Raw genomic sequence first — 57,671 nt, 5'->3', positions numbered from 1 at the left:
TGTCTGCGCCGCTTCTGGCAACATAATCTCCAGGCTTTCTGTTGTGACGTGACACGGGTTATTGATGGCTAAAACCGCACTAAAATTTCGCTTACATCGCACGGTGATTGTGCTGATCTCAATGGCGCTGCTGGTGGTCCTGATGCAGGGCGCTTCCTGGTTCAGTCTCGGCCATCAAATGGCGCGTTCCGAACAGGTCGAGGAGCTGGCGCATACCCTGACCAATCAGGTGGCGTTCAGCCTGAAGCCGTTGATGGATAACAGCGAAAATAACCGCAACCAGATTGAAGCCATTCTCAATCAGATGACCGCCAACAGCCGCATCCTCGACGCCTCGGTGTATGACGGCGACGGCAGCTTAGTGGCGCACAGCGGTGAAAATATCAATGTGCGCGACCGGCTGGCGCTGGATGGCAAACGCGCCGGCAGCTATTTCAATCATCAGATTGTCCAGCCGCTGGCCGGTAACGATGGCCCGCTCGGCTTTTTGCGCGTCACGCTCGATACCCACGTACTGGTCACCGAATCGCGCCAGGTGGATAACACCACCAACATTCTGCGCCTGATGATGCTGCTGGCGCTGGCGATCGGCATTATTCTCTCCCGTACCCTGCTGCGCCATCGCCGGACCCGCTGGCAGCAGTCGCCGTTTCTGCTCACCGCCAGTACGCCGGTGAAAGAAGATCGCGATGAGGAAGACGAGAAAAAAGAGTAGCGCCTCGTCGCTGATGCCACCGCGCGATACTACAACTGAAAAGGCCCGTCAGACGGGCCTTTTTAGCAATCAGCGTGCGGCTTTGCGAGGCATCCCGCATTAACCGGCCAGCAGGGCTTCCAGTTCACTCAGCGATTTGACCTGCCAGGTCGGATGAATATGTTCCGGCAGCGGACGGGTACCGTGATCGAGCCAGCAGGTTTTCAGACCGGCATTCATCCCGCCGAGAATGTCCGACTCCGGAGTATCCCCCACCATCAGCACCCGCTGACGATCCGGGTTGCCCATCTGCTTCAGCGCATAATCAAAGATCTCTGCGGCCGGTTTCGGCACGCCCACCTGTTCCGAGATCACCAGCGCCGAGAAGTAATCACGAAAACCGGTACGCTCCAGCCGCGTCTGTTGCAGCGCGGTGAAACCGTTGGTGATAATGCCCATCTTCACCCGGCCATGCAGCCGGTTCATCAGGCTGACCGCGCCCGGCAGCGGCGTGCAGATCTCGCCCATCGCCGTGAGAAAGCCGCTGTTGAGGATCTCCGGTGCCACGCTGAGCTTTTCGCTCCAGTGATTAAAGCGCTGGGTCTGCAACTGTAGCGCCGAAATAGTACCGTTCTGATAATCGACCCACAGCGGCTTATTAATCGCCTGATAATCGGCGTAATCCTGGTCGGAAAACTGCACGTCGTAGCCAGCAAACAGTCGCTGTAATCCGGCATAGGCGTCGAAATGAAAAAGGGTATCGTCAGCATCAAACAGGATGCAATCCCAGTTATCTAACATCAAAGCTCCTTAACACCGCTACAGCGTCAGCGCCATGATGATGGCGTCTTCGCGACCGCTGGCGGTGGGATAATAGTTGGGACGGCGGCTGACCTGGTTAAACTGCAGTTGCTCATAGAGCGCAATTGCCGGCAGATTTGAGGCCCGCACTTCCAGCCACAGCGTCAGCACGTCGCGTTTAATCAGTTCATCAATCAGATGCTGTAACAATTGACGGCCAAATCCCCGGCGCTGCCAGGCGGGATCGACCGCAATGTTGAACAGCGAGGCTTCATCCAGTACCACCTGAGTGATAGCGAAGGCGGCCATTTGACCGTCCACATCGAGTCGCAGATTGAGAAAGCGTTCGCCCTGGTTACTGGCAAACGTCTGTTCACTCCAGGGAAAGGCGTGACTACGACGCTCAATGGCAAAGGCCTGCGCCCGATCGTCAGGGGTGAGAAAAGAGATGGCTGTCATGGTTACACATCTGTTGCCAGAGCGCGCGTTTGGCGGCGCCGCTGCTGATCAGTTCATTGAAGGAGGCGCTGGTTAATGCCACGCCGTTAAAGGTCTGTTCGCTCTCGACCCCAAGCAACCAGCCTGCGCAATTGAGCGTTTCCGGCAGCATTTGCAGCTGGTCCGGCGTCACGGTCATTACCTGAGTGGGTTGCAGATTCAGCGTATGCAGCACGTCGCGCATCAGCGGTTCGTGCAGGCCGGGCGGTGTGTCAGCCACGATAATCAGCTGCGTGTCCGGTGCCAGCGTGACCGCAATTTCGCCCTGAAGCACGCGCGGGCGGCGCAGCTGATACTGCGTAATTCCCATTTGCTGTAAAAGCCAGTCGCGCCTGGACGTCATGGTGTTACCTGTTCTGCTGCCTGAATGCGACGCTATGCTAGCAAACCCATCGAACATGCGCCAACAAACCACTATAATCGCCGCTCAGATCTTACAGGAGCCCTACATGTCTGCTTTTACCCCGGCCAGCGAAGTCATTCTGCGCCACAGTGATGAATTTACCGCCCGCCACGTTTTGTTTGCTGGCGATCTGCAGGATGACCTGCCCGCTCAGCTGGAGACCGCCTCTTCGCGCGTTCATACCCAGCAATATCATCACTGGCAAAACCTGAGCCACCGCATGGGCGAACAGGCGCGTTATGGACTGGTTGCGCAGGCGGAGGATGTGCAGGGCTGCGATACGCTGGTCTATTTCTGGACCAAGAACAAACCCGAAGTGCAGTTCCAGCTGCAGAACCTGCTGTCATTGCTGCCGGTGGGCTGCGATGTCTTTGTGGTGGGTGAGAACCGCAGCGGCGTGCGCAGCGCTGAAGGGATGCTGGAAGAGTGGGTCACGCTGGAGAAGATTGACAGCGCACGCCGCTGTGGCCTTTACCACGGTCGCCTCGACAAACAGCCTGAGTTTGATGCCAGCACCTTTGGTCATACTTATCAGCTCAACGATCTGACCATTCATACTCTGCCTGGCGTCTTCAGCCGTGACGGTCTGGATAGCGGCAGTGCGCTGTTGCTGTCGACCTTTACCGCACATACCAAAGGTAAAGTGCTGGATATCGGTTGCGGTGCGGGTGTGCTTGCCGCGTCGCTGCCAGCGCGTTCGCCAAAAGTGCGTCTGTGGCTGTGCGACGTCCACGCCGCGGCGATTGAAGCGAGTAAAGCCACGCTGGCTGCCAACGGTCTGGAAGGCGAAGTGTTCGCCAGCAACGTCTTCTCTGATGTGACCGGTCGCTTCGACATGATCATCTCGAATCCGCCGTTCCATGAAGGCACTCAGACCAGCCTTGACGCCGCACAGGCGCTGATTCGTGGCGCGGTGAAGCATCTCAACACCGGCGGTGAACTGCGTATCGTTGCTAACACCTTCCTGCCCTATCCACAGGTGCTGGATGAAACGTTCGGCAGCCATGAAGTGATCGCACAAACCGGCCGCTTTAAAGTGTATCGCGCCGTCTATGGTCGCGGAGCGAAAACGCGCTAAGGCCTTTTCCCGCCGTTAACCGCTTTGCCGGGCTGAAAACGTTGCTTTTTACAGCGATCGTTTCAGCCCGACGAAATAGTTGTTGACGCAAAGAGTAAAATCTCTAGAATGCGCCTCCGTGGTTGTAACATTCTCAACGTGTTACGGGTATGCGAAGGTGGCGGAATTGGTAGACGCGCTAGCTTCAGGTGTTAGTGTCTTAACGGACGTGAGGGTTCAAGTCCCTCTCTTCGCACCAAAATCACAAGTTTCATATCGCGAGCACTGCGCGAAGGTGGCGGAATTGGTAGACGCGCTAGCTTCAGGTGTTAGTGTCTTAACGGACGTGAGGGTTCAAGTCCCTCTCTTCGCACCATTGCGGTGATATGAACAGACAACTCGATGCGAAGGTGGCGGAATTGGTAGACGCGCTAGCTTCAGGTGTTAGTGTCTTAACGGACGTGAGGGTTCAAGTCCCTCTCTTCGCACCAACGTTGTCATCTTCCTGCTGTAATCCTTTCTGTTCTGTCCATCCTGTACGCATTCTTTCGCCATTTCCTGTCGTTAATTCAGCTGAAAATTCACCGATACCGCCGCCAGTCCGCCCGCTAATGCCAGACATGATGGCAGCAGCAGATAGTGGCGTAAGCGCTGATTAAACAGCATCACAATCGTCATCAGTAGCGCAACAACCATCACCAGCCGCCACTGGCTGAAGCTCGGCCCCCACAAGGCAAATAATGGCATGGCGGCGCATGGCAGCAGCACGCCCCAGGCACTGTCCAGTTTTTTCCCCATCACCCAGCTAAATCCCCACAGGCCGCAGGCGGCAATGATAGCCATCCCCATGATCCACACCTCAAATGATAAGCATTCCCATTATCATATGACACTTCTGTGCCTTGTGCAGCCTGTTTTTGTCGGGTCCGGTCCGGAAGATGACAGACCAGTTGGAAAATGCTAGATTGCGGCCGATAACACTTTTAATAACAGCAATAATTTGCTCACCGTCCGGTAAAAGTTTTGCCGGCTTGCGCTTTGATATTTCAGGGCCGTAACGAGTATTTATAATGAAATTACACTCTTATGAAGAGCTGAAACACAGCAAATATCGACTTTCGCTCATGCTTTTGTTGTTCCTTAACGCTGTTATCTCGCTATTTTGTCTGACGCCGATAAAGCAGAGTGAAATGACGTTACCGGTAATATTGGTGGCTATCTTTAGCAGCGCCATTTTATGCCTTTGCTTAATTCGCCCTAAAGTACAATTACCGCTATTAAATCCGGTTGCCTTTATACTGGGCGTACTGTGGGCCTGGCACATTAACTATCGCTTTAATCAAATCTTTTATTTTGATGGCGGTTTTCTGATTATCAGTTTGCTCAGCGTCTTTTTTATCAGCGCCATTGCCCTCAGCGATCATCTGCTGGCCTTTTGCCTGCATATCACGCCGCCGGTGTTAACCGTGTTGCTGCTGGATAAGGGTGAACATCTGCCGCTGATCCTGCTCAACATCGCGCTGCCGCTGATCGGTTTCTCGCTCCAGCACCTGATGCGCCGCCGCGCCGATAACTTTACCCTGCGCCTGATGCACCAGCTCTATCAGGAGAAAGAGGCCTTCAGCGACCTCAGTATGCTCGATCCGCTCACCGGCCTGTATAACCGCCGCGGGCTGAAAAACCGGCTCGACAATATTCTGGAAAACCATGCAGGCAGTCATTATGTGCTGCTGCTGGATATCGATCATTTCAAAGCCTACAACGATAATTATGGTCATGCGATGGGTGACCAGGCGCTGGCGCGGGTCTCGGTGGCGATTCGTGATGCGGTGCGTTCGCGTGATGTGGTGACCCGCTATGGCGGCGAAGAGTTTCTGGTATTAATGACCAACGTTAACAGTTCCATTGCGATGAAACTGGCAGAGCGGATTCGTCAGTATGTGGTTGATTTAGAAATCCCTCATCGCTTTAACGAAAAAGTCTCGACCCATGTCACCATCAGCGCCGGTATTGCGCCTATTTACGATAATGAATTTGACCAGGCGGTGGCGAATGCGGACCGCGCATTATATGTGGCCAAAAATCAGGGAAGAAATACCATTTTGGCCTGGGAAGATTTGCCTAAAGCTCAACACCTGCCGTCCACTGAACGGGCGTAATATTCTGCGCCGGAACCGGCTATTATCGTGTCGGCGCAACGACCCGCCATTTTTCATTCTATTAGTTCTTATTCCTGACTTAATTTTTACTCCCTGTTACCGGCTATCACTTGCTGTTGTTTTGCACAGCTTGTAGAGTGAATCAATAACGATTATCATTTGCTTTCTTATCTACCCTTTTCGCGAGTCGACATGGCAACCGTAACCGCACAGGAAAATCGCTTTAGCACGCAGTCGATAATCTTCCGGCAACACGATGGTTCGCTGGCGGAAAGTTTGCAGCAGCGGCTATTACAACAGCCCGACTACCTGCAGCAGTCGATTAAGCTCGATCGGCCTGCCCCGCCCGATTGCCTGACGCTCGCCGAATGGTCACAAACCGCCACCTTCACCCCACTGATTCAGCGCTACAGCGACTATCTCTATCGCGATCATCCTGATGCCGTGCGGGAAGCAAAGCCGGTGCTGTCACTGTGGGCGCAGTGGTATTTTGGCCTGTTGCTGCCGCCGCTGATGATAGCCTTACTGCAGGAGTCGCGCGCGCTCGACTGCTCGCCTGAACAGATCCGGGTTGAGTTTCAGCAGGGTCATCCCGCCGCGTTCTGGATTGCGGTACAGGAAGATGACGATGCGCACTATCTTAATGCACAGCAGCGCCTCGATCGGCTGATTCAGCAGCATCTGATTCCGGTGGTCAACAGCATCACCCGCCACGGCGACATCAATGCCAGACTGATCTGGAACAACATGGGTTTTTCGTTTCAGTGGTTTCTCGGTGAGCTGAAAAGTCAGATTGGCGAGCAGCAGGTGGCGCAGCTGGAACAGGCGCTGTTCTTCAACCAGCGGCTGCTGGATGGCAGTGATAATCCGCTCTACCGCACCATGATCCCCCGCAACGGCGAACTGGTTCGTCGCAGCTGCTGCCAGCGTTATCGCATTCCCGATGTGGCGCAGTGCGGCAACTGCACATTAAGCAGCAGCTGATCGCGACGCATTCTGTCACGGAATCTCCGCTAATCTCGTTTACAGGCCCGAAGGCTTGTGGCAATTTCTACGCCTTCGATCAGCCTGGAGAGAAAGATGAGCCTGGAGTCAGTCCGCCAGTTCTTTGCCGAACACGCCCCTGAAATTGAAATTATTGAGTTGGCCGAAAGCACCGCGACGGTTGAGCTGGCCGCCCGCGCCCACGGCGTCACGCCGGGTCAGATCGCCAAAACCCTGTCGTTAAAGGTGAAAGATGAAGTGGTGCTAATCGTGACCCGCGGTGACGCCCGGCTGGATAACCGCAAGCTGAAAGCGGCGCTGGGCGCCAAAGCGCGGATGCTCAGCGTCGATGAGGTGATTAACTGGACCGGCCATCCGGTCGGCGGCGTCTGCCCGTTCGGGCTGGAAAATCCGCTGACCGTTTACTGCGATGTATCGCTGCGCAGTTTTGACGAGGTGCTGCCCGCGGCAGGCGCCATCCATAGCGCGGTGCGCATCAGCCCGCAACAGATGGCTGAACTGACCGCCGCCCGATGGATTGACGTCTGCGAGGCGCGTTAATCGGGCTGTCGGGCCACCGCGCCGGAAATTTCGATGCCGCGTGTTTCGCGGCCGAATGCCACTAACAGGCAGATCAGCACCGCCACCGTACCCGCCACCATCGCCATGCCGAGTCCGTAATTGCCGCCGTGCGCTTCTGCAATGCGCGACTGCAGCGTGGCGTTGACGGAGGCGATCAGATTCCCCAGCTGATAAACAAAGCCTGGCAACACGGCGCGCGCGTTAGCGGGTACCAGTTCGGTCAGGTAGGTCGGTACCACGCCCCACGCGCCCTGCACCATAAACTGCATCAGGAAAGCGCCAATGCCGATTGCCCAGGAGCCGCTGGAAAAAGCCCACAGCGGTAAAATCGGCAATGTCAGCAGTGACGCCAGAATAATCGCCTTTTTACGGCCGATACGTTCCGACAGTGAGCCGAAGCAGATGCCGCCCAGCATCGCCGCGATGTTGTAGCCGATGGCGATAATGCTGACGGTATGAGCATCAAACTGGTGCTGCACTTTGAGGAACGTAGGATAGAGATCCTGGGTACCGTGGCTGAAAAAGTTAAAGCAGGCCATCAGCAGCACCATGTAGAGACAGATTTTCCAGTGCTGGCGAATGATCGGCATCAGCGCCGAGCTGGTTTTACTTTGCCGTGCCGCCAGCCAGACTGGCGATTCCGGCACCTTAAAGTAGATAAACGGCAGCAGCAGAATCGGCACCGCGCCAATCAGGAACATTCCCCGCCAGCCAACGGTAGCGAAGAACAGGCCAAAGACGATCGACGCCAGCAGATAGCCACAGGGATAACCCGCCTGGAAAATGCCGGACATCAGCCCGCGAGAGCGATCCGGAATGGTTTCCATCGCCAGCGAAGAGGCCACGCCCCAGATCCCGCCCATCGCCACGCCGTAAATCACCCGGAATGCCAGAAACGCGCCAAAGGTCGGTGACCAGGCGGAGAGCAGTTCGAACAGTGAAAACAGCACAATATTCAGCATCAGAATCGGCTTACGGCCATAGCGCTCCGCCAGGCGACCAAACAGCAGCGCCCCGATTGGCCGTACCGCCAGCGTCAGCATAATTGCCAGCGAGACCTCGGAAACCGAGGTGTGAAAATAGTGCGCCAGATCGCTGAGCACAAAAACCAGAATAAAGAAGTCGAAAGCATCCAGCGTCCAGCTGGCAAAACTGGCAAAGGCCACGTTTCGCTGGGTCGGGGTCCAGTTAAGCATGTCACTATCCTGTCTGAGCGGCTTCGGCACAGTGGCCGGAAAGGGGTTAGCGCAACCCGCAGCATGGTTGCGAATTTGTTAACCACTTGTATATATCATGTCAGAAAGATTAGCGTGCTACGCAATTGTCAGCCGCTGCTTCAGGCTGTAAATAAGCGTGTCAGAAAGGGGGTTCAGTAGCATTACGGGGCGGGTTTCGCCCCGATTCTCAGGCTGTCAGGCGATGAAACGCCTGCTCGATGATCGAGAGCAGCTGCGCGTTATCAACGCGATGCAGTACATGGACTAACGCACCACAGTTTTCCGGGATGCCGGTCGTTACGCGCAGCGGCTGACGGTAACGCCAGCTTTTGCCGCGCGTCGGCCCGGCCCGCAGTTCGATATCGACCCGATAATCGATGCCGGAGGCCACCCGCTGATTCAGCAGCCAGGCGATCACCAGTGCATCATGAATCCAGCAGCCGGCCAGATGACGGGTCTGCATCGAATAGTCGATCCACGGCCGCAGCGTGTCGCGCACAAAGTGGGTCAGCGGATGATCTACGGCGGTCAGGCGGGTCAGATCCTGCTGAGTCAGCAGAGTCTGGGTCGTGACATCCATCGGCACCAGCGTCAGGGTTGCGCCGCTGTGCAACACCTGATGCGCCGCTTCCGGATCGAGACCAAAATTGGTGTCTTTGATGTAATCATCCAGCGCGAATACCCCGCCCATGATCACAATCTCCGCCACCGATTCCGCCATTGCCGGATAACGCTGCATCGCCAGCGCCACATTGGTCAGCGGACCAATCGCCACCAGCGTAATCTCGCCTGGATTGTCGCAAATCAGTTTGCCGATGGCGTCAGCCGCCTCGCCCGCCTCTGCCGGTAGATCGGCCGGCTGACGCACATCCTGCCACAGCGCGCTGAGACCAGACGCGGTGACCCGATCATCCAGCACCTCCCGCCACGGCACCGGATCTTCCAGCAGGGCGCGCGGCGCGCCCTGAACCACCGGAATGGGCAATCCCAGCCGGGTGACCAGATCTTTGGCGACGCGCGTCCCCACCTCACAGGGCGTATTACCCGCCACGGTGGTGATCAACTCCAGCGACAGTGCAGGAGAGGCCAGAGCCAGCGCAATCGCCAGCCCGTCATCGGTGTTAGCACCCGCGATGCCGTTGCCGGGATCGCAGTCAATAATGATTCTTTTCATGGATTTGTCAGGTTAACTCTGGCTTTGCGGCTTACAGCCGCAGGATTCACCGATTTCAAGATAGTGTGGAAACTCTTCCAGTTGTGCTTCGTCATGCCCCTCTTTCAGCATCCGGATAGCGCAACGCGCCATCTCACGCAGCGGCTGGCGCACCGTGGTTAATGTCGGAACGTGAAAGGCAGCGTGTTCAGTGCCGTTGAAGCAGACCAGCGCCACATCCTGCGGGACGCGGATCTGATGTTCGGAGAAGGCGCGCAGTGCGCCCAGGGCCTGACCTTCATTACTGGTAAACAGCGCACGCGGTACGCAACGGCGTGCAATCATGGTCTGAGCCGCGGCGTAACCGCCCTGACGGCTATAGCTGGCCGGAAAGATCAGCGCTTCATCAATCGCCAGGCCGCGATCCTGCATCGCGTCACGCCAGCCCTGAATACGATCCTGCGCATTGAGCATCTCTGTCGGGCCGCTGATCATTCCCACCTGCTGATAACCGTGGCTCAACAGGTGTGAGGTCACCTGCCAGGCGGCCTGACGCTCATTGACCCGCAGCATACTGACGCCCGGCTGCGGCTCTACCCGTTCCAGCATCACCAGCGGCGTACCGCTGGCTGTGATCATCTCAATGTAGGGATGACGATCGACGCTGTTATAAAACAGCCCATCGACCTGCCGGTTCAGCAACCCCTGAATCAACTCCAGCTCGCGCTTGCGGTCATCGCCCGCATCGCCCAGCAGCATCACATGACCGTGATTAAGTGACTCCTGAAGCAGGACGTGGGCCATCGAGGCCACAAACGGGTTGCTGATGTTGGGAACCACCAGACCAAAGGTTTTGGTATTTCCGGAGGCCAGTGCGCGCGCTGCGGCATTGGGCCGGTATCCGGTCGCCTGAATCGCAGCCAGCACCCGCTGACGTGTCGCATCGGCAACCGGACGTGGACCGTTATTAATCACATAACTGACCACCGCCACCGAGGTGCCTGCCGCTTTCGCGACCTCACTGCGGGTGACTTTTCCTGTTAACGACTTAGCCACATCCCTTTCCTCCCTAAACAAAGCAGGCCGTATTACACGGCCTGCTGCACTTTTTTATTGTCCCGGCTATATCGCATCATCGGGCAGATTGAGATCCCGCCCTCGCGTCTCTGGCGCCACAAAGGTGGTGAAGAACCCGATGGCGGCCATCACCGAGAAGTAGACCGCAATCGGCCACCAGTGACCGCTGTAGGAGAGCATCGCTGCCGCCGCCAGCGGCGCGGTGCCGCCAGAGAGAATCGAACCCAGCTCTTTAGCGAACGCCATTTTGGTGTAGCGATGATGGACACCGAACATCTCTACGCCCCACGCCGCCTGCACGCCATAAATGCCCAGCGATGCCAGCGCCATCCCGACCACAATCACCGGAATGATCAAGGCCGGTTCGCGGCTATCCAGCAGCGTAAAGGCAGGCCAGGCATAGACCATCAGCAGCAGGCAGAACATGCGATAGACTATCCGACGGCCAAAACGGTCCGACAGCCAGCCTGCACAGGGGATAATGATAAAGCCTAGCAGCGACGCCAGAAAAACGGCGGTGGTCGGCACCGATTTATCCACCATCAATACCTTAGCGACGTAGCCAACAATAAATCCCTGCGCCAGATAAGAAGGGCCATTTTCGCCGATACGCAGGCCGACCATGGTCCAGAAGGCGCGGGTGCGCTGAAAGAAAGGACGCGAGTCGACCGCGGGCTGAGCCGCCATCACGCCCGCACGCTCCGCCGCCATCTGCGCTTTTTTACGCTCAAAGACCGGGGTTTCACGCAGGTTACGCCGAATCCACAGTGCCACCAGCGCAATCAGAGCACTGCTGAGGAACGGGATACGCCAGCCCCACTCCAGCAGGCTTTGCTGATCCATCTGCACCACCACCAGCCAGACCAGCGAGGCCAGCAGCGTACCGCTGTTGGAACCGAGCGCGATCACCGACGAGATCAGGCCGCGACGTTCTACCGGCGCATATTCGCCCAGCATTACGGTACCGCCCGAGAGTTCAGCACCCGCACCAAAGCCCTGCGTGAAGCGCAGCAGCACCAGACAGGCCGGTGCCCAGACGCCAATCGACGCATAGCTGGGGATTAAACCGATAAAGGTGGTAGAGACGCCCATCAGGATGATAGTGGCAATCATCACCACCTTTCGCCCTTTGCGGTCGCCGAGCCAGCCGAAGAACAGCGCACCAATCGGCCGGGCAATAAAGCCGACCGACCAGGTCGCGAAGCTGGAGAGCAGCGCCATCGCCGGGGTCGATTCCGGGAAGAAAACGTCACCAAAAATAATGCCGGCGGCAAGGCCATAGAGCGCGAAATCCGCGTACTCCATTGCCGTACCTAACCAGCATGAGAAAGTGGCGCGCCAGAAATCTTTGCGGCCTGAAGGGGTATTAAACCGCTCGTCGGCGGCTGAAGTGGAAGGCTGTGATGCCTGCTGCTTAACGGTGCTGTGTGCCGTCATAACCCGGTCCCTGAATGAGTATGCAGATCGATAAACGCCCGTCCATGGGTCGGTTCCCGGATTGTAAGCGGAACTCCCCCGGTGGCGACGTTCGGATGACTAACCATGATGAAAGGTTAAGGGATTCCCTGGTGTTGGAATCTTGTCCTCGCTCGTTTTCGCCGATCTTTTTTTGACCGGTCGCTTTAATAGAGCGAATGTAACTTCACAATCAATGGCGCCTGCCGTGCATCATGCACCGTGAGCAATCACTGGGCACATAGTGTATCTACGCGCGTAGATAAATCAATAGATCTTCAGCTAATTTGTTAGCTAAATTTCATTATCACGTTGCGTCACCAGGCGTTTTTATCGCAAATTCAGCCAGTTACACTAATCACCCTGCGTAAAAAAAAGACACCACAACCAGTAAAGTAGCATTTTCTCTTATCATTAAGCTAAATCGATAAGCGATCCCTTTCATCGCGTCCTGTTGTCGCACGGCGCTGTTACCTGAGTATGACAACCTGAGCATTCTCTTAAAAAAGTGGCGGGGATTGGCAAACGCAGGCAATGCTTTACCCTGAGGTGAAGAGAGAGAAGGAAGGTTATGACGATTATTTTAATGCGACACGGTAAGCCCGACCATCCGCCTGGCCCACGGCACAACGTGCAGGCGCTGGCGGACTGGTGCGAAGCCTACGATCTGTCACAGGTCAGCGACGGTCCACCGCCGCGTAGCCTCTCCATCGCGCGTCAGGCAACGGTGGTGGTTTGCAGCCCGTTGCCCCGCGCCCGCTCGTCACTGAGCCAGCTCGGTTTGCAGCCGCATGAGGTTGATGCGTTATTCAGTGAGGTCGCGGTGCCGCTGTTACCTGGCAGCCAGCTCCAGTTGCCGACGCTGCTCTGGCTGGCGCTGCTGCGGGTATTGTGGCTGTGTGGCTACGCCGGTCAGTCGGAATCGCTGCGGCATGCACGCCATCGCGCCTCGCTGGCCGCCGATCGCTTAATAGAACATGCCCGACAGGGAACCGTATTGCTGCTGGGGCACGGCATCATGAATAAGATGATCGCCCGCGAGCTGCGCAAACGCGGCTGGCAGGCGGAAAAACATGCCAGCAGCCGCCACTGGAGCTCGGCGATTTATCATCGGCCGTTTATCTGATCGCGCGAAAAATAGCTCAGCACTTCACACCCGGTCCCTACCCGCGGCGTGGCAATCACTTTCCGCTGTGCCAGATCGATCACGCTTAGCGTGCCATCGCCCTGGTTAGCAATCAGTAACAGCTGCTTGTCAGGGCTGAAGCAGCCATCCATCGGCGTACTGCCAACCGCAATATCGCCGAGCGGATTGAGCAGATCGTCAAACAGGGTCACCACCGGCTCACCCTCACCTATCGCCACCAGCAGTTCACCATCGGCGCTGAACCGCACCACCTGACATGAACGCTGATGACCCGGCAGCGCCAGCCGCTGACGAATCCGATGGCTCTGCCGATCGATAACGTAGAGCAGCGGCGCATCGGCGGCACTGGCCACCAGGTAAGGATGTTTGGGTGACGCGGCGATACCGGCAATCGGCCCCGGCAGCAGAATGGTATCAATGATCCGCCCTTCCGCTTCGCACAGATCGACCACCGTGATGGTCGCGTCCTCTTCGTTATCGGTGAATAATTTGCGGCCGCTGGGCGACAGCGTCAGGCGATGCGCCTGATGGGAAGGGATCGGAATCACTTTTTCCAGCTGGTCAGTGATGGGATCGATCACCGCCACCGCGGCACTCTCCTCACAGCAGAGATAAACTTTGCCATCGCGGCCCAGCTGACCGCTGTGCGGTGCCCGCAGCGGCGACAGGTCAATGAAGCCGCTGATCTCCCGGCGCTGTAAATCAATAATCGCCACTTTATGGCCCGGATGCGGATTGTTACCGTGAACGCCATCGCCGTAAATCGGGACATAGGCTTTGCCCCACGCCGTTAACATCACCAGTTCGTGCGGCCGCGGCGGAAAGGCATTAAGTTCCCGCTGTACCGCAAAGGTCTCCGGGTTGAGAAACAGGACCCGGTTGCCCTGTTTATCCACCGCCAGTAAACCGTGAGATTCACTCTGCATGCGCGCTCCTTTCTCAGTAAGGTCCTTTTAAGCGTAGACAATCGTCAACGCGCGACACGCTGTGAGCGATTGATGAGCAGAGCTAACGCAGCCGTTTAAGCGCAATCCGGCAGCGGAAAGGCAACCTGGCCACGGCACAGGCTATTCCCCGGCGGCGTGATTCAGAATTTCCTTATCAGGCAATGCAGGCGAGGCGAAATAAATGATAAAGGCGGGTTAACCTATTAAATTCATCAGCTGACCGGATTATTTCCGTATTATCCGAAAGTCGAAAAAAGACATAGCTTATAGCTAAATAATGTTTTATTAAAAAGGTGCAGTGCAATTTAAAACAGCCGTGAGGAAACTATCGCGCGCTTTTTCACTGCGCCGCCATCAGGGAAACCCTTTAATAATTCCCGCACTGATTGAAATTGCAGCCAGGCTGCAACGCCCCGCTATCGCATTAATTACCGGGCGCGCTTTCTGCAATATGACGGGAAAATAAAAACAACAGGTGCACCATGAGTTTACATCGCCAACGCCCTGCGCATAAGATCTGGCGCAACTGGAAAAGAATATCATTCAGTAGTCAGATGTTATGGAATAAAAAGCGGCACGGCCTCTTTAGCGCTCCGGAATATGATCCGGGCCAGGAAGAGAATGTGGTGCTGATATCACAGCAGAAAAGCCTGCCTGAGATTCCAAAGATTGTCTGGATGTACTGGCATAACGATCAGCTGCCCACCTCAATGGCGCTGAATATCAGTAAAATCCGTCGGGATAATCCCGATCACCAGGTTTATCTGATTACCCGGCATACCCTGCCGCAGTGGCTGCCCGATCTCGACTTTATCACTGCCGATCTGACGCTGGCCCATAAAAGTGAAATTATTCGTCTTGAACTGATCCACCGCTACGGCGGCATCGGCATTGATTGCAGTACCCTGCTGTTTGAAGATCTCGGCTGGGTGCATCGTGTTCATCAGGAGCGGTCGATGGATGTGATCGGTTATTACCGCGAACAATCGACCCTGAACTTCCTCGCGCCGGTGCTCGAAAGCTGGTTTGTCGCCGCTGCGCCACAAAACCTGTTTATCCGCGAGTGGCTGAAACAGCTGGCGCCGGTTAAAAATGTCGGCATCCAGAACTATTTTCAGGATCTGAAGAAGCGCGATGATTTCCCGATGATTGTGCAGAATATGGATAATCCGTCGCGTCAGCTGCTGTCGCTGGCACAGCAGGTGGCGATGCGCGAATACCGTCGCGCCAATCTCTACCTGCGTAAAGGCGAGGCCAACGCCTACTATTATCAACGTCTTCATGCCGACAGCAGCAGCGCCTTCGCCCATTCCGTGCTGTTTCAGCAACGACCGCAAACGCCACCCCCGATCATTAAACTGACCGGTAACGAGCGGCTGCATCTCGACTTTAATCTGCGGCTGGGATTGTATAATCGCCGCAGCCTGATGGGTGAGATGATGCAGCAGACCGCACCGGCGCTGCCGCTGCCGCTAAGCGTCAAAGCGCGCGCGTAACCAGTGAGCAAAGGTGGTGACGGCGCGCGGCACCTGTGCCGCCCAGGGCCGCACTATCCACAGGCGGGCGGCGAACGCCTCGACCGCCTGCCATTCTGGCAGCACCTGTTGCAGTGAACCGTCCTTCAGCGCCGCGCTGGCGCTGAAGTCGGGCAGCATCGCAATGCCTAATCCCTGTAGCGCCGCATCACGGATCGACTCACTGTTATTGGTGGCAAAACAGCCCTGAATCCGCACCTGAATCCGCTCATCATCACCGTCGCTCACAAAGCTCCAGCGTGGCGATTCCACCCCGCGTGGATAGTACAGGCAGTTATGCCGGGCCAGATCCTGTGGCACCACCGGCAGCCCGTGCGCGGCCAGATAGGCCGGTGAGGCCACCAGCAGCGTGCGTGTATCACACAGCGGCAGCGCCACATGGGTTTCCGGCAGCCGGTCGCTGTGGCGTATCGCCAGATCAAACCCTTCACTGCTCAGCGACACAATGCGATCGGTGACGTCCAGCTGCAGGCGAACCTGCGGATAGTCACGTAGAAACTCGCCGATAAGCGGCACCAGTTGCTGACGGGCAAAGGCGACCGGCGCGGTGACCCGTACCCGTCCACGCACCGGACCGGCGGTGTCACGTACGCTGAAAAAGCTCTGCTCGATGCGGGCAAACGGCTCGCGCAGCTCCTCCACCAGCTTTTCACCCGCCGCGGTCAGCCGCACGCTGCGGGTGGTGCGCTGAACCAGCAGCACGCCCGCCATCTGCTCCAGCTCTTTGATTTTCTGACTCATCGCCGCTTTGCTGACGTCAAGGCGATCTGCGGCACGGGTAAAGCTGCCCTGCTCCGCCAGCACCGTCAGCCAGTGCAGGTGATCCCACAGCGCATCGGTCTTCAGCTCTTTCATTTTCATTGTTCAATATTGTGAATAATCAGTTCAGGCTACGCGCTTTTTCCCGGCGGATAAAGCGGTCACTATAGTCGCAACAGATATCCTTTTTACCGCGAGGAACCGCCAATGCCACTGCTGCAATTTGATGTTATTCAGGGTCGTTCAGAGTCAGAACTGCGTACGCTGCTGGATGCGGCACACCGTGCCGTCCTCACCGCCTTTCAGGTGCCTGAGCGCGATCGCTACCAGATTGTTCAGGAAAACAAGCGTTATCAGATGGTGTTTCAGGACACCGGACTGGGGTTCAGCCGCAGCGATAATCTGGTGATGGTGCGGGTCTACACCAGCCCGCGCAGCAGCGAACAGAAACAGCATTTTATGGCCGAACTGGCGCGTGAACTGCGGGAGAGCTGCGGCGTGCAGGGCAACGATTTGATGATCAGCTTTATCACCAATGACAAAGGCGACTGGAGCTTCGCCGACGGTGAGGCACAATACCTGACCGGCAAACTCTGAAATTGTGCTCCCGCCAGTACGACTGACGGTGTGCGCCAGCCGCCGTCAGGCCTGATAAATGCCCCTCTGATCCCCTCTCTCATCAATATGATCCTCACCGCACAAATCTGGCTGGATGTGTTGCAGCCGGGTTACAGCCAATATAGATTGTCGAAAAACCATCCCCCCGAAGGTGGCCGGCAGTCTGAAGCGCCGCGTACTCATATCAAGAGAGGATTTGCCGTTGTCCGAATTAGCGTCACTTGGGCTGTTTCTGGCCGCTATTGCTATCTATTCCTGTAAAGCCGGGCGTAACAAATTTTGGTTCTTCGTGGTGCTAATCCTGCTGGTGTTGTTTGTGGTGCTGAATGCGACGCTCTACGCCAGCAACTACTTCACCGGCGACGGCATCAATGATGCGGTGCTCTATACCCTGACCAACAGCCTGACCGGCGCAGGGGTCAGTAAATATGTGGTGCCGGGCATCGGGCTGATCATCGTGCTGTTTCTGCTGTTCTGCCTGCTGTCGTGGATACTGCGACGGCGTGAACGGCCACACCATATCGGCTGGTCGCTGCTGGCGGTCGTCTGCGCGCTGGGTTCAGTGCAGACCACGCCTGCGTTTCGTCAGGTGACGTCGCTGATCGTATCGCATACCCAACTGGCTGACTCCGACTTCGACGCCTTTTATAAGGTGCCGCGTAACCGCATTGATCAGCCTCACCTCAACGTGGTTTACATCTACGGCGAAAGTCTGGAGCGCACCTATTTTGACCAGCACGCCTTTCCCGGCCTGGCACCTGAACTCAGCCGCCTGAAAGAGCAGAGCATCGACTTCAGCCAGACCGAGCAGCTGCCGGGTACCGACTACACCATCGCCGGTATGGTCGCCTCGATGTGCGGCATTCCGCTGTTTGCGCCGTTTGACGGCAATGCCTCAGCCTCACTCTCCAGCTTCTATCCGCAGAACGTCTGCCTGGGTGACATCCTGAAAAACTCCGGTTATCAGAACTGGTTTATTCAGGGCGCTGACCTGCGTTTCGCCGGTAAAGATGTGTTTCTGAAATCGCACGGCTTCGATCCGGCCAACCTGTATGGTGCGCAGGAGCTGAAAAGCCGCGTTGCCGATCCGACCTATCGCAATAACTGGGGTTACTACGACGATACGGTGATGGATGAAGTGTTTGAAAAGTATCAGGAACTGTCACAGGCCAATAAACCTTTTGCACTGTTTACCCTGACGGTCGATACCCATCATCCCGACGGTTTTATCTCCCGCAGTTGTGAACGTAAGAGCTACAGTTTCGACGGTAAACCGAACCAGTCATTCAGCGCAGTCGCCTGTTCGCAGGAGCACGTCGCGCGGCTGATTGAGCGGATCAAAGCCTCGCCGTGGTTTAAGCAGACGGTGATTGTGGTCACCTCCGATCACCTGGCGATGAATAACACCGCCCATCAGTATCTGATTAAGCAGCCGCGTCACGATCTCTTTATGGTGATCCGCGGCGATAAACCGCAGGCGGAAGTGATTGATGCGCGCCGCAGTACGCTGGATAACGGCGCGACGCTGCTGGATATTCTCGGCGGCGACAACGCCATTGGCCTGGGTCGCAGCAGCCTGAGCAGCGTTTCGCTCTCGACCCAGTTTGACGATATGAAAACAAAGGTGACGAGCTGGAAGCCCGACATCATCCAGCTGTGGAATTTCCCGAAGATGATGGACAGCTTTACCGTTGATCAGACGAAGCATACCTTCAGCTTCTCGGGCACCACCTTTAAATTACCGATCCTGTTCCGCATCAGCGATAAGCACGTCGAGCCGATGCCGGAAGGCGAATATTCAGCGCCGCTGCGCTATCAGCTGGCCGATTTCACCTCGACCGATAAGTTTCTCTGGGTCGATCGCTGCTTCAAAATGGCGCGCCTGTGGCAGCCATCGCTGGCGCTGTCAGGGGATTTCTGTGTGGCCATGGGCCAGCTCGGCGCAACGCCCACGGTGACGCTTATCGATCAGCCACAGTGGAAAGGCAACGTGAAATTCCCGACCGCAGCTACCAGCGATGCGGCTTATCAGCGTAATCTGGCGCAGATCCGCATTGAGGATAATGACATTCGTTACAGCGCCGACAGCTTCAGGCTCGACGTGCCGGGTGCTCCCCAGAGCATCAAACGTTTTAGCGGTATCTCCCGACCGGAAAGCTGGGGCCGCTGGTCCAATGCCAATCTGGCACCGGAAGTGAAGATTGAGTACGTCGACCCGCTCCCCGCGAAGTTTGACCTGGTGATTACCGCCCGCGCCTACGGGGCTAACGCCCATCGCCAGATCCCGGTGCGGGTCGGGGATCAGCAGCAGCTGTTGTCGCTGGGTGAAACCGTCTCGACCCATACGCTGCATTTTGAAAACCCGACCGCCACGCATGAGCTGATCATTGCGCCGCCGGAACCGCAGCTGAGTAATATCGGCAATATTACCGGCCAGGACCCGCGCAAACTGGGCATTGGCATGGTGGAAATCAGGATCGTGCCGCAGTCGTAACCTCTGCTTTTTCTGATCTCCGTTGCAACATCACGCAGCGGAGATCGTCCCGCCCTCAACCTAAAACGTTGCGAGATCGCTCGCAACTCAATGCACGTTACTTGTTGAACTAATTGATATTTTCTGGCAGATCGCGCAAAATAACACCCGCTTTGTGGCACCCTTTGCTGGACCTGTCATCATGCCGCTATCACCGTATTGCCGAAGGAGAGGCAGAAATGACCCGCGCTATGATGAATACCCACAAAGCCTTCAAAGCCCTGCAGCGGGCAGGGATCGACGACCAGCAGGCGGAGGTGATGGTGGAGATCTTTACGGAGTTGCAGCAAGGGAAGCCGGGCGAGCAGAACGATAAACAACTCAGCCGCATTGAACGCAAAGTTGATCAGATCGATGAGCGTCTCGGCAATGTTGAGCGCAAAGTCGACCAGATCGATGAACGTCTCGGCAACGTTGAACGCAAAGTCGACCAGATCGATGAACGTCTCGGCAACGTTGAGCGCAAAGTCGACCAGATCGATGAACGTCTCGGCAACGTTGAACGCAAAGTCGACCAGATCGATGAACGTCTCGGCAACGTTGAGCGCAAAGTCGACCAGATCGATGAGCGTCTCGGACACGTTGAAAGGAAGGTCGATAAGCTGGGCATCCGGTTTAATCAGCTTGACGTCAAAACCGATAAGCTGGATGCAGGCCTCATCAGCCTGACCCGGACAACAGAGATGCTCAGGGATGAAATGGTGACCGTTAAAAACGACATGCGCTGGGTTAAACGGCTGTTTATGGTGATGACCACCACCCTGCTGGTGGCGGCCATTAAAACCCTGTTCATCTGACTCTCCGGCAACCGGTCAGGGCCGCTCGCGCAAGGTTTCCAGCTTCTCGCGCTGTTGCCCTTCGGCAGTAAAGTTGTCGCTGGCCAGCCAGCGCTGCAGCCCCTTTTTCACCTGCGGCCATTCGCCATCAATGATCGACAGCCAGCTGGTATCGCGGCTGCGGCCCTTATAAACAATCGCCTGGCGGAAATCGCCTTCGTGCCGGAAGCCGAGACGTTCCGCCGCCCGGCGTGACGGTGCATTTAAGCTATCGCACTTCCACTCATAGCGGCGATAACCCAGCGTCTCGAAGGCGTAACGCATCAATAGGTAATGGGCTTCTGTTGCCATCCGGGTCCGCTTCAGCTGCGGTGAAAATGCCACATGTCCGACTTCGATCACCCCATGCTCCGGCTGGATCCGCATCAACGCCAGGCTGCCTGCCGCCAGTCCGGTCGCAAGATCGATCACCGCGAAATGCAGCGGATCGCGACTGGCCTCCAGCTGCGCCGCGTGATCCTGCCACGCCTGCCGGTCATCAAACGGCCCGACGAACATATAGGTCCAGTCGCGACCCTCTTCCGCGGCGGCGTAGGCTTCGAACAGCGCCTCACCATGACGCGCCACGCTGAAGGGTTCAAGGCGGCAAACCTCACCGCTGAAAACCTGTGGTTGGGGGAAAGGACGTGGTTGCCAGTCCGGCAATGGATGTCCGACTGGCTGACCATACTGATTAGTGTGTTGTGACATACCGCCTCCTGGCTTCCGATGATGTCTGCAGATTGCCACTATCCTGGTGGGTTAAAAAGTACCACAATGTTTGAAAATGATAGATCCACGGGAGCGCGCGATGAAAGCAGAGAGCCATCCTTTGTTGCTGGCACCGTTAACGCCAGCCGCCGGCACCACGCTGCAACAGCAGCTGTATCAGCGGATAAAACAGGGCATTTTACAGGGCCAGCTGGTGGCTGGCGCGCTGTTACCCGCCACCCGACAGCTGGCCGCTGAGCTACAGGTGTCGCGCAATACGGTGCTTAACGTCTGGACGCAACTGCAGGCGGAAGGCTATCTGATGAGCGATCGGCAGGGCAGCCGCGTCAGCCTGCTGGCGTTACCCACTGCCCGGCCGGATGACGACGAATTAGCCCAGTGGCCGCTGGCAAAACGGCTGGCTGCCCTTCAGCTCAGCCAGCGTTTCGACACCGGTACACTGCCGCTGCGTCCCGGCATCCCGGCGCTGAACCATTTCCCGCTGACCGCGTGGCGTCGGGCACTGAATCATGTGCTGAACCACACGCCACCGCGCCAGCTGGGCTATGGCGATCCGCTGGGTGATCCTGAACTGCGTGCCGCGCTGGCACAGCAGTTACGCATCACGCGCGGTGTACGATGTGACGCCGGACAGATTGTGATTACCGAAGGGGCACAGCAGGCGCTGACGCTGTGTGTCACCCTGCTGAGCGATCCGGGCGATTATGGCTGGGTTGAAGATCCGGGCTATCGCGGGGCCAAAGCGGCAATGCAGGCTGGCGATCTGCGGCTGGTTCCGATCCCGATCGATCAGCAGGGCCTGGCGCCGCAGCCGCAACACTGGCAACAGACGCCACCGCGCCTGATCTACACCACACCGACCCATCAGTACCCCACCGGCGCGGTGATGAGCGCCGCCCGGCGGCTGGCGCTGATTGCGGCCGCACGGCAGCAGCAGGCGTGGATTATCGAAGATGATTATGACGGCGATTTCCGGCACCACGGCGAGCCGATTACCGCCATGCAGGGGATGACCGATAATGCGCCGGTGATCTATCTCGGCTCCTTCAGCAAGACGCTGTTCCCTGCCCTGCGTATCGGTTTTATGGTGCTGCCCGCGCCGCTGGTCAGCAATCTGCGACCGGCGCTGCATCAGCTGCTGCGCGGTGGTAATCCGCTGGAGCAGCAGACGCTGGCGCGCTTTATTCTCAGCGGCGACTACAGCCGACACCTGAGTAAGATGCGCCGCCTCTATCGCCAGCGTCAGACGCTGCTGCGAAGCGAGCTGCAGCAGGCGGCGGGCCAGCCGATCCCCTTACTGGGCGGCGACAGCGGGATGCATCTGGTGCTGCCGCTTGATGCGGCTCAGGACGATACAGCCATTGTTCGCCAGCTGCTTCAGGCAGGTTACGCGCCCGCCGCGCTCTCTACCTTTTATCTGACTGAACCGGCGCAGCGTGGTTTAGTGATGGGCTACGGCAACAGCAGCCGTTCGCAGATCGGCGCGGCGGTGCGTCAGCTACGCCGGTTACTGGGCTGGCCGGATTAACGTCTGCCGCGTGGCTCACTGTCGCTGGCCGGAGCAGCAATCGATTCCCGCACTATCAGCCGGGCATCAAAGCGCGGCATCGGACCGGCCGCTTCGCCACGAATTTCGGCAATCAGTCGGCGTGCCGCTTCACGCCCCATCTCGTACACCGGTTGCGCCACCACCGTCAGCGGCGGCGTCACTATCTCGCTCCATGGAAAGTTGTCATACATCACGAAGGAGAGATCCTCCGGGATGCGCAGCCCGCGCTGCGTCACTTCACGCAGCAGCCACATCGCTACCACGCTGTCAGAGGCCACCAGCGCGCTGGGTGGCTGCGGGCGCTGCCACAGCTCAGCCACGATGCGGGCGATCTGCGCTTCATCCAGCGCATTCACTTTTACCAGCGACGGATCAAATTCCACTCCCGCCGCGGCAAACGCCTGCATCATGCCACCGACGCGCTGGGCAACCGGCGTCAGGCCAAAATCAGCTGGCGCACGGTAGTCACCGGTCAGCGCCATGCTGGTGACATAGGCGATATGACGATGGCCGGCCTGTAGTAACCTGCTGGTGGCGTCAGCCGCCACTTCGGTGAATTCACAACAGATCGCTTCGACATCAAGGCCGTTAACTGCACGATCGAACAGTTTCAGCGCCCTACCCTCTTCCAGCACCTGCATCAGATGGCTGTTTTGATCGCGCTCTGAACAACTGGGGGCCACGATAATGCCGTCGACCCGCTTCTCCAGCATCACCCGCACCGCATCCTGTTCAGCCTGCAGCTTTTCATCGCTGTTGCTGAGCAGCAGATGATAACCGGCGGTACGCGCCACATCCGCCATGCCGCGCAGGGCGAGGCCGAAGTGGGGATTTTCAATATCCCCGACAATCACACCGATGGTGTTAGAGCGCCCGGTATTCATGCTGCGCGCCAGCTCATTCGGACGGTAGCCCAGTGCGGCAGCGGCGCTGTTTACCCGCGCCTGCACCTCATCACTGACCGCGCCATAGCCCCCTAGCGCACGCGCCGCCTGGGCCTTGGAAACCTTTGCCGCGCGCGCCACATCCGCCACGGTGGGTGCTTTAGAACGTAATTTCTGGCTGGTCATAATTATTTTGAATCACAGGTTGATGACAGGAAGATTGACGCCGAAAAAAGGCTGTGCTTAAACTCATTGTAACCCCTTGAGACCGGTCTCACAACGCCCACGTCCACAAGGTGTCACCTGCGTTGAGACCGGTCTCAAAAATAATCACCGGCTCAACAGTCTCTGATGTTTAAACCTGCAAAAACGGATGAGCTATGAAATCGCAAACCAAAACGGGCAAACGGCCTGGCATGCTGTTCGGCACTGTGTTCAGCAAGACGTTCAGCACCCTGCTCGCACTCTGTGCACTTTCGTTCTCTACGCTGGCTGCCAGCGATGACAATCCCTACGGCCTGATCAAATCGGGCCAGCTACGCGTCGCCAGCGTCGGCGATTCCAGACCTTATACCTTCACCGATGCCAGCGGTCAGTTCACCGGCTTTGACGTCGAATTCTTTAAAAATGTCGCCCATCGCATGGGAATCGATAAGGTCGATTTTGTCGGTCAGGACTTCTCCGCCATCATGCCGGCGGTCGCCAACGGTCAGTATGATGCGGCGGTCGCGGCGATCGGCATCACCCCGGCACGGGAAAAAACCGTCGATTTCTCTACTGGCTATCTGGCGGGCTTTCTCACCGTGCTGACCCGCAGCGACAGCGGCGTGAAGAATGTCGCCAGTCTGGCAAAACGGCGGCTCGGTGTAGTTCAGGGCACGCTGCAGGAGAGCTACGCGGTCGAACACTTCACCCAGACCGACATCGTGCGCTTCCCGGATAACAACAGCGCGGTCTCGGCGCTCAATAATGGCACACTCGACGCCATCTTCCTCGACTATGAGGCTGCCAAAAGCTACGCCGACCGCTTCAAGCTGGTCTCTGCTGCCGATATCCCCTCTTTTGATGCCCCAGCCGGTATCGCCATCGCCAAAGGCAAACCTGCCTTTAAGGCCGCACTGGACAGCGCCATTAAAGCGGCGATGCAGGACGGCACCTGGCAGCGGCTCTATCAGAAGTGGTTCCCCGGCTCGCCAATGCCCAAACAGTATCTGCCTGGCGGTCAGTAAAGCGGCGGACGTTCGCGTCCTGAGTTAACCGGGGAATGCCCCGCACTGCATGGAGACGGCGATGGACTTGCTCACGATTCTTTCCCGCACCTTCTTTGATTTTTCCTCAATGAGGGAAGTACTGCCGCAGATGCTGACCACCGGGCTGGTGAATACGGTGATTATCTCGCTGGCGGCCACCCTGCTTGGCACACTGTTTGGCCTGCTGTTGGCGCTGATGGGCATTTCGCCCTCTCGCTGGCTGCGCCTGCCCGCCCGGCTGTATACCGATCTGTTTCGCGGTCTGCCGTCGATTCTGACCATCCTGCTGATTGGTCAGGGCCTGGCGCGATTCAGCTATCAGCTGTTCGGTCCGACGCCTTACCCGCTGGGGATCTTCGCCCTCAGCCTGATTGCCAGCGCCTACATGGGAGAGATTTTCCGCGCCGGCATTCAGAGCGTCGAACGCGGCCAGATGGAAGCCTGTCGCGCGCTGGGGATGAGCTATGGCCGGGCGATGCGGCTGGTGGTGATCCCGCAGGGGATCCGCCGGGTGCTGCCCGCCATCGTCAATCAGTTCATCGCCATCATTAAAGACTCGTCGCTGGTCTACCTGCTGGGGCTGATGACCCAGCAGCGTGAGCTGTTTCGCGTCGGTCAGGATGCGGCGGTGCTGACCGGCAATCTGTCGCCGCTGATGCTGGCCGGGCTGTTCTATCTGATCATCACCGTGCCGCTGACGCACATGGTCAACTACGTGGATGTGCGTTACCGCACCGGCCGCCGTCGCCTGACCGCGCCACAAAGTGGTTTAAAAGAGGTGGAGGAAGTCAGACGGCCCAACGGCGCGCTGGCCACTCACCCGCTGACCGGAGGCAACCATGAATAACCGCTCAACCAGCGCCAGCTGGCACGGAGCCAGCCTGGAGCTGCGCGATCTGACCCTCGCCTATGGCCCGATTGAGGTGCTGCGTAACGTCTCGCTGCGAGTCGCGCCTGGCAGCACTACCTGCATTATCGGGCCATCCGGCTCGGGCAAATCGACCCTGCTGCGCGGTATTAACCGGCTGCATGAACCGAAATCGGGCGATGTGCTGCTGGCCGACCGATCGGTACTGCGCGACAAACCGGACGCACTGCGGCTGCGGATTGGCATGGTGTTTCAGCACTTCAACCTGTTTCCCGATCACAGCGCGCTGGAGAACGTGGCGCTGGCCCCGTGGCGCGTTAAAGGCTTGCCCAAAGCGCAGGCGATGGCGATTGCCCGTCAGCGGCTGGAAGAGGTTGGTCTGGGTCCGCGCGCCGATCACCGGCCACGCGATCTCTCCGGCGGCCAGCAGCAGCGGGTGGCGATTGCCCGCGCGCTGGCGATGGATCCGGAGGTGATGCTGTTTGATGAGGCGACCTCGGCGCTCGATCCCGAACTGGTGAAAGGCGTACTGACGCTGATGGCCGATCTCTGTCGTCGCGGCATGACGATGGTGGTGGTAACGCATGAAATGGGCTTTGCGCGCAAAGTGGCGGATCAGGTGGTGTTTATGGACGAAGGCGAGATTGTCGAAGCCGGGCCGCCAGCCGCTATTTTCGATGCGCCGCAGTCGCCGCGCCTGCAACGTTTTCTCTCTGAAGTGCTGTAACTGAGTAAGGAACCTCATAATGGCGGTAAAAACTGAAATGAAAGTGGTGGTGCTGGGCGGTGGCGTGCTGGGCGTATCGACGGCGCTCGAGCTGGCGAAACGCGGGGCAGCGGTAACCTTAGTGACCGAAGCCGCGCTCTGCTCCGGCGCCTCAGGACGCTCGCTGTCGTGGCTCAACTCAGCGGGCGAGCGGTCGAAACCTTATCATGCGCTACGCATGGCCGGCATCGATCGCTATCGCACCCTGTTTGCCCGGCATCCGACACTCGACTGGCTGCGGTTTGACGGCGGGATCTGCTGGTCGGACAGTGACGTTACCGCGACGGAGGCGCGCCACGCCTATGAAAAAGCCCACGGCTATGATTCACAGCTGATCACGGCTGAAAACGTGGCGCAGGCGGATGCCGCGGTCGATCCCGATGCGCTGGCGGCCCAGGCAATATTTAATCCCGGTGAAGGCTGGGTCAGCCTGCCGCATCTGGTGGATTATCTGGTCAATCAGTTCCGCGCACTGGGCGGCGAAGTGGTAGAACACGCCGGTAAAGCCAGCGTGATCACCGATCGGGGCCGGGCCTGCGGCATTCGTAGCGATAAAGGCGAGCTGCGCGCCGATGCGGTGCTGGTTGCCTGCGGTCCCTGGACGCCGGATGTGGTGGCACCGCTCGGTGTGACTATCCCCAACGGCTCGCCGGTTTCGATGCTGGTGATCACCGAACCATCCGCCCAGCCGCTGAAAGCGGTGCTGAACACCCCGCGCGCCGCGGTTCGTCCCAATCCTGGCAACCGTTTTGCGCTCGATCACGACTGGTATGAAGCTGATATCCAGCCGCTGGCCGACGGGGAATACCGGATTGATGAGCAGGTGGTGGCGCAGTTGGCGCAGGAAGCCAGCCGGTTACTGCGTGGCGATCGGCCGCTCAAAGCTGAGAGCTGGAAGATTGGACTCAAGCCGATTCCGGGCGATGGCGATCCGGTGCTGGGTGAACTGCAAAAGGTGCCGGGCTGTTACGTGGCGTTCAGCCACTCCGGTGCCACGCTGGCGCTGATTGTCGGGGAATTACTGGCGGACGAGATGGTCAGCGGCGAAAAACATCCGATGCTGGCCAGCTTTGGTGCGGAGCGTTTCAGCTAAAAAAAAGCCGGTCGTGCTGACCGGCTGATTTTTGATCCGCTGATGTTAACCGCGGAAAAAGATGTCGCCCGATTTCCCCATGACAATTTTGCCGGTGTCATTGGTGATCAGGATGTAATTGGCGTTGATGTAGGCCCAGTGGGTATTCTCCTGCGGCGCCGGCAGATTACGTTTTTGCCACTCAACGATGGTGTAGGTTTTATCGGTGTATTTCTCTGGCACCGTATCGCCGACTTTATACTCTTTGTAGTCGATGATGATGGTGTTGAGATCGTAGTTCGGTTGTCCGCCATTGGATGGCGACGGCGTGGTCGGCGTAATGCCATCGTTCGATTGTGAGCTGGATGGCGCCTGCGTCTGCGCCGCACCGGCATCCGGCTGAGCGTTAGCGGCATCGGGCTGCGGTTGGGTTGCAGGATTGGCGGGCTGAATCTGTGGCGGCGGCGGAACGGTATCCGTTGCTTCACCGGCGGCCTGCACTGCAGGGATCAGGCTCAGCGAGCCAACCAGTAATCCCATTGAGAAAAGTACACGTTGAGTCCTGCGCATAATGATTTCCACGTTAAATTGATTTTAGTGACAGTAGACAGGCTAAAGACACTCTTTATAGCGAGTCAGTTCCCCTCTCGTCAAAGCTAAGTGTAAGGAAAGACGACGCTATTCGCTTCACCGCGCACCGGTTACTGTCCGACCACTCTATCCTTAGTTGCCTGATCGACCAACAACGCAATGCCTGAATCGCTGCTCCATTTTGCAGCACCACAATCGCAATCCCATTGGCGCTATCGTAGCCGATAAAGCTGGCATAGCCGCCAATGTAGCCAGCGAATGGATATTCGGATGGAAGCGTTGACGCAAAATGTAGCCGGGCAGCGCATAGCCGGAACTGGAGTAATGCGGCCACGCACCGCCGCCGCAGAGAAATCGGCGAGATAATCGAGCAGCGTATCGCTGTCGGGCGTAACCGGATAGCGGTGCAGCCGATCGGGCACGCCATAGGCGTAAATTGTGCCGGGCCGCGAGGCTCCGAATGAGAGCAGGCTACAGCAGGATCAGCGATCGGAGCCTGCGGCTGTGCGCTGTCCTCCCGCGGCGTGACGTCCTCATCCGGCGGGAGAAAAAGTCTGTTCTCATTTTTTATTATAATAATCAGTCAATTAATTTGAACAGTCGTTTAACAAACCCGATTTTGCGCAAAATGTCTTACAAAGCAGCCAGCGGCTATAGCGCACTCAACCGGTTAAAAGTGGCACTCAACGCGGATTCACAGCCGCCGCGTCGGGGTTATCGCCTGCCCGGAAAAAAGCCCGTCAGACCGCAGGTAAGCTGTGTTGCGGCGCGCAAGGGTGTACACTGCTGCGGCTTTATGGCGTGAACGCCGTGCTCACATTTTTGAAATGCCCGGGAGGCAACCGCATGAAAGAAGGCCCACTGTCCGAGAAAGAGCTGCAATGGCTGGAAGATATGCTGGAAAAATATGGCAGCGAAGCGTCGATTCTTGATGTCTCTGAACTGGATGGCCTGCTGACCGCGGTGCTGTCCGGCCCGACCACTGTCGAACCGAGCAAATGGCTGGTGGCGCTGTGGGGTGGCGAGAAGCGGATCCCAAAATGGAGCAACGAACGTGAGATGACACGTTTTATGGAGCTCTGTTTTCAGCACATGAATGACGTGGCTGACCGGCTCTCTGAGTTTCCTGAGCAGTTCGAACCGCTGTTTGGCATCCGTGAGATGGAAGGTCTGGAATTTACCGTGGTTGAAGAGTGGTGCTTCGGCTACATGCGCGGCGTGTCGCTGACCGACTGGTCTGCCCTGCCACAGGATCTGCAACCGGCGCTGGATGCCATCGCCCTACACGGCGTGGAAGAGAACCTCGAAAAACTGGATGCGATGACGCCGGACGAGATGGAAGCCAGCATTGAGGCGATCCGCCCGGCTGCGCTGGCGCTGCACGATCACTGGATCTCCCAGCCCGAAGCGGTGCCGGAGCCTCAGAAGCCGATCTCAGTAGAAAAACTGCCTGGCCGCAACGATCCCTGCCCGTGCGGCAGCGGTAAAAAATATAAGCAGTGCTGCCTGCATTAATTCATCACTGGCCGGAGCGGGATCGCCGCCCGGCCTGCCTCGCCCGACGATCCTGCCGCTGCGCTGACGATCGCCCCGATCCCTCCAGGATCAACATCCCGCCACCGCTGGCACGCCAGACTGCTCACGACTTGAACAGCCATGCGCTTATCGCTAAGGTAAGCGCGAATTTTCCCGCCAGGAACGCATCATGATTACCATCGCGCTTATTGACGATCATCTTATCGTCCGCTCCGGGTTTGCCCAGCTGCTGGGGCTGGAACCCGATTTTCAGGTTGTGGCCGAGTTTGGATCGGGCCGTGAGGCGCTGGCGGGTTTACCGGGACGCGGCGTACAGGTTTGCATTTGCGACATCTCAATGCCCGATCTCTCCGGACTGGAGCTGCTGAACCAGCTGCCCGCGGGCTTAGCCACCATCATGCTGTCGGTACACGACAGTCCGGCACTGGTCGAACAGGCGCTTAACGCCGGCGCGCGCGGTTATCTCTCCAAACGCTGTCGCCCCGATGAGTTGATCGCCGCGGTGCGCACGGTTTCCGCCGGTGGCTGTTACCTGACGCCGGAGATTGCCCTTAAGCTGGCCGCCGGTCGCCAGGACCCGCTGACCCGCCGCGAACGCCAGGTGGCCGAGAAACTATCGCAGGGGATGCCGGTAAAAACCATTGCAGCCGAGCTGGGGCTGTCGCCCAAAACCGTTCACGTTCATCGCGCCAACCTGATGGAAAAACTCGGCGTCAGCAACGACGTCGAGCTGGCGCGCCGCATGTTTGACGGCTGGCAATGACGCCGCTTCTGTCGCGGCTGATATCGGTGGCCGCCAGCGTCTGCATCTTCTCGGCGGCCTGGTTCTGCCTGTGGAGCATCAGCCTGCATCTGGTGGAACGACCCGAGCTGGCGGTGCTGCTGTTTCCGTTTGGCCTGCGGCTGGGGCTGATGCTGCAGTGTCCGCGCGGTTACTGGCCGGTACTGCTGGTCAGCGAGTGGCTGCTGCTGATCTGGCTGTCGCACGAAGTCGCGCTGGCCCATCTGCCACTGCTGATGCTCGGCGGCGTGCTGACATTGCTGCCGGTGGCGCTGATCTCCCGTTACCGCCACCAGCGCGACTGGCGCACGCTGCTGCGTCAGGGTGCCGCGCTGATCGCCGCCGCGCTGCTGCAATCGCTGCCGTGGGCCGGTCAGCAGGAGGTGCTGAACGCCCTGCTGTTGACGCTCACCGGCGGGCTGACGCTGGCTCCGACCTGCCTGGTTATCTGGCACTATCTCACCCGCACCCGCTGGCAGCCGCTGGGCCCGGCGCTGGTCTCCCAGCCGGTTTACTGGCGCGCCCGGCACCTGATCGGGTATCTGCTGCTGTTTATTATCAGCCTGGGATTGCAGCTTGGCCTGCCGGCGGAGCTGTCGCGCTTTACGCCGTTTTGTCTGGCGCTGCCGATTATCGCGCTGGCGTGGCACTACGGCTGGCAGGGTGCGCTGATCGCCACCCTGATGAACGCCATTGCCCTGATTGCCAGCCAGACCTGGCACGATCATCCGGTCGATCTACTGCTGTCGCTGCTGGCGCAAAGCCTGACCGGGCTGCTGCTGGGTGCCGGTATCCAGCGGCTGCGTGAGCTTAATCAGTCGCTGCAGCATGAGCTGGCGCGCAACCGGCGGCTGGCTGAACGTCTGGTGGAGACCGAAGAGAGCGTACGCCAGGAGGTGGCGCGTGAGCTGCACGATGACATCGGCCAGACCATCACCGCGATCCGTACCCAGGCGGGCATCGTCCAGCGACTGGCGCCCGATAATGGCCGGGTGATCCAGAGCGGCGCGCACATCGAGCAGCTGTCGCTGGGCGTGTACGATTCGGTGCGGCGGCTGCTGGGACGGTTACGACCGCGTCAGTTAGACGATCTCTCGCTGGAGCAGGCGGTCCGCTCGCTGATGCGCGAGATGGAACTCGACGATCGCGGCATCGTCAGCCATCTCGACTGGCACGTTGATGAGAGCCTGCTCAGCGAAGGCCAGCGCGTCACGCTGTTTCGCGTCTGCCAGGAAGGCCTGAACAATATCGTGAAACACGCCAGCGCCCGTGCGGTAACGCTCAAAGGCTGGCAGCAGGATGAACGGGTGATGCTGGTGATTGAAGATGATGGCTGCGGCCTGCCGTCCGGTTCCGGCCAGCAGGGTTTTGGTCTGGCCGGGATGCGCGAACGGGTAGCCGCGCTGGGCGGCACGCTGGCGATATCCTGTACCCACGGCACCCGCGTCAGCGTCCATTTGCCGCTGCGTACGGTGTGAGGAGTGAATGTGTTTAGCTTTCTGAAAACCCCGGCCAACGCCGCGCCGCTGCAGGATAAAGCGGAGATCGATCGCCGCTATCGCTACTGGCGACGACACATCATGATGACCATCTGGCTGGGCTACGCGCTGTTCTATTTCACCCGCAAAAGTTTCAACGCCGCGGCTCCGGAGATCCTCGCCAGCGGCGTGATGACCCGCACCGATATCGGCCTGCTGGCGACGCTGTTTTACATCACCTACGGCCTGTCGAAATTTTTCTCCGGCATCGTCAGCGACCGCTCCAACGCCCGCTACTTTATGGGGCTGGGGCTGATTGCCACCGGGGTGGTAAACATCCTGTTCGGCTTCTCCACCTCGCTGTGGGCCTTTGCCCTGCTGTGGGCGGTTAACGCCTTTTTCCAGGGCTGGGGCGCGCCGGTCTGCGCCCGCCTGCTGACCGCCTGGTATTCGCGTAACGAGCGCGGCGGCTGGTGGGCGTTGTGGAACACCGCGCACAACGTCGGCGGCGCACTGATTCCAATGATGATCGGGGCGGTGGCGCTGCACTACGGCTGGCGCAGCGGGATGATGGTGGCGGGCGGATTAGCGATTCTGGCTGGTCTGTTTCTCTGCTGGCGACTGCGCGATCGGCCTCAGACCGTTGGCCTGCCGGAGGTCGGCGACTGGCGGCAGGATGAGATGGAGATGGCGCAGCAGCAGGAAGGCGCGGGCCTGAGCCGCAAAGCGATCCTCACCCGCTACGTGCTGCTGAACCCTTACATCTGGCTGCTGGCGCTGTGTTACGTGCTGGTTTACGTGGTGCGCGCGGCGATCAACGACTGGGGCAACCTCTATATTTCAGAGACGCTGGGCGTCGATCTGGTGACCGCCAATTCGGCGGTGACGATGTTTGAGCTGGGCGGATTTATCGGCGCGCTGGTGGCCGGCTGGGGATCGGACAAGCTGTTTAACGGCAACCGCGGCCCGATGAACCTGATTTTCGCCGCCGGGATCCTGCTGTCGGTGGGATCGCTGTGGCTGATGCCGTTCACCAGCTACGTGATGCAGACGGCGTGCTTTTTCACCACCGGCTTCTTTGTCTCGGGTCCGCAGATGCTGATTGGCATGGCGGCGGCCGAGTGTTCTCACAAGGATGCGGCGGGTGCGGCGACCGGCTTTGTCGGGCTGTTCGCCTATCTTGGCGCGTCGCTCTCCGGCTGGCCGCTGGCGTGGGTGATCGACAGCTGGCACTGGAGCGGCTTCTTTGCGGTGATTGCGATTGCGGCCGGGATCTCCGCGCTGCTGCTGCTGCCGTTTCTCAATGCGCAGGCACCGCGTCCGGTCGACGAAGCGTGATGCGCCTCTCTTTTTTGCCGCATATCGGGCAAAACTAAGACATTTTCCTGGTTTCGCCTGGCGGCTGTCTCAGGCCTGGCGGGCGGCTGATTTTTACAATGCCAGCCATTCGCTGCCCGTTGCAGCTTTTCCAACCAGGAGAACCCCCATCCATGCTGGCCTTTCTTAATCAGGTGCGCAAACCGACCCTGGACCTGCCGCTCGACGAGCGGCGCAAGCTGTGGTTCAGACCTTTTATGCAGTCCTATCTGGTGGTGTTTATCGGCTACCTGACCATGTATCTGATCCGCAAAAACTTCAACATTGCGCAGAACGACATGATCACCACCTACGGGCTGAGCATGACGCAGCTGGGGATGATCGGCCTCGGCTTCTCGATCACCTACGGCGTGGGTAAAACGCTGGTCTCCTATTACGCCGATGGCAAAAACACCAAGCAGTTCCTGCCGTTTATGCTGATCCTGTCGGCCATCTGTATGCTCGGCTTCAGCGCCAGCATGGGTACCGGATCGGTCAGCCTGTTTCTGATGATTGCGTTTTATGCTTTAAGCGGATTCTTCCAGAGTACCGGCGGCTCCTGCAGCTACTCCACCATCACCAAATGGACCCCGCGCCGCAAGCGTGGCACCTATCTGGGAATGTGGAACATCTCGCACAACCTCGGCGGTGCCGGTGCGGCTGGCGTGGCGCTGTTTGGTGCCAATTATCTGTTCGACGGCCATGTGATAGGGATGTTTATCTTCCCGTCGATCATCGCGCTGATTGTTGGCTTTATCGGTCTGCGTTTCGGCAGTGATTCACCGGAGTCCTATGGGCTGGGCAAAGCCGAAGAGCTGTTTGACGAAGTGCTGAGCGAAGAGGATCAGGAAGCCGAAGATGAGTCGATGACCAAATGGCAGATCTTTGTTGAGTACGTGCTGAAAAACAAAGTGATCTGGCTGCTCTGCTTCGCCAACATCTTCCTCTATGTGGTGCGCATCGGCATCGATCAGTGGTCAACCGTCTATGCGTTTCAGGAGCTAAAGCTCTCTAAAGAGATGGCGATTCAGGGCTTTACCCTGTTTGAGGTCGGCGCGCTGGTCGGCACGTTGCTGTGGGGCTGGTTATCCGATCTGGCCAACGGTCGTCGCGGGCTGGTGGCCTGTGTGGCGCTGGCGCTGATTATCGCCACGCTGGGGATCTATCAGCATGCCAGCAACCAGTATATCTATCTGGCCTCGCTGTTCGCGCTCGGCTTTCTGGTGTTTGGTCCGCAGCTGTTAATCGGCGTCGCAGCGGTCGGCTTTGTGCCGAAAAAAGCCATCGGCGCAGCGGATGGCATCAAAGGCACCTTCGCCTATCTGATTGGTGACAGCTTCGCCAAACTGGGCCTGGGCATGATCGCCGACGGCACGCCGATATTCGGCCTGACCGGCTGGGCCGGCACCTTTGCCGCGCTGGATGCTGCCGCTATCGCCTGTATCACTCTGATGGCGATGGTAGCGGTAATGGAAGAGCGCAAAATCCGCCGCGAGAAACGGCTGCAGCGGCTGAAGATGGCGTGATGTTGGGTTAGTGATAAGGTAATCGCAACGGCCAGCGTGGCGGAGAGAAGTGCTCTCTGCTGCGCTGGCCGCTCTTTCATTAAAAGGTTAGTTAACAGGGCTGGTGCCGCGCAGATGCCTGCATTTCACCGGCGCGCCGCTGGTTGCTTCACTATGTGAAGCAAAAAAACGATTCAATCTTTGCTCCACCTCACGCAATCCTCGCCCGTTCCGACATGCTCCGCCTAAAGCTCATACGCTCATTCCATCAGCCAACCGATGCACTCATCGTTATCACCTTCAGGAGAGCGTATGGATCATTCAGCCCGCCAGTACGGTATTAAGGTCGCGCCGACGACAGTTAAACGTTCGCCCAGACGCACCGCCAAAATTATGATGTCTGCCGGGATAGGTCACTTTATCGAGTGGTTTGACTTTGGCTTGTACGGCACCCTGGCGGCGATTATCGCCAGCAACTTTTTTGTCAGCGCCGATCCCGCGACCGCACTGTTAAAGTCTTTCGCCGTGTTCGGTTCCGGCTTTCTTATGCGTCCATTGGGCGGGCTGTTCTTTGGCTCAATGGGCGATCGTCTGGGCCGACGCAAAGTGCTGGTCACGGTGATTGTGATTACCTCACTCTCAACCTTTGTGATGGGGATTTTGCCGACCTGGCACCAGGCAGGCATTATCGCTCCTATCCTGCTGGTGATAACCCGGCTGGTGCAGGGCTTTGCGGCGGGCGGTGAAAGCTCTGGCGTTATCACTTATCTGGCCGAAAGCGCCGCACCGAACCGGCGGGCTACGCTCACCTGCTGGAGCGAAAACTTCAGCTTTATGGCCTTTGTTTGTGGCTCAGGGCTGGTACTGCTGCTGACCCATGCGTTAGGCGACGCCGCAATGAACGACTGGGGATGGCGTATTCCCTTTCTGCTTGCCGCACCGCTCGGCCTGGGTGGGCTTTATATGCGTCGCAATATGGAAGACTCGGCTGCGTTTCATAAGCTGCAGGCCAGCGGAAAGATCGAGAAATCGCCGCTGCGCAAAACGCTCAGCTCATCCGGCCGCGCCCTGCTTTTCTGCGTCGGCTTTGTGGTGGTTAAAGCGGTCAGCAGCTGGGTGCTGCAATCCTTTATGCCGGGCTACCTCTCCACCCACCTGCATTACAGCCGGACCGACGCTTATCTCATCACCACGCTGGGCTTGCTCAGTGTCGCTGTCTGTATGCCACTTACCGGCTATCTTTCCGATCGCTGGGGCCGCCGTCCGTTGATGCTGATGGGATGTGGCGGCTTCATTCTGCTGACCTATCCCGCCATGCTGCTGATGACGCAAGGCTCGGTGATGACGTCGATAGCCGCTATGAGCCTGCTGGGCGTATTTGTCGCCATGTTTAACGGCGGCTGTGGCGCAGCGATGGTGGAGCTGTTTCCCACCGCGATTCGCTACGGCGGCATTGCCGTCGCCTACAACCTGACGGTGGCGGTGTTTGGTGGCGTCACGCCTCTGGCCTCAGCCAGCCTGATTGCCTGGACCGGCGATCCGCTCTCTCCCGCCTGGTACGTGATGATCACTGCCCTCGTCTCTTTTATTGCGGTGTGGTTCGCCAAAGAGACCGCCGGCAAAATCCTTGATTAATCTGAACCGGAGTTACTATGCAAATCAGTCAGGTTGAATGCTTTCCGCTCAAAGTTGCCGCTGACCAGATCTATCTGGGCGGCAAGGCTGCTGACGATGAAGCGGATTATTATTACCGTCCTGAATACCGCTGCGTCTATTCCCGCAAGATGGAAACCTGCCTGGTAAAGATTACCACCCGCGACGGCCACGTCGGCTGGGGCGAGGCGCTGGCACCGGTGGTGCCTCAGGTGATTGCTGAACTGATCAACCAGCTGTTCAGGCCGTTAATTATCGGTCGTTCGCCCTTCGATAGCGCCGTGCTGAATTCACGCATGTACGATGCGATGCGCGATCGCGGCCATATCACGGGCTACCATATTGATGCGCTGGCCGCCGTAGATATCGCCCTGTGGGATCTTAAAGGCCAGATCCTCAATTTACCGGTGTATCAACTGCTCGGGGGAGCCTACCGCGAGACCATTCCTTGCTATGTCTCCGGCTTGCCGGAACCGGATCTGGAATCCCGTGCGCTGCTGGCCAGACGCTGGCAGGAAAAGGGGTTCAATGCCTTTAAGCTGGCATTGGGTTATGGCGTCAGCGAAGACATCCACAATGTGAAAGTTATCCGTGAAGCGCTCGGCCCGGAAGCACAACTGTTCGTTGATGCCCACTGGAATTACAGCGTTGCCGAAGCGAGTGAACTCGCACAGCGCCTGCATGCGCTCGGTGTTGGCTTCCTTGAGGCGCCGCTGCTGCCTGAAGATGTTACCGGTCATCGTGAACTGCGCGCCAAAAGCCCGATTGCCATTGCGCTGGGTGAAACGGAACGCACCCGCTACCAGTTTAAGCCGCTGATTGAGCAACGCGCCGCAGATATTCTGCAACCTGACGTAGGCCGCACCGGGATCAGTGAACTGATGCATATCGCCGCGCTGGCGGAAACCTGGAACCTGCGTGTAGCCCCTCATCTCAGCGTGGGTCAGGGGCCGTGTATCGCCGCCTCAATCCATGCCGCTGCTGCGATACCTAATCTTTTCATGCTTGAGTACCAGCCTCCGGTTTTCAACGTCGCTAATCAGCTACTTAAACAGCCGCTGGTCTGTGAACAAGGCGCGTATCAGTTGCCACAGGGTGCCGGACTGGGGATTGAAATCGATGAAGATCGTCTACGCAAACATCTGACGGAGGCAACATGCTAAAAGGTAACGTACCCATTCTGGCAACCGCATTTACTGAACAAGGCGAGCTGGATCTTGCCTCGGTTGAACGCCTGGTCCACTTTCTGTTGCAGCAGGGTGTTGATGGCCTGGCACTGTTTGGCAACGCCTCTGAAGGTTATGCCCTGACGCAGGATGAGAAGCAGGCGCTTTTTTACTGCGTCAAAAAACAGGTCGGCGATTTGCCGCTGGTTGCGGCGGCGGGCGGCGCCTCTTCAGCCGTCGCGATTGATGAGATCAACCGGGTACAGCGTTGGGGTGCCGATATCGCCATGGTCAATCCACCTGCCGTGGTTAAACCCGGCCCGGAAGAACTCTATCGCTTCTGGCGCGATATCTGTCAGGCGTGCAGCATCGATATCATGATTCAGGATGCACCGCTGATGACCGGCGTGACCATGCCGGTGACGACGCTGGTCCATGTTTGCGAAGATTTCCCGGCCATTAAGTACATCAAAGTTGAGCAGCCGCCGACGACGCTAAAAATCAGCGCGCTGAAACAGGCATTAGGCGATCGGGTCGGCCTGTTTGGCGGCCTGAATGCCGGCTTTCTGTTTGAAGAGCTCTGCCGGGGGATAACCGGCACGATGCCCGCCTGCGAATTTCCGGACGTGATTAATACCATTCTTCACTGCTGGCATCAGGATCGAAAAGCAGCCCAGAGCCATTTTTACCGTTACCTGCCCTTTCTTCGCTACGGTGTCCAGCCCGGTATCGGCGTGGCTATTCATAAAACCGTGCTGCACCGGGCGGGTATTTTTGCCAGTGATTACGTCCGCGAACCGGCAAAGAGTCTGGATGAGATAACCCGTCAGGAGCTGAAGGAACTGACCGATGCGCTGCCGCTGGCGGTACTGGAGAGGCAGGCATGAACTATATCGCGGTCGACTGGGGCACCAGTAATTTTCGGGCGCTGAGCGTACGAGATGGCAGGATGATCAAAACGATCCAGGCAGACTGCGGGGTCGGTAAATGCCAGCGCGATGCCTTGCCGTTAATATTGCAGCAGCAACTGTTACGGCTCAGCGAGGCTTATGATGAACAGCTGCCGGTTATATTGTGCGGCATGATTGGCAGCAATATCGGCCTCGCCGATGCGGGCTATCTCACTCTACCGCTTAGCTTCAGCGCGCTTTTCGGTAAAGGGCAGCCGCTGCCGGGGATTATCCCGAACCCGGTGAGTCTGCGTCCGGGGATCTGTGACCGACGGGTGAATGAAATCTGCCGTGGAGAAGAGATGCAACTGGCCGGCGGGTTGATGCTCTCTGCTGCGCAGAACTTTGCCGCTGTTGGCACCCACAGTAAGTGGCTCAGAATCGATCGACAACAGCAGCAGGTGACCCGATTGCAGACGCTGATGACCGGTGAGCTCTATGCGCTATTGCTTAACCATTCGGTGCTGGGTAAAGGATTGCCCGAGCAATGCTGGTCAGATGAAGCCTTTTTAAGCGGCATTGAAACGGCGCAGACTATTCAGCATCAGCAAACCGATTTGGTTAGCGAACTATTTCGCTGTCGGGGTCGTTATATCCTTAATGCGCTTGCGGCAGAGGCGGCCTCTGCATGGTTATCCGGGTTACTGATTGGCCATGAAGTTTTATTGGGTGCTACCGGCCCGGAGACGATCTGTTTTATCGGCAGTGAAAGCCTGTTAGCGCATTACCGGCTGGCCTGTGAGGCGCTTAATCAACCGGCAGAATTTCTGCCTGCGGAAACCGCCTTAATAGCCGGTCTGAATGAGGTATTCCGCCATGACTATTAGCTCACGGGTTATCGCTATATTACGCGGCATTCGTCCGGAAGAGGTTAATCAACATATTCGCTGCCTGCTGGATAATGACATCAGCCAGATAGAAATCACCACTAACTCGCCTGACTGGCAATCCACTATTCAGGGAGCGGTTAAGCACTTCGGTCCCCGCCTGAATATTGGTGCAGGAACGGTAGTGAATAGCCGCCAGGTCGATGAAAGCCTTGCCGCCGGAGCCCGGTTTATTCTTACACCCAATCTTAATCCGCAGCTGATAGCCGAAGCGAAAAGGCAGGGATTAGCGGTGTATGCCGGAGTGTTTAGCGCCAGCGAAATTTTCCTTGCTGCCGAACTGGGTGTGGCGGTGATGAAAATATTCCCGGCCTGCGCATTGCCGGTTAATTATCCGCAACTGATCAAAGGCCCGCTCTCTCAGCCGGTCCGGTTTTCAGCGGTCGGCGGGATAACGGTTGATAATGCGGCTGACTATCTGGTTCATTATGACAGTGTCGGGATAGGTTCGTCGCTATACCGGCCCGGACAGTCGGTTGCCGAAACGGCGAAGCGCTGTAAACTGTTAATTTAAAAAAGGCAGCGGTTCGCCACTGATTTTTTTCGCGGCAGATATCAGGTACAAACTTAACATCTCAACGTCCATCTTTTCACTGTTGATATTGGATAAGGCGATGGCCGCTGGCATGCCAGGGATATTACATGCCAGTCGATAATCATGCTGACCATAGGCTTTGGCGAACACCTGATGGCGGCGTGCCTGTTCGATATCATTTTTAAGTAGCCGATAATCATGAATACCGATTTGACCGATAATTTCCTCATCACTCATCGCTGATAATAATTTGATGCCAATCACCGAGTCATGAACCGGATAGGATTGATAATTCCCGATAGCACGGGCAATACTTTCTCCTCCGCGTGTATGGATGATATAGACCACATTGGTGCCGCTCAGGACGCCGATAACAATAGAAATAGCCGGATTTCCGCTCTCTTCCAGAATGCCGATCACCGCATTATAAAACGCTGAATTATGGATAGCGTAAGCCGAGAGACGATGGATACCGATGCCGAGGCTGTATTTGCGCCGCGCATCGCGATGCACCATATCCAGCGCCAGCAGCGTTTTCATCAGGCGCGTTATTTTGGCCGAGTCGAGCGACAGTTCACGTCCCATTTCGCGAATGCCTTGCGGCCGGCTCGCTGAAGCGAGCAGCTCCAGGCAGCGGAAAGCGTCATAGACGGTACTGTTCATGATGAGCTCCGGGTACGGGCGTGAGTCATGCCGTTATTCTCCAGCCTTTGCTGATGCAAGCAACCCGCAATGGTCAGATCTGGAACCTGTTTCAAATGCTGAGAGGAATGGGGCTTTTAAAGCTGGTTCTGTGAGGAGCGGGTGCAACTGAATGATTGGTAAAAGCACTACGGTTGAGAGATCAGCGTTTAGGATGCAAATGAGCATAGGAATTTCGGGATAACGAAATTAGCTAAACCGCCTACAACCCGCTGGAGCTGATTCAATCGACATACGAAGTGTCAGAGAACACGACCAGACATGCTTTTGTAACGGGTACTGGCCCTGCCAGAAACACTATTATTGCTCCAGACAGGCAGTTGAAAATGAATACTCGCTGAAAAACTCATCCATCAGTTCTTCGACTTCTCACACATCCAATTACATATCCAGCTCAGCCTCGGATATGATTAATCGTTTCAATTTCTCATTATTGAATAATTAAAAGCCTTTATGACTTCTGGATAATGCGAAAATGTGTTACTTAATTTCATCTACCATGATTTTTTCATTACCTTTCGTTATACGATTGAAATCACCTAATGGCCATAATTGATCTGCCATGGCGTCACAGAAAATAACAAACAGTATTCTGAGCCATTATAGTTGGATACCCTGCATAAAATCAGGTTCCGTTTAGTTCTTCTGGCGTATACGTTACAAAATCCCTATAAGCTTGTGTGGGATTTTTTTAGTTATGCCAGAGGGCATCCGGATAAAAGAATTGTTAATGCTTGTTGTGGTGCTGAGAGGTTGTAATTGAATATCTCATTACAACCCTTCATGTCTTGCCGGATGCTTCAGCGCTAAAAGCGAACTTAAGCATCTGTAATAAAAATTCTTCAGGTCCGTACATTCCAGTCATCTGTGTACTGCACATTGCCATCAACATAACGCCAGGTGATTTTGTCGTACATAAGGGAAACAGATTCCATATGGTTAATCTGTAAATTACCGGTCATTTTGGTATTTGGCATTCCCGGATTGATGCCAGTAATTTTTACGCCCTCAATGGTCATAATAAAATAGCACTCTTCCTGTCCCGCATAATTAATACGATACCAGCGAATTTCGGCGCTTTTCAGCGTCTGTCCTGTTGCGACAGCCTTGTAAAGATAAGGGCTGGCACTATCGAATTCTTTTTCAATCATCATTGGCGAGTGTGAGCGCTTACCGGTAATTTTACCGTTAGCACTGTCTACCGGAATGTTCAGGCCATGACTAAAACCGACAATTTCAATACTTCCTTCACGTTCCTGAACATCAACTGAACCTTTGATGTCAGCACCGCCGTCATCTTTGAGCCACATATACGCGGGAACAGGCATTTTACAAACTCCTTTTGAATGTCATTTTCTTTTTAATTAAGCTGTAGCAGGTAATCGTCAATAGCAGGTTTAAGACTACCAACGTCGCCAGAGTAAATGCTGAAAACACCTCTTCATCTGGTAAAAAAACGTGATAAGGCAGGCAGCGGAACAGTATCCAAAAAATAAATGTGAACGCGAATATCTTTGCTAATCGGCGTAATGTTGAAAAAGCCCACTCTTTAACCAGGAAAACCGATCTGGTTTTATGCCTGATGCCGTTGAAAGCAGTGAGAACCGCGCTCATGACAGGAACACCGATCAGTGTGTTTATTAAGAGACTAATGTAAACCTGTAACGCTTCCCAGGGCTCCGGGTCAGGCTCACCCAGAATGAAATGGGTAAACCTCTCTGCGCTTTGAAAATCAAATAATGCCGTAATTGCATCAACTAAACCATCATAGGGAACCACTTTAGCCACGATCAGCATAATTGCATTAAACAGCGCTATTTTTATAAAAAGATTAAGAGCATGTTTTGCCACTGGCAATTACCTCAATCGTTCCGTAGGCCATTAGTTGCTTCATACAAGGAACCGCTATCTTTTGCGTTCTCAGTAATGCGTTACGTAACATGGCATAATCAGAGTCATGCGGAAGCGTAATACATCCTTCGGATAGTGCGCCCGGATGCAAACGAAAGTTACCTCGCTTGACGTTCTCTACCCATGTGTAATCATCGATCGTCCAATCATCCCGCCATATTGCGAACCATTCGGAATGCCTGAACGTAGCGCCGCTGGCAAAGTGGTTATAAATATCCCTGACACCGGCATTTAATTGTGATTTGAGCCCTCCCTGAGGACGGTCAACAATCCAGTATTTACCTGCTGGTACAGGCCCCTCTCCGGAAATCATTCCACAGGCTCCACGATTGCGGTAAGCGCCATTGCCAGAGAACGCTAAGAACGTTCCCACGCCCGGAAAGAATAAGGGTGAGTAGTAAGCATCATTAATTACAAACTTTCCATGTAAAGCCATAATCATCCCTTATTCAGGCTAGTTGATTGATAATGCTACAGGCGATTTTCCAACCTTTATAGTGGAAGTCAGACCCATTGGAAAATTAATGAGGACAAAAGGGGTAAAGATTTACAATGATTATTATAAGATTGTTATAATTATATCGCTTTTGTTTAACATTCTGAAGGCAATGTTACTTTCATTATCTTTACCCGAGACAAACACTCCATATAAGAGCGTTTGTGTAAATGATTTTTCAGGGAAAGATCGAGGAGTGATTATGCTGATTATCATATTTCGAAATTAAGCATGGGCATGCCATTCGAACCAATAATATTTACAGTAAATTTTCATGGTAGCCGGTTCAGGAAACTGTGGCGGATGGTCCCGGGACAGACCAGTAGCGGTAAGCAATAAGAGTAAGGTGTCAGGCAAAAAGTTTGACGCAACGTCGTGCCTGTATTCTGACAGGCTTGTCTTTGTCGGCCAGCCGCAATGATGACGTCCGGCAGTGGATGCTTATTTATTCGGGCACATTCTGAACTTGTGTTGTAGCTCAGATACTTTGGCTAACGCCGTGTCTGGCGGCGCCCCAACCTTATCTGGTCAATAGAATTTTGAGATGGATGCGCGCTCCAGCGATCGCGGATCAGGTGCCTGTCCTGTATTGATGTCTTCACGAAGCAGAGCCTAACCATCTGCGTCGCTTTCAGGATTTCAAACCTTCAGTGATATGCATTCTGGGCAGTTTTGAAGGATCCGGCGACTTACACCCAAGGCAGATAAAACTATGTCGTAGTTCTTGCTTGGTACAGGGTGCAGTCGAAGATTGGCTAACATGTTGTAATACGGCTCACGTATTCACAAAAACGTTGCCATGAAGACTTCTGTGTAAATGCTTTCTCAATAAGTAAAACCCATGCGTTCAGAGACGATAATATTTAAACGGCTCATTAACAAACCCAGGCTCCTCGGCAGTAAGTTCCATTCCTGTAACGCTGTCTGACTCGCCAGCTAAACTAGCTTTTGCACCGAGTCGTCAGTCGAGTACACCTTGCTTTTTTTGATAGTATCGGCCTCCCTTCTTCAGGTGCAATTCCTCCTCAAACATTGAGCACAGGGTTAACATATGGACAAGTCTGCTTGTAGGCTCTGGTTGTTAGAACAATCTACTTCCCTGCTTTTCGCTTCAGCCAGCATTTGGTTTTGATGATGTAATTATCTTAATAAAAACTTCCATGAATACAAACAATTAAACTTAAAATCGCAAAGTAGATTCATGTATTTTGACTTAGAATATAACTCTCATCATTTTTTGTTTGTAAAGTTCTCTTAATCATCCTGTACCATGAAAGATAAATTATTGATTATGATATCTATTGCTACTTAAGTAAAATTTCCGTGAATTGATAGCTCATGAATCAATGAAATCATTAGCCTGCGATCAATTATCTTTTGATATTATTAACAATAAAATTTTCCTTACTTCTACCTACCAATATTAGTAATTGAAGTCCTATTAATATGGGGGTATTCTGCTCTGTTTTTTTGAATAACCCTGGAGTTTCGTTCCCATGTCTGTAAGGAGTTTGCCTTGGGCCAATCAGAATGCATTTCATGGTTAACATGTACTACCTGGCTAAGTAACTTTCTGAATCGTAGAGGGTTGAGATATCCGGATGGCCGACCACTATATCAATATCATGCGACCAGCGATGAGTACAATAATCTAACACAGCTACTTCGTGCGATTGGCCAATCACAAAGTAATGTCGATGATAAAGGTTATGCTGCCTGTTTTGTGCTTTTTTGCTCTGAATGGTATCGCAGAGATTATGAACGCCCTTTTGGATGGACGTGGGAACCGATTTATAAAACCTTGGGAACTTCATTAACGACTAATGGGTTAAGGAATACTATCCCTAAAGGAATGGAAGGCTACTGGATGCGTCCAATTCGATTTTATGAATCGGAGCGGCGCAATTTCCTCGGGACATTGTTCAGTGAGGGAGGACTACCATTCCGCTTGCTTAAAGAATCGGACAGCCACTTTCAGAGCGTATTCTCCCGAATACTCAGTCAATATGAACAGGCACAACTGGCTGGTTTTTCCATACTCTCGCTGGTAGGGGCAATCGTAGAAAAGTCAGCATTGCCAACTGTTTTCAGTGAAGATACATCTGTAGAACTGATCAGCCATATAGCAGAAAAACTTAGTTCCTTGGTAATAATGTACAACCTGAGCAATCATAGCGAACCGGTTACGCAGCTTGATATGGCTCATCCCAGGTGGCGAGATGAGTTCCCCGTGCCGCTGGATGATGAAACAGGCACCCGCTTTCTTAATGGATTGTTATGTACAGCTTCAATAGAATCAAAACCCCGCGTCAAAAAAAATAATAGTTCTGGTTGCCAATTCTATTGGTCGGAAAATAATCCGGATCAAATACGAGCGGTAGTTTCGCTGCCAGATGAACTTTCTTTCCCGATCAATATCCCTCCCTCCACGACGCGTTTTGAAGTTGCTATCTATGAGGATAATGATGAAGTTGTCAATCTTGGTCCAGCCTATGCCTCCCTGGAAAATGCGCATGCCAGGGTTCGCCTACGTAAATGTGAATCAACATTTATCAGACTGGCACCTTCTGCAAGTTTATCGGTGGTTGTGCGTGCAGGAGGGATGATTATTGGTGCAATAAAGCTGGACAATAGTGAAATTGCTGTTGGTGAGGTACCACTTACATTTGTTGCTGATGAGAACCGCTGGTTATTACAAGGACAAGCTTCTTGCAGTGTAAGTGACAGCGACATTCTTATTGTTTTACCTCGGGAAGAAATTACTCTTACAGGATACGAAGCTTCTCCGGGTTCAGTTCCAATACTAGGACTCGAAACACTTAGCGTAAAAGGGCGACAAGATGTAATTATTATTGGAAATGAAACATATCGAATTCGCACCGGAAGAGACTTATCTAACCCGGGAGGTTTTGATTTTTATGGTAAACGCGTGGCCTGGAATTGCCATCCTGATAAAACATTTCTTGGTGTACCTAAAGTTACAGCGAAAAATCTGGACATTGAAAACATACAATTAAAACGTTATCTGAGTGGCATGTCTTTAGATAAATGTCAGGTACAAGAGATGATGGGAACGCAATATATCTCCATCAGAAACATGGACAATGAAACGCTACTTCGCCGAAAAATAGGGATATTACCTGCGGATTTTAACGTTGAAATAAAAGGCGGAGATAAAGCTAATGAAGGTTCCATTATCATCTCAACACAGCATCCCTGCATATCTGTCTTAAAAAATAAAACACTGGAAGTTTCGCGCAAACGATCGATAGGGCATACCGAAATTTCACTCAAAGCAGAAGGTAAGCCTCCTGCATTTGTTTCTCTACAGATTTATCCAAATTTGGGAGCAGATCCTGTAGAAATAATTTTACCTTTCCCAGCGAAAGGCTGTCTGGCATTTGATGCAAATGGATGTCTGCTGGATAAAAATATCACTTTAAATGACTTACTTGGTTCCAGAGCCTATCTATTTGGGAAAAATGGCGAACCGACACGTTTTTCACTGGAACTGCACTTACGCTCAAGTGGATTGCAAGCATGGCATGAATGGTTCTATACACCGGCAGAACGCCCTATTGAACTTAATTTATATAGCCTTAGAGAAAATATTGAAAATTTGCTTTCTCTTGAGTCGGGAATTGACCAGGTTGTTGAAATGCGAATCAAAGGCGCTGGCGTTGTAATGAACTGGCTGATTCGACGCTACAAATACAGCATGCGTTATGATTATGAAAGAGAGCTTCTGATAAGCCATTCAACCCAACATCGTGCCGGACAAACACCTTCTCCTGTAATCATGTTATTGAGCGAGCCGGAGAGGAAAGCCAACCCGTTATCCTCAAGAATGAGTGAAGGTGTGGCCGTTGGTGAATACGAGTTGAGTAATATTGTAAACAAAAACGGTCCATGGTTAGTTCTTCCTAAACCAGGCGAAGAAATGGCGTTCCGCCCTTACTTCATTCGTGGCGAGCCTTCTTTGCCTGTGGATGAATCTAGCATCCGCTCACTACAGAAGGCCACCCAACTTTTTAACCCCCAATCGGAAGTTAATGCCATAACGCAGGTACTTGAACAGATGGCTAACGATCCAGCCCATTCAGGTTGGCAGTTTATGCGCAGTCTTTACGATCAATTTGGTTATCTACCGCTGGCAACTTTTGAAGTTTGGCGAGCACTGGTAAAGCACCCGCGAGCGCTGGCGATGTCTCTCTTCAAATTTGAAATGTTAGCTGAGTATCTAAACCGCATAGAGAATGAATTCCCTATTTTATGGGAGTTCTTCCCTATTTTTGAAATCATAGATGCAGCCAAGCGTTTTAAACAGTTTCTAGGCCAAAAAGGCGCGCCGGAAGAAACTCAGAACATACTCGTCAACAATATGTATCAGCGATTAGGGATTGTATTCCCAACGTATGCCGACGAAATTGAAAAATGGTTAAGTTATGGAAAGCTTCCCCCGCCTATTCCTGATTTTTTTGTCCGTGAGTGGTATCAGGAGCTTTTACGTGAGCACAGTGAAGCTCGTTGGCCAGAGTACGGTTCCAGGCGTTTGCATAGCTGGATGATGTCACAAAAAAATTCAGTAATCAGCATTAATCCTGACGCAGATTATCGCTACTCTGTTTCGTGGTTACCTGTCTTTGCGGCTTCTGTCGCAAGCGGTAAAACTAGTTTTGATTCTGTATTTGATCGTAAACCTGGCGCCGTTTTTTTTCTGAGACAGGTCAGGGACTTTGATTCACGCTGGTTCAAGGCCATCTTTCAATGCAGCCTTCTGCGTTATATTTCCGAAGAATAAAAAGGAATAAGAATGACTACACGCTATTTTTCTTCACTTATTGAACAATCTTTATCTCGTTCGACCGAGGCAACGCTGAGTATTATGGGGGTCACCAACCCGCAGTTACGCGAGCATCTCGCGCAACAAATGGGTGCCGATTGTGGAAAATCAGGTTCATTTCTTGCTTCACCGGTATTCCAGCAAATGTTTGGCTGGAAAGAGTCAAACAACACCATGCGTAGCCTGACGGAAGGCAATGCATTGCTCAGTAAAGCTGTGGTTGATTCACTGGATGATCAGAACAATGGACGCTACCGTTTTGGTGCTGACTGGAAACCCTTTACTCACCAGCTAGCAAGCTGGAAGGCTCTGCTGGAAAAAAAACATTCAGTGGTAGTGACCAGTGGTACGGGTTCAGGCAAAACAGAATGTTTTATGGTGCCGGTGCTGGAGGATCTCTACCGGGAACTTCATGAAAATGATAATAATCCGCTGGTCGGTGTCAGAGCCCTTTTCCTCTATCCACTTAACGCCTTAATTAATTCTCAACGTGAGCGCCTGGATGCCTGGACACGTGGTTTTGGTACCGGGATCCGATACTGCCTTTACAACGGTAATACTGAAAATCTACATGCATCGGTAAAAAGCGAGCAGGCAAAAAGGCCGAATGAGGTGCTATCGCGCGAAAAGATGCGTGAAGAACCCGCTCCGATTCTGGTGACCAACGGCACGATGCTGGAATATATGATGGTCCGCCAGATCGACGCTCCAATTATCCACCAATCTAAATCACAAAAATCATTACGCTGGATCGTATTGGATGAAGCGCATACCTACGTTGGTTCACAGGCTGCTGAACTCGCGCTGCAGTTACGTCGTGTAATGACTGCCTTTGGCGTAACACCAGATGATGTTCGCTTTGTAGCAACCTCCGCGACCATTGCCGGAAGCGACGCCGAAAAGCAGTTAAAAAAATTCCTCTCTGAATTATCCGGTATACCGCAAGAACGCATTGACGTACTGGATGGAAGCCGGGTTATTCCGGAATTGGAACCATGCAAACACTTTTTTATTCCGTTAGAAGAAATTGAGCAAATCCCTGATACAGATATGAAGGGCGTAAGCCCAGAGCGCTTTGATGCACTTACGCATTCACCTGAGGCGCATTACTTACGTGACATGTTAGTCACTCAGCCGAATCCAATGAAACTCGATGAGATGACACAAAGGTTAAATTTGCTGACTAAACAGAGTTATAGCCAGCAGGCCGTACTGCGCTGGATCGATGTCTGCTCTGGTACACAACCTAATAGTAAGGATCCGGCATTTCTTAAGGTCAGGGCACATATATTCCAACGCAATACCCAGGGGGTGTGGGCCTGTGTTGATAAAGAATGCAGATTAAAACACGGTACACCGCTGGAAAAGGGTTGGCCTTTTGGCTATGTGTATGTGAACAAACGCCAAAATTGCGATTGTGGAAGCCCGGTTTACGAGCTGGCATTCTGTAATGAATGTAATGAGCCACATCTACTGGCGCAGGACAAAAACGGCAAACTTGTTCAATGGGGAAATAAAGGCGGTGATGAGTTCTCCTTGCAGGATGATGTGCATATTGAACATGACGCCGCAGAAGAAAAAGTTGATAAAGAGGATCGTTTTCAGCCCCCGCTCATTATTGCCGCAGAAAAGACCAGTGAGGCGGGTTATACCCTACAGCGTCTGGACCGTCAGACGCGTCGTATTGGTGTTATTAACAATGACAGCATCCCGCTGGTTATTAATGATAATGAACAAATTTGTAGCGCCAGTAGTTGTGGCTACAAAGGCACGAGCGGAAAACAACCGTTTCGCCGCGCCTTGTTAGGTGGACCATTTTACGTTACCAACATTGTGCCAACAGTTCTGGAATATTGTCAGGACTTTGTCAGTGAAGAAGGAAAAGAGGGCGTCGGACCTGATTCGTTACCGGGTCGGGGCCGTCGACTTATTACCTTTACCGACAGCCGGCAAGGAACGGCCCGAATGGCAGTGCGCATGCAACAAGAAGCAGAACGCAGCCGCTTACGCGGTAGCGTGGTGGAAATCCTGAGCTGGCACCAACGAACACAGACTTCTACAACACCGAATGCCGATGTAGATCTGGACAAGTTAGTTACGAGGGCAAAACAGGCCCGCAAAGAGGTGGATGAATACAGAAGCTGGGGAATGCCGGAACAAGCGAAACTGGCAGAAGCGCAAGCTAAGCAGCTTGAACAGGCAATCCAGGCTGCCACTGGTGGCAAAGCTGCAGCTATTCTGGTTTCGCGAACCTGGACTGAAATAACCAATGAGCTTAAAGAGAAAGCCGATATTCGCGGACCTATACTGCAATATAACCACTATCTGAAGCCTGAAATCTTCAATGAAAATGGTGGGCCGTTGAAGCTTTCGGAAATGTTGCTTTTCCGTGAATTTATGCGCCGTCCCAAACGAACTAATAGCCTGGAAACGCAAGGGCTGGTCCGGGTTGGTTATCAGGGGCTGGAGAAAATACATAAGGTCCCGGTGCACTGGCAGGAAAAAGGACTGACACTGGATGACTGGCTGGATTTTCTTAAGGTTACGCTAGATCTGTATGTTCGTGAAAGTAACTTCACGCAACTGGACGATGAGTTGAAAAACTGGATTGGTAGCCGTTTTTCATCCAAATTCGTCCGTAACCCGGAAACAAAAGATCCTGAAGATAATCAGAATAAACGCTGGCCACAAATTCGTAATGGTAATATCTCCCATCGTTTAGTGAAGTTATTAATGCTTGGCGCAGGATTCAAAACCGCAAATGCGGCAACGATTGATATTATCAATACATGGCTGAAAGAGGCATGGATCCAGTTAACCGGGCCACTTGCAGTACTGAAGCCTGATGGTAACCGTTTTTATTTACCGAAAGAGCATTTGACTTTTTCTTTAATTAAAGAAGGATGGATTTGTCCGGTTACCAATAAAATTCTGGATACCGCGTTTAAAGGTTTAACTCCTTATCTGCCCACCCACATTTTGTTTGAGCATCTTACCCAGACGCAATATGACGATTTTGTCGCACAGAAGGTCACCATGCCGGAAATCTGGAAACTGGATCGTTCGCAGGAAGACTATGCACCAGGTCTGGCGAAGGTGCGTGACTGGGTCAGTAAAGAACCTCTGATCGCACAATTACGTTCGGAAAACGTCTGGACGGATATTAACGATCGTATCGTTGAAGGTGGCTTTTACTACCGCACTGCCGAACACTCTGCCCAGCAATCGTCAGAACGTCTGCAAAGCTACGAAAAGATGTTCAAGAACGGGCAGCTAAATGTTCTCAACTGTTCCACCACCATGGAAATGGGGGTTGATATCGGCGGCATTACCGCCGTGGTGATGAACAACGTACCGCCGCATCCGGCAAACTATTTACAGCGCGCCGGACGAGCCGGACGTAGTAAGGAAGCACGCGCAATCTCTTACACTCTGTGTAAAGGTAATCCGCACGACCAGCAGGTTTTTGCCAACCCGTTATGGCCGTTTGAAACCATGATCCCAGCACCAATGGTTGCGATGAACTCCGCCCGACTGGTACAACGACATATTAACGCGTTATTGCTGTCCGACTTTTTATGTAACGTTATTGGCGAAACCGACAAAGAAAAAACCAGCCTCGATAGCATGTGGTTTTTCGGTGAAGATGACGGCCATTCAATATGTGAACGCTTTAAAGTCTGGCTTGCACGCCCCGACCTTGATATCGATCCTGCGCTGGAGCGTCTGGTAAAAGGTACGGCTTCGCATGGTGCGAGGCCCGATCTACTGCGGGAAAAAACAATCAACGCAATTACTTTACTGCAAAAGCGTTGGCTTTCAGTTTATCGCGATCTTGTGGCCCAGGAGCGCGAATCGCAACCGCAAACGCCTTATCGCAAGCGCATAGAACTGGAGAAAAAACGGCACTGTGGCGAGTATCTGCTGCGCGATCTGGCAGCCAGAACCTTCCTGCCTGGATACGGCTTCCCGACAGACGTGGTGACATTTGATAACTTCACCATGGAAGACTATGTCCGCGAAAAGTCGCGTAAAAGCCGAGATAAAAAAGATCGCGAAGATAACGTTTCACGCTATAAAGGGCTGCCCTCCCGTAACCTTGGCGTCGCTATTCGGGAATACGCGCCTGGTGCAGAAATTATTCTTGATGGCCGGGTCTTCCGTTCAGCTGGCGTCTCACTGCACTGGCACAATATTAATGCCGATACAAATGAAGCCCAGCGTCTGGATTGTGCCTGGCGCTGTCACAAATGTGGGACTATCGGCTACGAAGAAGGGATGATTAGTTCCGGGACACTCTTTTGCACTAATAGCGCATGTGGTGAAAAGGTCATCATGAATAATCGCCGTCAGGTGCTTCAGCCCGCCGGATTTGTTACCGATGCGCATGCGCCGGTGACCAACAATATTGAAACCATGAAATTCATTCCGGTTGTCCCTGCGTGGGTGTTTGTTAAAGCAGAACCCGTGCCGTTGCCTAATCCGATAATGGGATATATGGCATCTGGTTCTGATGGGCACGTTTTTCAGCAAAGCCTTGGGATAGGAGGCCATGGTTACGCATTATGTCTGAGCTGTGGTCGCGCAGAGTCAATGCTGAATGACAACGACGCACCGAAAAGTATGGAAGCTCACTATCCACCTCGTCCGGGAAAAGCGGATCGCGATAGCCAGAATCAGCGCATTATTTGCTCAGGATCGACGGCGCTCATGAAGAACGTCACGCTAGGTGCCCTGGCGCGTACGGATGTTTTTGAAATAGTTATTCGTAAGCCACAAAACGGCGAATATCTGCCAGATAATAGTGAAGAAGGTCGCATTATTGCCATGACTCTGGCGGTCGCGCTGCGGCAGGCGCTAGCGGCTATGTTAGGTATTTCCGCAGCAGAACTGGGCTACAGCGTGCGGCCGGTCAGACTGGAAGATGGGCAATCGGTATTAGCCGTCCAGCTTTACGATGTAATCAGTGGTGGCGCAGGTTTTGCCTCCAGCGCGCCGATGCACATTGAGGCCATTCTTCAGGGAATGGTGAAACAGTTGGGTTGTCGCCACTGTGATACGGCATGCAGTGAGTGCCTACTCGACTCGCAGACTCGCCACGATCACGATTTGCTGGATCGCAAAGCGGCGAAGGCATGGCTTGGAGATGATTTCTCTTACTACATCGGTTTGCCGGCTGAAGAGACATTCTCGTTACCGGATGCATGCTACTGCCCTGGAGCCATTGGCGATACGATTCGTCGGGCAATCAACGAAGGTGCTGAAAAGCTCACGCTGTGGATGAGCGGTGCATTCAATGAGTGGGATTTATATGCCCGTCAGTTCCGTGCGGCAATCCAGAATTATCGGGTGAAAGACAACGTCGCGGTTGAGCTTGTCATCCCCGATGGCATGGATGACAAGGAGCTGCTGCATGAACTTTCACAGTTTACTGCGCTGGGTGTGCGGCTGTGCTATATCGAACAGAAACCAGAGTTGCCGATTGTTGCACAAATCGCCTTTGCCGATCGTGTAATGACGCTGGCTTCGCGCAGCCAACAGGCGACAATTCCTGGACCGGGTTGGCACCAAAATGACGAACTGGTAGTCCTTAGTCTTAGTTATAAGCCGGTCGCTCTGAACGACTTTCTTCTGCCAGGAAAAACAGCGAACTATGTTGAGCGTGTAAAAGACATAGAGATTCACAAACAGTTGAATGGCCCGCTTTCGCAATTCGGACAGCGCTTCTGGGATGTGCTGTGTAATAGCCATGAAGAAGCGCAGTCGCTGATGAAAAACAAGCAAATCACCCGTGTTCACTATACCGATCGCTATTTGCAAAATCCGGTTGCGCTGGCGCTACTAGGGGCGTTACTGAAACCCCTAAAATCAAAGCTAACCGATGACGCGGAGCTGGAGCTTGATACGCTGTTTAAGCCCAAAGATCGCCCCGGCAACCGGCCGTTCCATGACTGGATGAGCGAAGCGGATTTTCATGATTTTGCTGACCAGTGGTTTGCAGCAGCAATGGGCAGAGCGGTAGAACTAACGGTTTTCGATTCGCCGCGCGAGATTCCCCATCATCGTAAGCTGACAGTAACCTTTGAAGAGGGACAGGAACTGAAGATTCGTTTTGATCAGGGAATGGGCTACTGGCGCATTAACTTTGCATCAAAGTGGTATAACTTTGACTTCAACGATAGTGTTTCTTTCCAGTTAGGCAATATGGCGCTGGCCTGCAAAGAGGGAAATGTGGCCAACAGTGAAGAAAGCTGGGCAACTGATGTGCTGGTGGAAGTGATCGCGTCCTGATAGTTAACCGCTCCCGAAGCGATGTCGGGAGCGGTTTTACACTCAGACAACTTTCTGTTTACCGGCAATAACCTGAATAAACGCCTGAACCTGTTTTTGTTTCCGCGCCGACAGCTTGCATACCTGGCGCAGCGACTGCATCAGTTCGCTCTCCTGCCGGGCGGTGAGAACAATACAACCTTCCATTACCTTAACATCTACTGCTGTGCCAGTGGCAAAACCGGCAGCTTCCAGCCATTGTCCTTTCATGGTGATGGCGGGTATCCGGCTGTAATCCGGATAGCGGCTTGCATAGCTAACGGTTAATTTCCGGTTATTTGCAGGAGAGACTTCTGGTTCAGTCGGTTGTGCAATAGAATGGGCGTCAGTCATGATTACTATTCCCTATAAATAGTGATTGTGATTAGCGGCGCGGGTGTGTTGGCGCACATCCGTGCCGCGCTAAATACCTGTATATATCATCAGGAAAGAGAAGAAAAGTCCAGCTTAAAACAGAGTTAAATAAGTAAGTTATAAAATCATTTTATTATAAAGCGTAAGTTTTATCTGGCGGGAAATAATAAGAAGCGCACCAGCAAGGTGCGCAAAGAAATAAGAATCAGGATTTTTTACGTGAGGCTTTTTTACCGGAGCTAGCTGCCCGCTCGGCTTTAATTTTCTCCAGTAATGCAGCAGCACTGTTTTCACCGCTGATTAGTTCCGGGTTTTCTGCCCGCCACTGGGCGGTGAGTTCACCACGGAATGCTTTCGCCAGGATAGATTGAGTGAGGTTGTTGACGCGGGCCAGCGCATTGTTGACCTGTTTTTCAATGGTGTCGGCGTAGGCGAAGAGTTGTTCTACGCGGCGGACGATTTCGCGTTGTTCCGAGAGAGGTGGAATGTGGCAATTAAAATTGAGTATCTGTTTTCCGCTAATATGTGGAATGTCGCTCCCTGTTTGATTTGGCTGAATATAGTTGATGAACGCTAGGTCTTTTAATAATAAATAAAGATAATCTGGAAGGAGACCATTAAACTCTTTAAACCTAGCAACGCGCTGAACCAAAACACAGGGTATATCATTTTTTTTAGCTCTGGCTAGCTTCAAGCCTGAGGATATTATTGGACGATCCATCGCCAAAATAATATCATCCTCATTGATAAATAAATGAGAAAATCTTTGAAGCTTCTCTAAAGGAAATCTCTTCGTTTCGTCCCATCGCAATGAGCCTGGCTCAATGTTTTGCCCACGAAGCAAAGGAATACCAACTTCACTGAACTCAGAGCTTTTAAATGCATTACCAATGTCAATAGATACAAATGAGCCCAGTGTTGCAGTTTTTTTTTCACAAGATTCATTAATCATTTTTCCATTCAGCGCGGAAGCTAGCACCGCCTGACGAAAACGTTTCAGGATTTTTGGGATTTGCTCAAGACGTGCTTTGGTGGTGTCTACTTGCGCCAGCAGTGTATCGAGTTTTTCAGCGATGATTTTTTGCTCTGCAAGAGGAGGAAGAAAAAAATAAATATTTTCTATATCACCTTTCCTGATTGAAGGTATAGTAGTAGATCTAACCTGCTGTGAAAGGTCTATGGTATTCATAAAATGGAATACAAATTTATCCATCTCATGCACAGTTGCACTGATAGCCATTACATTATTATCGACTAAACCAGGCTTTTGAACTATTGCCCGTCTATTTAATTTTACAGCCTCACCTATCTTGGCAAAAACGGTAGTTCCTGGACGGAAAATCTTTCCTTTGAGTTCCATGACTTCTTCAGTTGATATGTAATGTCCTGCATCATTCAAATTTCCTTTTCTTTTAGCTACTGCTAATGATATATCTCTCACTTTAAATACAGGATAGTCACCGCTGCTTTTCCCTTGGTATTGTATTGGGAAACCTATTCCGCTATTAACATCAACAATTTCTCCCAAGTTAGAACTAATCCACCCCTCTGGCAATTTCCCCACACTCATTCCTTCACCTCACCAAACGCTTCTTCCAGCAACTGACGCTGCGCATCGGCTTCATCGCTCGCACCCAGTTCACGCATCAACGCATCCAGTTCGCCCATCGCCTGTACCAGTTCGCCCATCGCTTCTGCCGCTAAAATATCCGGCTCCGGCAGGTTGTCGGCATCAATGCTGTCTTTATCTTTCAGCCAGGAGATATCCAGCGAATCGGATTTCGCCGTGCGGATCCACTCGCGGCTGAATTTGCGCCAGCGGCTGGTAGCCAGATGCTGATCGGTGTTTTTGTTCTCTTCGCTATCAGCAATTTCCGCCTCTTCAGCGTTAAAACTCCACTCACCTTCGCTACGCGGGCTTAAGCCGTGCGGGTCTTCACCATATACGCGCTCGAACGGCTGTAAATGATCGTCGGTAAACGGCGTGCGTTTGCCGAAACTCGGTATATTGGTTCGCAGATCGTACACCCACACGTCATCGGTACAGTTCTTATCCTGTGTCGGCTTCGCCACGGTGCCTTTGGTGAAAAAGAGCACGTTAGTCTTCACGCCCTGGGCATAAAAAATACCGGTCGGCAGGCGCAGAATGGTATGCAGATGGCACTTATCCATCAGGTCACGACGTATCTCGGTACCTTTGCCGCCTTCGAATAAAACGTTATCCGGCACCACTACCGCCGCACGTCCGCCGGGGAGCAGGGTTTCAACAATATGCTGCATAAAGCAGAGCTGTTTGTTGCTGGTCGGGTGAACGAAGGTACGGGTGATGTTAGTCCCCGCCGCGCTGCCAAACGGTGGGTTGGTGGCGACCACATGCGCCATCGGTAATGTTTCGCCATCGCTACCCAGCGTGTTACCCAGACGGATCGCGCCACCGTGGTCGAGGTTCCCTTCAATGTCGTGCAGCAGGCAGTTCATCAGCGCCAGGCGACGGGTGCCGGGTACCAGTTCCAGGCCGATAAACGCACGGTGGATCTGGAAATCCTGCGTGTCGTTATCAAGGTCATCCAGATCGTTGGTCTGCGATTTAACGTAGCGGTCGGCTTCAATCAGAAAGCCCGCCGTACCCGCTGCCGGATCCTGTACTACCTCACGCGGCTGCGGTTTCAGCAGGTGGATAATGGTTTTGATCAGCGGACGCGGGGTGAAGTACTGACCGGCACCAGACTTGGTTTCGTTCGCATTCTTCTGCAACAGCCCTTCGTACATATCACCGAAGTCATCGCGGGATTTGCCGTGCGTGCCGTTGTACCAGTCCAGCGAATCCATGTTGCTGACCAGCTCGGTCAACTGTTTGGGCTGGGTGATCGTGGTGTTGACGTTCTGGAATACCGCCTGCACCAGTTTCTGGTTATCGGCACCCAGATGTACCAGCAGGTTGCGATAGAACTGCAGCTGATCCTGGCCGATACGGGATTTCAGATCATCCCAGCGATAGCCTTCCGGCAGGTAGTCTGCTTCCTGGCCGGTCTCTTTACACAT

At 54.3% G+C, this 57,671-nt stretch carries 47 protein-coding genes, 3 tRNA genes and 1 pseudogene (1 of these 51 only partly in view); 30 read left to right on the top strand and 21 right to left on the bottom strand.

Annotation, left to right across the window (positions count from 1 at the left end; translation table 11 throughout):
• The first annotated feature begins 64 nt into the window (after positions 1-64).
• Positions 65-715 carry a YtjB family periplasmic protein gene (locus ACX3P5_RS02440; protein WP_094119192.1) on the top strand — a complete coding sequence of 217 codons (651 nt, stop codon included), beginning with the start codon at positions 65-67 and terminating at the stop codon, positions 713-715.
• A gap of 99 nt (positions 716-814) precedes the next feature.
• Here the strand turns inward: ACX3P5_RS02440 and yjjG are convergent, their stop codons facing one another.
• Genes yjjG through ACX3P5_RS02425 form a run of 3 tightly spaced genes read right to left on the bottom strand, consistent with a single transcriptional unit; the run spans position 815 to position 2,336 of the window.
• Positions 815-1,495 carry a pyrimidine 5'-nucleotidase gene (gene yjjG, locus ACX3P5_RS02435; protein WP_233985370.1) on the bottom strand — a complete coding sequence of 227 codons (681 nt, stop codon included), beginning with the start codon at positions 1,493-1,495 and terminating at the stop codon, positions 815-817.
• An 18-nt stretch (positions 1,496-1,513) separates the two neighbouring features.
• Positions 1,514-1,954 carry a ribosomal protein S18-alanine N-acetyltransferase gene (gene rimI, locus ACX3P5_RS02430; protein ID WP_233985371.1) on the bottom strand — a complete coding sequence of 147 codons (441 nt, stop codon included), beginning with the start codon at positions 1,952-1,954 and terminating at the stop codon, positions 1,514-1,516.
• The gene (locus ACX3P5_RS02425) at positions 1,926-2,336 is read right to left on the bottom strand and encodes a DNA polymerase III subunit psi (protein WP_233985372.1); all 411 of its coding nucleotides are present in this window, start codon (positions 2,334-2,336) and stop codon (positions 1,926-1,928) included. The genes rimI and ACX3P5_RS02425 overlap by 29 nt, the downstream gene beginning before the upstream one ends.
• A 106-nt stretch (positions 2,337-2,442) precedes the next feature.
• On the opposite strand from ACX3P5_RS02425, the gene rsmC reads away from it, so the two are divergent.
• The 4 genes from rsmC to ACX3P5_RS02405 all read left to right on the top strand — a co-directional run bounded on the left by rsmC (position 2,443) and on the right by ACX3P5_RS02405 (position 3,944).
• Complete coding sequence (gene rsmC / locus ACX3P5_RS02420) at positions 2,443-3,474, top strand: 16S rRNA (guanine(1207)-N(2))-methyltransferase RsmC (protein WP_233985373.1); 1,032 nt, start codon at positions 2,443-2,445, stop codon at positions 3,472-3,474.
• A 151-nt stretch (positions 3,475-3,625) separates the two neighbouring features.
• Positions 3,626-3,712: transfer RNA gene (locus tag ACX3P5_RS02415), tRNA-Leu, on the top strand.
• A 30-nt stretch (positions 3,713-3,742) separates the two neighbouring features.
• Positions 3,743-3,829 (top strand) — tRNA-Leu (locus ACX3P5_RS02410).
• A 28-nt stretch (positions 3,830-3,857) separates the two neighbouring features.
• Positions 3,858-3,944, top strand: a tRNA-Leu gene (locus ACX3P5_RS02405).
• Positions 3,945-4,017: 73 nt separating this feature from the next.
• On the opposite strand, the gene ACX3P5_RS02400 is transcribed toward ACX3P5_RS02405, so the two are convergent.
• Positions 4,018-4,302, bottom strand: a complete 285-nt coding sequence (locus ACX3P5_RS02400) for a DUF1435 domain-containing protein (protein WP_458968253.1) — start codon at positions 4,300-4,302, stop codon at positions 4,018-4,020.
• Between the two features lie 221 nt (positions 4,303-4,523).
• On the opposite strand from ACX3P5_RS02400, the gene ACX3P5_RS02395 reads away from it, so the two are divergent.
• The 3 genes from ACX3P5_RS02395 to ACX3P5_RS02385 all read left to right on the top strand — a co-directional run bounded on the left by ACX3P5_RS02395 (position 4,524) and on the right by ACX3P5_RS02385 (position 7,157).
• Positions 4,524-5,612 carry a GGDEF domain-containing protein gene (locus ACX3P5_RS02395; protein WP_233985375.1) on the top strand — a complete coding sequence of 363 codons (1,089 nt, stop codon included), beginning with the start codon at positions 4,524-4,526 and terminating at the stop codon, positions 5,610-5,612.
• Positions 5,613-5,804: 192 nt separating this feature from the next.
• Positions 5,805-6,596, top strand: a complete 792-nt coding sequence (gene fhuF, locus ACX3P5_RS02390; RefSeq protein ID WP_233985376.1) for a siderophore-iron reductase FhuF — start codon at positions 5,805-5,807, stop codon at positions 6,594-6,596.
• Positions 6,597-6,692: 96 nt separating this feature from the next.
• Complete coding sequence (locus tag ACX3P5_RS02385; protein ID WP_233985377.1) at positions 6,693-7,157, top strand: YbaK/EbsC family protein; 465 nt, start codon at positions 6,693-6,695, stop codon at positions 7,155-7,157.
• On the opposite strand, the gene ACX3P5_RS02380 is transcribed toward ACX3P5_RS02385, so the two are convergent.
• The 4 genes from ACX3P5_RS02380 to ACX3P5_RS02365 all read right to left on the bottom strand — a co-directional run bounded on the left by ACX3P5_RS02380 (position 7,154) and on the right by ACX3P5_RS02365 (position 12,062).
• On the bottom strand, positions 7,154-8,374 hold the full coding sequence (locus ACX3P5_RS02380; RefSeq protein ID WP_336755882.1) for an MFS transporter: 1,221 nt from the start codon (positions 8,372-8,374) through the stop codon (positions 7,154-7,156). The two genes, ACX3P5_RS02385 and ACX3P5_RS02380, sit on opposite strands and share 4 nt — an antisense overlap.
• A gap of 208 nt (positions 8,375-8,582) precedes the next feature.
• The gene (locus tag ACX3P5_RS02375) at positions 8,583-9,569 is read right to left on the bottom strand and encodes a nucleoside hydrolase (RefSeq protein ID WP_233985379.1); all 987 of its coding nucleotides are present in this window, start codon (positions 9,567-9,569) and stop codon (positions 8,583-8,585) included.
• Positions 9,570-9,581: 12 nt separating this feature from the next.
• Positions 9,582-10,604, bottom strand: coding sequence for a LacI family DNA-binding transcriptional regulator (locus ACX3P5_RS02370; RefSeq protein ID WP_233985380.1), 1,023 nt, complete (start codon positions 10,602-10,604; stop codon positions 9,582-9,584).
• Positions 10,605-10,670: 66 nt separating this feature from the next.
• Positions 10,671-12,062 (bottom strand): MFS transporter, encoded by a 1,392-nt coding sequence (locus tag ACX3P5_RS02365; RefSeq protein ID WP_458968252.1) that lies wholly within the window; start codon positions 12,060-12,062, stop codon positions 10,671-10,673.
• 589 nt (positions 12,063-12,651) lie between these two features.
• On the opposite strand from ACX3P5_RS02365, the gene ACX3P5_RS02360 reads away from it, so the two are divergent.
• Positions 12,652-13,206, top strand: a complete 555-nt coding sequence (locus ACX3P5_RS02360; protein WP_233985382.1) for a histidine phosphatase family protein — start codon at positions 12,652-12,654, stop codon at positions 13,204-13,206.
• On the opposite strand, the gene ACX3P5_RS02355 is transcribed toward ACX3P5_RS02360, so the two are convergent.
• Positions 13,188-14,153 carry a beta-propeller fold lactonase family protein gene (locus ACX3P5_RS02355; RefSeq protein WP_233985383.1) on the bottom strand — a complete coding sequence of 322 codons (966 nt, stop codon included), beginning with the start codon at positions 14,151-14,153 and terminating at the stop codon, positions 13,188-13,190. The two genes, ACX3P5_RS02360 and ACX3P5_RS02355, sit on opposite strands and share 19 nt — an antisense overlap.
• A gap of 503 nt (positions 14,154-14,656) precedes the next feature.
• Between ACX3P5_RS02355 and ACX3P5_RS02350 the strand changes: the two genes are divergently transcribed.
• Positions 14,657-15,670: a capsular polysaccharide synthesis protein gene (locus ACX3P5_RS02350; protein WP_458968251.1), complete on the top strand. Its 1,014-nt coding sequence runs from the start codon at positions 14,657-14,659 to the stop codon at positions 15,668-15,670.
• Here the strand turns inward: ACX3P5_RS02350 and ACX3P5_RS02345 are convergent.
• Complete coding sequence (locus ACX3P5_RS02345) at positions 15,647-16,564, bottom strand: LysR family transcriptional regulator (RefSeq protein WP_233985385.1); 918 nt, start codon at positions 16,562-16,564, stop codon at positions 15,647-15,649. The two genes, ACX3P5_RS02350 and ACX3P5_RS02345, sit on opposite strands and share 24 nt — an antisense overlap.
• Before the next feature lie 111 nt (positions 16,565-16,675).
• Here ACX3P5_RS02345 and ACX3P5_RS02340 point away from each other — a divergent pair, with 111 nt between their 5' ends.
• From ACX3P5_RS02340 to ACX3P5_RS02330, 3 genes are all read left to right on the top strand, one after another.
• Positions 16,676-17,065 carry a tautomerase family protein gene (locus ACX3P5_RS02340; protein ID WP_233985386.1) on the top strand — a complete coding sequence of 130 codons (390 nt, stop codon included), beginning with the start codon at positions 16,676-16,678 and terminating at the stop codon, positions 17,063-17,065.
• Positions 17,066-17,288: 223 nt separating this feature from the next.
• Positions 17,289-19,580, top strand: coding sequence for a phosphatidylglycerol--membrane-oligosaccharide glycerophosphotransferase (gene opgB / locus ACX3P5_RS02335; RefSeq protein WP_233985387.1), 2,292 nt, complete (start codon positions 17,289-17,291; stop codon positions 19,578-19,580).
• Between the two features lie 218 nt (positions 19,581-19,798).
• Complete coding sequence (locus ACX3P5_RS02330; RefSeq protein WP_458968250.1) at positions 19,799-20,416, top strand: hypothetical protein; 618 nt, start codon at positions 19,799-19,801, stop codon at positions 20,414-20,416.
• Positions 20,417-20,431: 15 nt separating this feature from the next.
• On the opposite strand, the gene ACX3P5_RS02325 is transcribed toward ACX3P5_RS02330, so the two are convergent.
• Positions 20,432-21,145 carry a GNAT family N-acetyltransferase gene (locus ACX3P5_RS02325; RefSeq protein WP_336755885.1) on the bottom strand — a complete coding sequence of 238 codons (714 nt, stop codon included), beginning with the start codon at positions 21,143-21,145 and terminating at the stop codon, positions 20,432-20,434.
• A gap of 100 nt (positions 21,146-21,245) precedes the next feature.
• On the opposite strand from ACX3P5_RS02325, the gene pdxR reads away from it, so the two are divergent.
• Complete coding sequence (gene pdxR / locus ACX3P5_RS02320) at positions 21,246-22,694, top strand: MocR-like pyridoxine biosynthesis transcription factor PdxR (protein ID WP_458968249.1); 1,449 nt, start codon at positions 21,246-21,248, stop codon at positions 22,692-22,694.
• Here the strand turns inward: pdxR and ACX3P5_RS02315 are convergent.
• A complete protein-coding gene (locus ACX3P5_RS02315; protein WP_458968248.1) occupies positions 22,691-23,785 on the bottom strand; it encodes a LacI family DNA-binding transcriptional regulator in 1,095 nt (364 codons plus the stop codon). The two genes, pdxR and ACX3P5_RS02315, sit on opposite strands and share 4 nt — an antisense overlap.
• 230 nt (positions 23,786-24,015) lie before the next feature.
• On the opposite strand from ACX3P5_RS02315, the gene ACX3P5_RS02310 reads away from it, so the two are divergent.
• From ACX3P5_RS02310 to ACX3P5_RS02295, 4 genes are all read left to right on the top strand, one after another.
• Positions 24,016-24,828 (top strand): ABC transporter substrate-binding protein, encoded by an 813-nt coding sequence (locus tag ACX3P5_RS02310; RefSeq protein WP_458969167.1) that lies wholly within the window; start codon positions 24,016-24,018, stop codon positions 24,826-24,828.
• Positions 24,829-24,889: 61 nt separating this feature from the next.
• On the top strand, positions 24,890-25,696 hold the full coding sequence (locus tag ACX3P5_RS02305) for an amino acid ABC transporter permease (RefSeq protein ID WP_069728476.1): 807 nt from the start codon (positions 24,890-24,892) through the stop codon (positions 25,694-25,696).
• On the top strand, positions 25,689-26,444 hold the full coding sequence (locus ACX3P5_RS02300; RefSeq protein WP_046289175.1) for an amino acid ABC transporter ATP-binding protein: 756 nt from the start codon (positions 25,689-25,691) through the stop codon (positions 26,442-26,444). The genes ACX3P5_RS02305 and ACX3P5_RS02300 overlap by 8 nt, the downstream gene beginning before the upstream one ends.
• Positions 26,445-26,463: 19 nt before the next feature.
• Positions 26,464-27,576, top strand: coding sequence for an NAD(P)/FAD-dependent oxidoreductase (locus ACX3P5_RS02295; protein WP_233985392.1), 1,113 nt, complete (start codon positions 26,464-26,466; stop codon positions 27,574-27,576).
• A 45-nt stretch (positions 27,577-27,621) separates the two neighbouring features.
• On the opposite strand, the gene ACX3P5_RS02290 is transcribed toward ACX3P5_RS02295, so the two are convergent.
• Together ACX3P5_RS02290 and ACX3P5_RS02285 are read right to left on the bottom strand one after the other, a co-directional pair.
• Positions 27,622-28,125 carry an RcnB family protein gene (locus tag ACX3P5_RS02290; RefSeq protein ID WP_233985393.1) on the bottom strand — a complete coding sequence of 168 codons (504 nt, stop codon included), beginning with the start codon at positions 28,123-28,125 and terminating at the stop codon, positions 27,622-27,624.
• 131 nt (positions 28,126-28,256) lie between these two features.
• Positions 28,257-28,399, bottom strand: a pseudogene (locus ACX3P5_RS02285) (serine hydrolase domain-containing protein); the annotation flags it as partial.
• Positions 28,400-28,992: 593 nt separating this feature from the next.
• Here ACX3P5_RS02285 and ACX3P5_RS02280 point away from each other — a divergent pair.
• The 10 genes from ACX3P5_RS02280 (at position 28,993) to ACX3P5_RS02235 (ending at position 39,972) form a co-directional block, all read left to right on the top strand.
• Entirely contained in the window at positions 28,993-29,661 is a 669-nt protein-coding gene (locus tag ACX3P5_RS02280) for a YecA/YgfB family protein (protein WP_336755890.1), read from the top strand.
• 190 nt (positions 29,662-29,851) lie between these two features.
• On the top strand, positions 29,852-30,445 hold the full coding sequence (gene uhpA, locus ACX3P5_RS02275) for a transcriptional regulator UhpA (RefSeq protein WP_458968247.1): 594 nt from the start codon (positions 29,852-29,854) through the stop codon (positions 30,443-30,445).
• Entirely contained in the window at positions 30,442-31,941 is a 1,500-nt protein-coding gene (uhpB, locus tag ACX3P5_RS02270) for a signal transduction histidine-protein kinase/phosphatase UhpB (RefSeq protein WP_458968246.1), read from the top strand. The genes uhpA and uhpB overlap by 4 nt, the downstream gene beginning before the upstream one ends.
• A 9-nt stretch (positions 31,942-31,950) precedes the next feature.
• On the top strand, positions 31,951-33,279 hold the full coding sequence (uhpC, locus tag ACX3P5_RS02265; RefSeq protein WP_458968245.1) for an MFS transporter family glucose-6-phosphate receptor UhpC: 1,329 nt from the start codon (positions 31,951-31,953) through the stop codon (positions 33,277-33,279).
• Positions 33,280-33,431: 152 nt separating this feature from the next.
• On the top strand, positions 33,432-34,823 hold the full coding sequence (uhpT, locus tag ACX3P5_RS02260) for a hexose-6-phosphate:phosphate antiporter (RefSeq protein ID WP_458968244.1): 1,392 nt from the start codon (positions 33,432-33,434) through the stop codon (positions 34,821-34,823).
• 372 nt (positions 34,824-35,195) lie between these two features.
• Entirely contained in the window at positions 35,196-36,437 is a 1,242-nt protein-coding gene (locus tag ACX3P5_RS02255) for an MFS transporter (RefSeq protein WP_233988224.1), read from the top strand.
• Positions 36,438-36,454: 17 nt separating this feature from the next.
• Positions 36,455-37,618, top strand: a complete 1,164-nt coding sequence (locus ACX3P5_RS02250) for a mandelate racemase/muconate lactonizing enzyme family protein (protein WP_458968243.1) — start codon at positions 36,455-36,457, stop codon at positions 37,616-37,618.
• The gene (locus ACX3P5_RS02245; RefSeq protein WP_458968242.1) at positions 37,612-38,508 is read left to right on the top strand and encodes a dihydrodipicolinate synthase family protein; all 897 of its coding nucleotides are present in this window, start codon (positions 37,612-37,614) and stop codon (positions 38,506-38,508) included. The genes ACX3P5_RS02250 and ACX3P5_RS02245 overlap by 7 nt, the downstream gene beginning before the upstream one ends.
• Entirely contained in the window at positions 38,505-39,398 is an 894-nt protein-coding gene (locus ACX3P5_RS02240; protein ID WP_458968241.1) for a 2-dehydro-3-deoxygalactonokinase, read from the top strand. The genes ACX3P5_RS02245 and ACX3P5_RS02240 overlap by 4 nt, the downstream gene beginning before the upstream one ends.
• Positions 39,388-39,972 carry a bifunctional 4-hydroxy-2-oxoglutarate aldolase/2-dehydro-3-deoxy-phosphogluconate aldolase gene (locus ACX3P5_RS02235; protein ID WP_458968240.1) on the top strand — a complete coding sequence of 195 codons (585 nt, stop codon included), beginning with the start codon at positions 39,388-39,390 and terminating at the stop codon, positions 39,970-39,972. The genes ACX3P5_RS02240 and ACX3P5_RS02235 overlap by 11 nt, the downstream gene beginning before the upstream one ends.
• Here ACX3P5_RS02235 and ACX3P5_RS02230 read toward each other — a convergent pair.
• The 4 genes from ACX3P5_RS02230 to ACX3P5_RS02215 form a co-directional block, all read right to left on the bottom strand.
• Complete coding sequence (locus ACX3P5_RS02230; protein ID WP_458968239.1) at positions 39,964-40,656, bottom strand: helix-turn-helix domain-containing protein; 693 nt, start codon at positions 40,654-40,656, stop codon at positions 39,964-39,966. The genes ACX3P5_RS02235 and ACX3P5_RS02230 overlap by 9 nt on opposite strands.
• 881 nt (positions 40,657-41,537) lie before the next feature.
• Complete coding sequence (locus ACX3P5_RS02225; RefSeq protein ID WP_458968238.1) at positions 41,538-42,023, bottom strand: Hcp family type VI secretion system effector; 486 nt, start codon at positions 42,021-42,023, stop codon at positions 41,538-41,540.
• 1 nt (position 42,024) lies between these two features.
• Positions 42,025-42,546 (bottom strand): hypothetical protein, encoded by a 522-nt coding sequence (locus ACX3P5_RS02220; RefSeq protein ID WP_458968237.1) that lies wholly within the window; start codon positions 42,544-42,546, stop codon positions 42,025-42,027.
• Positions 42,527-43,042, bottom strand: a complete 516-nt coding sequence (locus ACX3P5_RS02215) for a DUF2778 domain-containing protein (protein WP_458968236.1) — start codon at positions 43,040-43,042, stop codon at positions 42,527-42,529. The genes ACX3P5_RS02220 and ACX3P5_RS02215 overlap by 20 nt, the downstream gene beginning before the upstream one ends.
• Before the next feature lie 1,576 nt (positions 43,043-44,618).
• Between ACX3P5_RS02215 and ACX3P5_RS02210 the strand changes: the two genes are divergently transcribed.
• Complete coding sequence (locus ACX3P5_RS02210; RefSeq protein ID WP_458968235.1) at positions 44,619-47,903, top strand: STY4851/ECs_5259 family protein; 3,285 nt, start codon at positions 44,619-44,621, stop codon at positions 47,901-47,903.
• 12 nt (positions 47,904-47,915) lie between these two features.
• Positions 47,916-54,236 carry a DEAD/DEAH box helicase gene (locus ACX3P5_RS02205; protein ID WP_458968234.1) on the top strand — a complete coding sequence of 2,107 codons (6,321 nt, stop codon included), beginning with the start codon at positions 47,916-47,918 and terminating at the stop codon, positions 54,234-54,236.
• A gap of 42 nt (positions 54,237-54,278) precedes the next feature.
• Here the strand turns inward: ACX3P5_RS02205 and symE are convergent, their stop codons facing one another.
• The 3 genes from symE to ACX3P5_RS02190 form a co-directional block, all read right to left on the bottom strand.
• Complete coding sequence (gene symE, locus ACX3P5_RS02200) at positions 54,279-54,608, bottom strand: endoribonuclease SymE (protein WP_458968233.1); 330 nt, start codon at positions 54,606-54,608, stop codon at positions 54,279-54,281.
• A gap of 226 nt (positions 54,609-54,834) precedes the next feature.
• The gene (locus tag ACX3P5_RS02195; protein ID WP_458968232.1) at positions 54,835-56,199 is read right to left on the bottom strand and encodes a restriction endonuclease subunit S; all 1,365 of its coding nucleotides are present in this window, start codon (positions 56,197-56,199) and stop codon (positions 54,835-54,837) included.
• On the bottom strand, positions 56,196-57,671 hold the 3' portion of the coding sequence (locus ACX3P5_RS02190; protein WP_458968231.1) for an N-6 DNA methylase. Its footprint extends 114 nt past the window's final position; only the last 1,476 of its 1,590 coding nucleotides appear in the window; the start codon falls outside the window, past its right edge; the stop codon is at positions 56,196-56,198. The genes ACX3P5_RS02195 and ACX3P5_RS02190 overlap by 4 nt, the downstream gene beginning before the upstream one ends.

The sequence above is a fragment of the Pantoea sp. S-LA4 genome, from assembly GCF_054482835.1.
The sequence above is the reverse complement of the archived record's forward strand: the minus strand, read 5'-3'. Positions and strand labels throughout refer to the sequence as shown.

What these genes read in the sequence shown, in the direction of transcription:
- ACX3P5_RS02440 (WP_094119192.1), top strand. Translation starts at nt 65, where the DNA reads ATGGCTAAAACCGCACTAAAATTTCGCTTACATCGCACGGTGATTGTG.
- yjjG (WP_233985370.1), bottom strand. Translation starts at nt 1,495, where the DNA reads ATGTTAGATAACTGGGATTGCATCCTGTTTGATGCTGACGATACCCTT.
- rimI (WP_233985371.1), bottom strand. Translation starts at nt 1,954, where the DNA reads ATGACAGCCATCTCTTTTCTCACCCCTGACGATCGGGCGCAGGCCTTT.
- ACX3P5_RS02425 (WP_233985372.1), bottom strand. Translation starts at nt 2,336, where the DNA reads ATGACGTCCAGGCGCGACTGGCTTTTACAGCAAATGGGAATTACGCAG.
- rsmC (WP_233985373.1), top strand. Translation starts at nt 2,443, where the DNA reads ATGTCTGCTTTTACCCCGGCCAGCGAAGTCATTCTGCGCCACAGTGAT.
- ACX3P5_RS02400 (WP_458968253.1), bottom strand. Translation starts at nt 4,302, where the DNA reads ATGGGGATGGCTATCATTGCCGCCTGCGGCCTGTGGGGATTTAGCTGG.
- ACX3P5_RS02395 (WP_233985375.1), top strand. Translation starts at nt 4,524, where the DNA reads ATGAAATTACACTCTTATGAAGAGCTGAAACACAGCAAATATCGACTT.
- fhuF (WP_233985376.1), top strand. Translation starts at nt 5,805, where the DNA reads ATGGCAACCGTAACCGCACAGGAAAATCGCTTTAGCACGCAGTCGATA.
- ACX3P5_RS02385 (WP_233985377.1), top strand. Translation starts at nt 6,693, where the DNA reads ATGAGCCTGGAGTCAGTCCGCCAGTTCTTTGCCGAACACGCCCCTGAA.
- ACX3P5_RS02380 (WP_336755882.1), bottom strand. Translation starts at nt 8,374, where the DNA reads ATGCTTAACTGGACCCCGACCCAGCGAAACGTGGCCTTTGCCAGTTTT.
- ACX3P5_RS02375 (WP_233985379.1), bottom strand. Translation starts at nt 9,569, where the DNA reads ATGAAAAGAATCATTATTGACTGCGATCCCGGCAACGGCATCGCGGGT.
- ACX3P5_RS02365 (WP_458968252.1), bottom strand. Translation starts at nt 12,062, where the DNA reads ATGACGGCACACAGCACCGTTAAGCAGCAGGCATCACAGCCTTCCACT.
- ACX3P5_RS02360 (WP_233985382.1), top strand. Translation starts at nt 12,652, where the DNA reads ATGACGATTATTTTAATGCGACACGGTAAGCCCGACCATCCGCCTGGC.
- ACX3P5_RS02355 (WP_233985383.1), bottom strand. Translation starts at nt 14,153, where the DNA reads ATGCAGAGTGAATCTCACGGTTTACTGGCGGTGGATAAACAGGGCAAC.
- ACX3P5_RS02350 (WP_458968251.1), top strand. Translation starts at nt 14,657, where the DNA reads ATGAGTTTACATCGCCAACGCCCTGCGCATAAGATCTGGCGCAACTGG.
- ACX3P5_RS02345 (WP_233985385.1), bottom strand. Translation starts at nt 16,564, where the DNA reads ATGAAAGAGCTGAAGACCGATGCGCTGTGGGATCACCTGCACTGGCTG.
- ACX3P5_RS02340 (WP_233985386.1), top strand. Translation starts at nt 16,676, where the DNA reads ATGCCACTGCTGCAATTTGATGTTATTCAGGGTCGTTCAGAGTCAGAA.
- ACX3P5_RS02330 (WP_458968250.1), top strand. Translation starts at nt 19,799, where the DNA reads ATGACCCGCGCTATGATGAATACCCACAAAGCCTTCAAAGCCCTGCAG.
- ACX3P5_RS02325 (WP_336755885.1), bottom strand. Translation starts at nt 21,145, where the DNA reads ATGTCACAACACACTAATCAGTATGGTCAGCCAGTCGGACATCCATTG.
- pdxR (WP_458968249.1), top strand. Translation starts at nt 21,246, where the DNA reads ATGAAAGCAGAGAGCCATCCTTTGTTGCTGGCACCGTTAACGCCAGCC.
- ACX3P5_RS02315 (WP_458968248.1), bottom strand. Translation starts at nt 23,785, where the DNA reads ATGACCAGCCAGAAATTACGTTCTAAAGCACCCACCGTGGCGGATGTG.
- ACX3P5_RS02310 (WP_458969167.1), top strand. Translation starts at nt 24,016, where the DNA reads ATGCTGTTCGGCACTGTGTTCAGCAAGACGTTCAGCACCCTGCTCGCA.
- ACX3P5_RS02305 (WP_069728476.1), top strand. Translation starts at nt 24,890, where the DNA reads ATGGACTTGCTCACGATTCTTTCCCGCACCTTCTTTGATTTTTCCTCA.
- ACX3P5_RS02300 (WP_046289175.1), top strand. Translation starts at nt 25,689, where the DNA reads ATGAATAACCGCTCAACCAGCGCCAGCTGGCACGGAGCCAGCCTGGAG.
- ACX3P5_RS02295 (WP_233985392.1), top strand. Translation starts at nt 26,464, where the DNA reads ATGGCGGTAAAAACTGAAATGAAAGTGGTGGTGCTGGGCGGTGGCGTG.
- ACX3P5_RS02290 (WP_233985393.1), bottom strand. Translation starts at nt 28,125, where the DNA reads ATGCGCAGGACTCAACGTGTACTTTTCTCAATGGGATTACTGGTTGGC.
- ACX3P5_RS02280 (WP_336755890.1), top strand. Translation starts at nt 28,993, where the DNA reads ATGAAAGAAGGCCCACTGTCCGAGAAAGAGCTGCAATGGCTGGAAGAT.
- uhpA (WP_458968247.1), top strand. Translation starts at nt 29,852, where the DNA reads ATGATTACCATCGCGCTTATTGACGATCATCTTATCGTCCGCTCCGGG.
- uhpB (WP_458968246.1), top strand. Translation starts at nt 30,442, where the DNA reads ATGACGCCGCTTCTGTCGCGGCTGATATCGGTGGCCGCCAGCGTCTGC.
- uhpT (WP_458968244.1), top strand. Translation starts at nt 33,432, where the DNA reads ATGCTGGCCTTTCTTAATCAGGTGCGCAAACCGACCCTGGACCTGCCG.
- ACX3P5_RS02255 (WP_233988224.1), top strand. Translation starts at nt 35,196, where the DNA reads ATGATGTCTGCCGGGATAGGTCACTTTATCGAGTGGTTTGACTTTGGC.
- ACX3P5_RS02250 (WP_458968243.1), top strand. Translation starts at nt 36,455, where the DNA reads ATGCAAATCAGTCAGGTTGAATGCTTTCCGCTCAAAGTTGCCGCTGAC.
- ACX3P5_RS02245 (WP_458968242.1), top strand. Translation starts at nt 37,612, where the DNA reads ATGCTAAAAGGTAACGTACCCATTCTGGCAACCGCATTTACTGAACAA.
- ACX3P5_RS02240 (WP_458968241.1), top strand. Translation starts at nt 38,505, where the DNA reads ATGAACTATATCGCGGTCGACTGGGGCACCAGTAATTTTCGGGCGCTG.
- ACX3P5_RS02235 (WP_458968240.1), top strand. Translation starts at nt 39,388, where the DNA reads ATGACTATTAGCTCACGGGTTATCGCTATATTACGCGGCATTCGTCCG.
- ACX3P5_RS02230 (WP_458968239.1), bottom strand. Translation starts at nt 40,656, where the DNA reads ATGAACAGTACCGTCTATGACGCTTTCCGCTGCCTGGAGCTGCTCGCT.
- ACX3P5_RS02225 (WP_458968238.1), bottom strand. Translation starts at nt 42,023, where the DNA reads ATGCCTGTTCCCGCGTATATGTGGCTCAAAGATGACGGCGGTGCTGAC.
- ACX3P5_RS02215 (WP_458968236.1), bottom strand. Translation starts at nt 43,042, where the DNA reads ATGGCTTTACATGGAAAGTTTGTAATTAATGATGCTTACTACTCACCC.
- ACX3P5_RS02205 (WP_458968234.1), top strand. Translation starts at nt 47,916, where the DNA reads ATGACTACACGCTATTTTTCTTCACTTATTGAACAATCTTTATCTCGT.
- symE (WP_458968233.1), bottom strand. Translation starts at nt 54,608, where the DNA reads ATGACTGACGCCCATTCTATTGCACAACCGACTGAACCAGAAGTCTCT.
- ACX3P5_RS02195 (WP_458968232.1), bottom strand. Translation starts at nt 56,199, where the DNA reads ATGAGTGTGGGGAAATTGCCAGAGGGGTGGATTAGTTCTAACTTGGGA.